The organism is Vreelandella indica, from assembly GCF_037070225.1.
Taxonomy (GTDB): Bacteria; Pseudomonadota; Gammaproteobacteria; order Pseudomonadales; family Halomonadaceae; genus Vreelandella; species Vreelandella arctica.
In genome coordinates this window covers 57672-100377 of record NZ_JBANSO010000017.1, presented here as the reverse complement: position 1 = coordinate 100377, position 42706 = coordinate 57672, and the positions used below count along the sequence as shown (strand labels likewise).

The window sequence follows — 42706 nt, the reverse complement described above, 5'->3', positions numbered from 1 at the left end:
TCTACCACCTGTTTGACGGCTTCGATTTTGAATTCTTCAGTGTAGCGGGGATGGCTCATGGTTCCTCCTAGATACCTTTAGTATAAGGCCTGGAGGTGTCTACGAAACCTGGGGCGATTCAGTAAGCTTAAGAATAAGCGGACTCAAACCGCCGTTCGTAAAAGCAAGGGAGAAATAATGATGACTATAAAAGCTATCGTCATACCTGTTCTGATAGCGGGTGCTGTTCTTACAACCAATATGGCAAGCGCAGAGGACGGACTGGAAAACTATCGTAACCGCTTCGAAGCGCTGCCTCACTTACCGCCTATTCCTGCAGATAACTCACTTACAGAAGAGAAGATTGAGCTGGGTAATATGCTATTTTTTGAACCGCGTATATCTTCTAGCGGCGTTATCAGCTGCGCCACTTGCCATAATCCGGCGCTTGGCTGGGCTGACCGCATACCACGAGCGGTTGGCCATGACGGGCAAATCGGGGAGCGCAACACCCCTACCGTGCTCAACAGTGGCTTTTTGGGATCCCAGTTCTGGGATGGCCGAGCTGCTGATTTAGAAGCCCAAGCGTTAGGGCCAATTGAAGCACCAGTAGAAATGGCCATGGATTTAGAAATGGCGCTAGATCGGTTAGTAGGGTTTGAGCTTTATCAGGAAAAATTCGGCGAAGCGTATCCTAACCAAGAAGACCCCATTACCGATGACAACCTAGCGCATGCACTGGCCGCGTTCCAACGCACACTCAACACACCCAACTCACCTTTTGATCGTTACCTACACGGCGATCAAGAAGCAATTAGCGAACAAGCTAAAGATGGCATGGTGGCCTTTGTTGATAATGGCTGTATCGCTTGTCATCGTGGTTCAAACTTTACCGACAGCCAATTCCATGCGATTCAAGTGCCGGGGTCAACCGACCTAGGTCGCTATGTTGTCACAGAAGAAGAGAGCGATAAGTACCGTTTCAGAACTCCCACGCTCCGCAATGTGGCGGTGACCTATCCTTATATGAATAACGGCGCCACCGAAACACTAGAAGAAGCTGTTGCCATAATGGGACAAGAGATGCTGGGGCGGGAGTTTGATAATGACACTATTGGTGACATAACAGCTTTTTTGAACACATTAACCGGCGAAATGCCCGAATTTGAAGTGCCCGCACTACCTTAATTAACTTACTGACTTAAACAAAGCAGCCGCCTGGTCAGTATCACCAGGCGGCAATGTGCTATACCTCAGCCAAACGGGCCAGCAGCTCTGCCCGACGCTCCTGAGTAGTAAAGGCTTCTTCGATAGCATTACGCGTTAACTGACGAAATACTGTCTCGCCCCAGCCAAATGCTTCAGCGCAAGCGATGTGATTAGTCAGCATGCCGCCACCAAAGTAAGCGGGATCATCTGAGCTAATCGTGACCTTGAGCCCTTCAGCCAACAGCTTAGGAAGCGGGTGATCACGCAGATCTTCCACCACCTTTAAACTCACGTTAGAAAGTGGGCAGACCGTTAATACAGTTTGCTCGCTGCGCAAACGCTCAACTACCTTATCACTTTCCAAACAGCGCACGCCATGATCAATACGTTGAACATCAAGTAGATCCAGGGCTTCTTGAATATATTCTGCAGGGCCTTCCTCTCCTGCATGGGCCACTCGAACAAGACCAAGCTGCTTGGCACGCTCGAACACTTCGACAAACTCAGCAGGCGGATTATTTTGCTCAGCGCTATCTAAACCGACGGCATCCAGCATTTTCCAATAGGGAGCGGCCTGCTCAAGCACATGCAATGCCTCATCTGCAGGACGATCACGTAGAAAAGCCATAATCATGCCGATAGAGAGATCGAGTGTCTCCTCGGCTTCCTGCTTGGCTTTTAATAATCCAGCCATGACTACTTCGAGAGGAACACCACGCTGCAGATGTGCTTGGGGGTCAAAATGCATGTCGATATGCACTACGCCCTCTCCCCGCGCACGCTTGAAATAGTCCATCGCCAAGTCGTAAAAATCCTCTTCATTACGAAGCACATTCATGCCTTGGAAATAGAGATTCAGGAAACCTTGCAGGTCGCTGAAATGGTAAGCATCTTTGGCTTCTTGCACCGAGGCATAGGGTAAATCAATGTGATTACGTTGCGCCAAGGCAAACATTAATTCTGGTTCCAGCGAACCTTCGATATGCAAATGGAGCTCTACTTTAGGAAGGTTACGTAAAAAATCGTGCATGGAAGGCTCCGTGCTGTCGTATTAACTAATTGATTTATTCACTCAAGCATTGGCTAAGTTTACCGGCATCTAGATCCCAGTGGTACTCGACGCCAGGTAATAGGTTCAGCGAACTAATTTGATGGACAAAGAAAATAGCCGTGCGATTAACAAGCCATTTATCAAGTGAAGCAGCGACATGTTGTGCCGTTTTGGCATCAACGCCCGCAAATGGCTCATCAAGAATCACTAGTTGCGGGTTGCACAGCATCAGGCGGGCCAATGCCAAACGCCTACCCTGACCACCCGAAAGCTGCTGGCCTTTCTCGCCCACCGCCGTAGCTAAGCCTTTCGGCAGCTGCTCAACCCAGCTATCCAAGACAACGTCACTCAATACGTCCCAAAGCATGTTATCGCTAGCGGCGGGGCTGGCAATACGCAAGTTCTCGGCTAAAGAAGCATCAAACAAATCCACTTGCTGAGTGAGTATGGCGAAGTGTTTGGCACGGCTCTCCTCCGAGAGTTGCCACGCTGGCACGCCGCCTACCATCACCTCACCCTGCGTGGCTCTTAAACGCCCCACCAACACACTGGCTAAAGACGATTTACCGGCCCCGGAGTTACCGGTAATCACCGCTCGCTTTCCAGCGGGCAGCTGAAAATCAATACGACTTAACGCGGGCTCTAATGTTTGCGCATAATGAAGAGAGAGCTGATTCGCCTGAATGGTTAAACCAACATCATTAGGTAGCGTAACCGCGGAGACAGCCGACGGTGGGTCACCGGTGAACTCATTTAACCGACGCACCGCCGCGTAGCTCGCGCCCAGCTTCACAAAACTAGCGGGCAGCGTCAGAAAGGCCTCGTTCACCCCCAATGCAATCAATACCGCCATTACTACAATAGGGCCCGTCACCAGCTGCTGGCTAAATATCACACTAGCAAGCCACAATACTGCCAACACCATCAAACCACTAACGGCACTCACCAAGCAGTTTAAGAACGCTGCCTTGCGACCTAAACGACGCTGATTGCTGAATGCTTGCTGCTCTTGAGTAGCGATAAGCATCCGGTGCCACTGGGTCGTTTGATAGCTCATTAACTCAGCCGATGCCTGCACTTGATCGACCACTAGGCGGCGCAGCGACTGCTGATCCACTACCTGCTGATAGCTTTGCGAAAATCCCCAGGTAGCAGCAAAGAGGGTCACCAGCAACCAGAGCAAGCCCAATGTCACCGCCATCAGCAAGGCAACGCTGGGCAACCAAATAGCCACAAAAAGCGACACAGCCACCACGCCAAGCAGCGTCACTAACGGTGGCACTAAAAGGCGCAGGTATAAATTATCCAGGGTGTCGATATCCGCCGTTAACCGGCTAAGCCAGTCACTGGCACGCTTACCATGCAAACGAGCATCGTCTAGCCGCGTTAAATAGCCAAACACGCGATAACGCAAGTCAGCAAGCAGCGTTAACACCGTATTATGGTTATAGAGCCGCTCAATATAACGCGCAATAGTACGTGCCAAGGCGAAGAAACGAATGCCGCCACCGGGAACATAAACATCGAGTCGCGCAGGCATACCCATCGCTAGGGCGATACCGGCCAGGGCACTGGCCGTAATAAACCAGCCCGACAAACCCAGCAGGGCAAGCCCAGCGATAAGAGTGACCCAAACCAGCAAAGCACCCACCAAAAAGCGCTGACGCCGTCGCACTAACAGCTGCAGCCAGGGAAGGAAGTCTCGAAAAATGGAACTCATAGGATTGCCTCTACCAACTCGCCCTTATTAAAAGCAAAGTGGCGCTGGGCAACGGCAATCACCTCTGGATGGTGAGTCGCTATCACCAGAGTGCGTCCCTCCTGGGCAAGCTCAAGCAAAGCCGACATAACGAACTGCTCAGTCTCCTGATCTAAGCTCGCTGTAGGCTCATCCAACAGCACTAGCGGGGCATTGCTGAGATATACGCGCGCAAGAGCAAGGCGTTGGGCCTGCCCACCTGACAGCCCTACTCCGCGCTCACCAATAAGCGTATCCAGGCCATCAGGCAGCTGGGTTAAAAGAGGCCCAAAACCTGCTCGCTGAAGCGCAGTCACCATTTCTTCACGGGTAGCGCGGGGTGACGCTAAACAAAGATTATCAATCAAGCTGCCATGCAAGAGGCAAGGCTGCTGATCTAACCAAGCGTATTGGCTATTTTCTTGATGGCGATACTCGCCTGAACTTGGAGCAATAAAGCCTGCCAGTAGCGCCAGCAGGGTCGATTTCCCACTGCCCGAGGCTCCGCTAATCGCCACCACCTCTCCCCTCTTAATCGTAAGATCAATAGGACCAATGACTTGCCCACGTACGGGATAAGCAACGCTAACGGCCGTTAACTCAATAACCGAGGATGCCAACAACGGCGGTATAAAGTCACGTTCACTCACCAAGGCGGGCTGATTGAGTATACTCACCACGCTTTCAGCAGCCCCCAGCGCCGCCGCACGGTCATGGTAATGCTGAGACAGCGTACGCAAAGGCTGGAAAAACTCAGGAGCCAGCAATAACACTGCTAAGCCAGAAAAAAGCGTGAGTGACGATGAAGGCCCGTACTCGATATAACCCAGCAGCCCGAAGCCCACATACATGGCCACAACGGCAATCGCTACCGAGGAAAAAAACTCAAGTACTGCGGAGGAAAGGAAGGCCAGGCGCAAAGTACGCATACTAAGACGCCGATAACTATCAGTGGCATGCCAGACATCCTGCTGAGCAGCTGACGTCCGCCCAAATAGTTGCAGCGTGGTCATACCGCGCACACGGTCAATAAAGTGGGCTGAAAGGCGTGAGACGGCAACAAACTGATCGCGATTAAGACGTTCAGCTCCCATACCCACCAGCGCCATAAAAAGAGGAATAAGCGGGGCAGAAAGCAGTAAAAAAAGTGCTACCAAATAGTCCAGCCACCCCACCACTGCCACTATTAATAGCGGTAAATAAAGCGTAATCCTCAGTTGCGGATAAAAGCGTGCAAAATAGCCTTCCAACGTATCAATGTGCTCAACCACCTGACTGGCTAGAGAGCCGCTATGTTGGCTGGTCAGCCAAATCGGCCCTAGCGCGGACAATTTATCCAACAGCTGAGCCCTGGCGCGCTGACGAATTCGCAAGCTTGCCTCCAGGCTCAAGGTCTCATGGCCCCACTGAAAGGCTGCACGTAACAGCACGCTACCCACCAGCAGGGCAAATACCGGCAACAGATCAATGGGTAAACGATCATGCACAATCAGTTGATCAATCAGCCAGGCCAAGCCAACCACTACCACAACCGTTTGACTGCCGACCAGCACACCGCAAAGAGCAGAGCCCAGCAGGCGTTTACGCTCTCCCCTTGCCAGCGATTTCAGCCAGCTGCGCGGCGTAAGGGAGAGCGCCTCATCAGTTGTTACCATGCGCTTAGTGGTATCCCTCGCCTACACGCACCTTGCCGCGGAACACCCAATACGTCCAAGAAGTGTACGCAAGGATGATGGGGATAACGAAGAGCATGCCAATCAATAAAAAAAGCTGTGATTCAGGGGCTGAAGCTGCATCCCACAACGTGTAGTTCGGGGGCACAATGACCGGCCATTTACTGACAATCAAACCTAAATAGGTAAATAGATAAATACCGATGGTGGCGATAAAAGGAATACCTTCGTCCCGACGCTTAACCGAACGATAAACCATAAACGCCGATAGCAATGCCAGCGCAGGGAATATCCAGATCAATTGCAGATTGCCAAACCAGCGTTCCCACACCATTGGGTTAACGAACGGCGTCCAAATACTGATAATCGCAAAAACCCCTAGCACAAGCGCTAATAGCATGGGGGTAATTTTATAGGCCCAGTCTTGAATATGGCCTTCTGATTTAAGTATCAGCCAAGTAGCCCCAAGTAGCGCGTAGCCTGCCATTAAGCCAAGGCCGGTTAATACAGAGAAAGGCGTTAGCCAATCAAAGGCTCCGCCCACATAGGCGAAATTCTCAACCGGAAAACCTTGAATATAAGCACCTACCACGGCACCTTGCGCAAAGGCAGCGATCGCCGACCCCCAGCAAAATGCGCGGTTCCACCAGTGCCGATTACGCCGTGACTTAAAACGAAGCTCGAAAGCGATGCCACGGAAGATCAATCCAGCCAACATCAAAAAAACACCAATGTACAAAGCTGGCAAAAACACCGAATAAACCAGAGGAAATGCGCCTAGCAACCCTGCCCCACTAAGCACTAGCCATGTTTCGTTGCCATCCCATATTGGCGCCACCGAATTCATCATCACATCCCGGGCATCTTCATCAGGTGCAAAGGGGTAGAGAATACCCAGCCCCAAATCAAACCCATCCATCAGTACATACATCATAATGCCGAAGCCGATGATAAAGGCCCAGATCAACGTTAAATCAAACATTTCCATGTTTAGCTCCTCACCGGGTCAACATCATCATCAAAGGGAGTATGGGCAGCCGACATAGGCCGCATCGGACGCTTGAAGTTATCACTGGCTGTTTCACGCTCTTCTTCTGGCAACATACCGTTACGCACCACTCGCGTGAGATAATAAACACCCGTATAAAACACTACGCCGTAGACTAAGACATAACCGATCAAAGTGAATAACGCCATTGGCCCCGTCAGCGAAGGCGTTAGCCCTTCTTCATGGGTCATCATGCCGTAAACTAACCACGGAGACCGACCCGATTCAGTGACAATCCAACCCGCCAATACAGCGACAAAAGGCATCGCAATCATGCCAGTAAGTGTTTTTAAAAACAGTGGTTGTTCATAGACACGCCCTTTACGGCGTAGGATCAGTCCTGCGAACGCTACCGCTATCATTAACAGGCCAATCCCCACCATTACACGGAATGCCCAGAACACAATGATGACAGGCGGTTGCTCTTCCGGTGGCGCTTCACTGATGCCAGGAATCTCCCCGTCAGGTGAGTGAGTAAGAATGAGGCTTGCTAGATTAGGAATACCAAACGCAAAGTTATTAGTCTGGGCCTCCTGGTCAGGAATGGCAAAAAGAAGCAATGGCACATTGGTGGACGTCTCCCAATGACCTTCCATCGCAGCAACCTTGGTCGGCTGGTGCTCCAGAGTATTCAGTCCATGAAAATCGCCAATAACCGCTTGAGTCGGTGCTAAAAAAAGCAGCAGCCAAAGACACATTGAGAGTGCTCGGCGGTTTGCCTCCGGATCGCGATCTCGTAACAAGAACCATGCGCTAACCCCCGCCACTACAAAGCCGCCTGTTAAGAAAGAGGCAACGGCCATATGCAAGAAGCGGTATGGGAATGACGGGTTAAAGATCGCCTCGCGCCAAGAAGTAACATGGAATCGAAAGTCGATCAGCTCAACGCCTGCTGGTGTATGCAACCAACTGTTGGCAGATAAAATCCAAAAAGCGGAAATGAACGTCCCAATCGCCACCATAATAGAGGCAAACAGATGCACCCCTTGAGGCACCTTACCTCGACCAAACAAGAGCACGCCTAAGAAAGCGGCTTCCAGGAAGAAAGCTGTCACCACCTCATAGCTCAGCATGGGACCAAGGAAGTTAGAAGAAGCTAGGGAAAAATTGCTCCAGTTAGTACCAAACTGAAACGACATCACAATACCTGACACGACCCCCATCCCAAAGACAACGGCAAACACCTTTGTCCAGAAAAGCGAGAGACGATCCCAAGCTGGATTGTTGGTCTTGAAGAATAGGCCATGAAGCAGCGCAATGTAGGACGCCAGACCAATAGTAAACACGGGGAAGATCGCGTGAAACGACACAACGAATGCAAATTGCAATCGCGATAATACGAGCGGATCAAGTTCCATTTCACTCTCCTAAGGCCTGAATCGATATTCCATCAACGAGTTAACACAAGCTTAGTTGAGCCGTAATGGCAGCGCACTTTTAGTTATAAGCACTAAGCTTATTTCTTAACTATGCTAATTTTTAAACATACTGTTCGTTTAAGTCACCATCATACATTGACAGCCTAATACCCAAGATGGGTCGCATTGACGCACCAAGCACCATAGCGATGCGCTATTTGGAACATACGCCTCTAGCGAGTCATAATGACGACGCTTACCATATAACCGGTGTACGCGATAAAGAGTGCCAGCAATATCCCACCTTCCAAGCGATTTATACGCCGTGGGCGGCCACGCCAAGAAAACGCAAATAGAATCATCAGCAGCGTCATACCCGTCATCACACTCCAGTCGCGCACCAGCACTTCCCGACCTGCTTCAATGGGCGCAATAACCCCCGCTAGGCCAACGACCGCCAAGCTATTAAACAGGTTAGAACCGACCACGTTGCCCAACACCAAGTCGTGTTCTTTCCGACGCAGAGCGCTAATAGAAGAGGCGAGTTCCGGCAGCGAGGTACCAATAGCGACGACGGTTAGACCAATAATCAAATCACTGACACCGAAGCGGACTGCAATTTCAACCGCCCCCCACACCAACAGACGTGAACTAGCGATTAAAAACAGCAGCCCTACCAGGGTCCACATAATAGATTTACCCCGGGACATCGGTTTGCTATCCAGGGTCTCAGCTACTTCAGATACGATTGCGTCGTCAGGCTGACTACGCGAGCGAATAATACTAACAACGATAAAAGCCACTAATGCCAGTAAAAGACAGATGGCTTCCCAGCGTGCTACAAAACCGTCCAGCAGCATCAAGCCAGTCACCAGCATGACTAGCATAAGTATTGGCATCTCTTTACGGATAACACTGGAATGAACGGCTAATGGCGAAATAAGCGCTATCAGCCCCAGTATTAAGCCGATATTGGCAATATTAGAACCGTAAGCATTACCTACCGCTAGCCCTGGGTTACCATCTATTGCCGCCAGCACCGATACCATCATTTCTGGTGCCGAGGTCCCAAAACCGATGACAAGCATCCCAATCAACAGCGGCGAAAGCCCAAGCCAACGCGATGTTGCTGCAGCGCCGTCAATAAACTTTTCAGCACTCCAAACCAATAAGATCAAACCAAACACAACCGCTAATGTGGGAAGCAACATTTCATTTCCTTCATGGCATAATGACCGGCACTAATTTCAATGTTTTGTATCTTAGTGCCACTTCATGGCGAGGGCGCTAAGATGATTTTACTAGCAACGCTAACTATCACGTTGCGACCTCTTGCTGAGGAGCTATCCTGGCAGAGAAACAAACGGCAGTGCTGTTCATCCGCTGCCACTCGCCATTGCGCCGCAGCATCGTTGTCTAAACTGATGCCATGGTCAAGCGGCTTGCCTATGTTTTTAAGCATTATTTCAGCCACATAGTCTTGCTATCATGCGCAATTAACAGCTTAATTCGCCATATCCTAGTAGCTTAGCTAGGGATTCGCACTGAGAGTTTTGGTTTTTGCCCCCACAAAGATTAACCAAGCAACGCACATTACCGGTCAACACACCGCTCGTTGACCGCTCGCCACCTGAGGTAAGAACTCAGCGACGGCGTTTGCGTGCCTGTCATGAATGTGACTGGGTCTCGGCGCTCCCACCACTCAGCTCTGGTGAAAAAGCCAGCTGCCCGCGCTGCTCTCATGTGTTAGTCACACGCCACCGCTACCCAGCACAGCGGAGTATGGCATTGGCCATCGCATCACTGATCGCGCTGATAGTAGCGGTGTCATTTCCCTTTATTAGCTTTACGGTTAGCGGTGTTAGTAACCGTATTGAGCTGACTCAGACGGCCACCACGTTGATTGGCTTTCATCAGCCTATCGTCGCCATCGCCATCATAATGACGATTGTGGTACTGCCAGCCGTCTACTTATTCGGTGTACTTTGGCTTCAGTTTGGTCTTCTGCGCAATCATCCCATGCCCTATAGCCGGGATATTGCCCGCACATTAGCGCACTTAACGCCCTGGATGATGGCCGATGTATTTATTATTGGCGCTCTAGTAAGCCTGATCAAAATAGCTGGCCTAGCCGATGTTGATCTAGGCATATCCTTTTGGGCATTTTGCGTGTTTGCACTATTACTACTGATGACCACTCAATCTATCGACGCAGATTGGATGTGGTTCTCGCTAGAGGGAGAACCCTTGGCCCCAGACGGCACTCAAACTGGAATTCCTGCCGCTGGCCAAGGGTTAACTGGGTGCCCCACCTGCGGGCTTATTAATCGCCTATCGCCACAAGGACGAGGATATTGCATTCGCTGCCATGAAAAGCTTCACCAGCGGTTACCGAATAGTTTGCAGCGCACATGGGCACTGCTGGGCGCCTCAGCGATTATGTACATTCCTGCTAACGTTTACCCGATTATGACCACCACAAGCCTGGGCAGCTCTTCCCCGTCAACCATCATAGGCGGCGTCGTTCAACTGATACAGATGGGCTCCTGGCCAATTGCAGCCGTCATTTTCATTGCTAGCGTTATCGTACCCGTCGGCAAATTAGTTGCCTTAACCTGGCTTTGCCTAGTCGTTAGACGCAGCAGTGTCTTGAATGCCCAAAGCCGTACTCGGCTTTATCGCTTAACGGAATTTATCGGCCGCTGGTCGATGGTCGATGTGTTTGTGGTCGCTATTTTGGTGGCGCTAATCCGTGCAGGATCATTAATGTCGATTACACCAGGTCCCGCTGCACTCGCCTTCGGCTCTGTGGTTGTGTTAACCATGTTGGCGGCAATGACATTTGACCCACGCTTAATATGGGATAACTCACCTCCCCATAGAAACGCTTTTCGCCACTTTCTTCTTCGCCGTAAAACGGCCACCAAGGAACCTGTTGATGGCTAATGAAACAACTCCGCCTACTTCCAACCAGGCTAATGCTGACTCCACCAGCGAACAGGATTTAAATAAGGCTAAGACATCGCGTCAAACGCGCCTTTCGCCTATTTGGGTAGTGCCTATCGTCGCCATCGCGATTGGCTTATGGCTGGTATATGACAACTATTCCAGTCGCGGCACCCAAGTCACGCTTACCATGGATAATGCAGAGGGCATCGAGGCGGGCAATACACTGATCCGCAGCCGCAACGTTGAGGTTGGCCGTGTTCAGAGTGTGCGTCTATCCGATGATCTCTCTCATGCGGTATTAACCGCCCGCATCCAGCCGGAAGTCGAGGATATGCTGCGCGAAGATAGTCGCTTCTGGGTGGTTAAACCGCGCATTGGACGTGAAGGGATTAGTGGCTTGGGTACCGTACTATCCGGCGCTTACATTCAGCTTGAGCCCGGCACAGAAGAAGCACCAAGACGCGAGTTTCCTGTTAGCGACATCCCTCCCGTCGCCCCGGCCGGGCAGGCAGGCCTGCGCCTAAGCCTAACCAGCCAATTGGGAAACTCTCTTCGCGTTGGCGACCCGGTTTCCTATCAGGGCTACACCGTGGGACGCATTGAAGAAAATAGCTTTGAACCTGATTCACGCACTATGCAGCATCAGGTATTTATTGAAGAGCCGTATACCGACTTAGTGACCGACAGCACACGTTTTTGGACCTCTAGTGGTATCGATTTTCGTTTAGGTGCTGATGGTGTACGCGTTAACGTCGAATCCATTGAAGCATTACTCGGCGGCGGCGTTACGTTTGGCGTACCTGAAGACCTACCCATGGGGCAGCCAGTCGAAGCCAATACCCGCTTCACCCTTTATGCCGATGAAGATGCTGCACGAGAAGGAACCTTTAATCGTTATTTAGAGTATGTACTACTCGTAGATGAAACGGTTCGCGGTCTATCCAAAGGAGCCCCTGTGGAATTTCGCGGGGTGCGAATGGGCACTGTTGCCGCGGTACCCTGGAACTTTACCGCTCCTCAGCCTGACTCGCGCGCGCGCTTTGCAATTCCTGTCTTGATCAGGATTGAGCCGCAACGTCTGGGTATTGAAAATAGCGATATTAATCTAGAAGAGTGGCAAGCTCGTTTTGACCGCATGTTTGGCCTGGGGCTACGCGCGTCACTCAAAAGTGGCAACCTGCTGACAGGCGCACTGTTTGTCGACTTAAACTTCCAGCGTGACCTCGCCGACGAGTATGTCGCCGAACGATTCTCTGAGCGCGACGTATTCCCTACCGTGGCGGGCGGGTTTGCGCAGATTCAAGCACAAGTGACCGATTTGCTTGAGAAATTGAACAGCCTTGAGGTTGAACCGCTACTCGCTGGCTTGGATCGCAACTTGCAGGCCTCCGAGAGCGTACTTAATGAAGTGCGTGAAGTAAGCACTTCCATCAATCAGCTGCTGAACGACCCTGAGACCCAGGCTATTGGTGGCAATCTAAACGGGACTCTTGAGGAACTGCGTAGCACGCTGGAAGGGCTGTCTCCGTCATCGCCCGCTTACCAAGAGCTCACTACAGCAATCGAACGACTGGATCGCTTAATGCGTGATTTGCAGCCACTTACCCGCACGCTTAACGACAACCCTAGGGCTCTGCTGTTTGACAACCTGGATGCCCAGGACCCCATCCCGCGCGCGCCACGTGATTAAGGAGGCCTCCATGCTGATAGGAACAAGTATGACGAAATGGATCAAGTGTTTACTGCTAGTAATGGTCTGCGCACTGGTATCGGCTTGTGCCAGCAGTGTCGCCCCTCCTGCGCGCTATATGCTGCCGACCGACCAAATAAGCAGCACCACAAACCAGCCCGAGGGTACGCTCGTCCTGAGCGCGCCTCGGCTGGCCCACTACCTAGATGTAGACGGCATAGTGATGCAACTGGACGACATTACGCTGAACGCTGCACGTGAACATCAGTGGGCGGAAGGATTGAATAGGCAGTTAGAGCGCCGCATGCGCGCCAATTTATCGCAAGCAATGCCCACACTCAGGGTAATGCGCGCAGAGGGCGAGCCCGCTGACGCATTGACCCTGCGCCTTACTGTTGATCAATTCCAAGGCCGTTATGATGGTGTCGCCGTTGCAAGTGGCCAATGGCAATTAGTCAACGGTGCTGGCGAACTGTTGGTAATGGAGAATTTCTACTCGGAGACACCGCTTGAAAAAGATGGCTACCCAGCGCTTGTGCGCGCGCTGAGCGAAAGCTGGGATCAAGCCGCCGAGCTTATCGCCAATGAAATACGCCAAGGCCATTATTTTAATTAATGTAAGGCTTACTAACCGTGGTTTGCTGAACTACGCTAAATATCAGCCTTATCAGGGATGTTCTTATGATAGATGAAACGAACAACACTGCTGAATTGCCCGCTGAACAACTGCGCGAGGCGGTCAATGCGTTAATGCAGACAGTGACATCCCTGCTGGAGGGAGAGGCACCACTCGCAACCCTTGAAACAGCCCTGCATAGTCACGACGCCCTACTCGATCAGTTAGCCATTCACTCGCTCGACGCGTCAACACTAGCCGCGCTTGAGCGTATTGAGCAATTTATTACTCTGCACGCGGGGAATTACTATCAAACCGCCAGTGCCGAGCTCGATAACAAACAAAAAAATCGGTTTATTTCTCTCTTTGCACGCCGACTACTCGCCCTTGATGGGCTGGGGCCGGCAACGGCACAACAGCTATTTCAGCTAGGCGTACACACACCCGAGCAATTTTTTGCGTTAACACCTGGCGAGCTTGCCCAGCTGCAATTACCGCCCGCGACATTAGCTCGTTTAATCCCTCTTCATGCCCAGCATTCACCACTGACACGAGACAGCTAAACAGGCTGGCATCGTATATTCGTGGTACACTGCTCGGCTAATTACTGATACGTAAGTTTTCTGGTGTGCCCGTGCACATCAGTCTCAGCATTTCTTAGCGCTGTAATCTTCACGTCTCCTTTCACGGTCATCCACGGCTAACTAACGACCATCGCGGCATGCTGAGATATCTGGCACACTTCGCTGCCGCGAAGGTCAATCAACCTCGCTTTTTGAACATTACATCTAGTGACAACAACCACTTACCGGTATTAACTCACTAGGTGATTGCGGAGAACGCATGAGCTTTTCTGAACTTGGCCTGCACGCCGATTTATTACGCGCTGTCACAGCGCAAGGTTACACCGTCCCTACCCCGATACAGCGACAAGCTATCCCTGTCGTGCTAGAAGGTCGCGACATGTTAGCCAGCGCCCAAACCGGCACAGGCAAAACCGCCGGTTTCACACTGCCCATGTTGCAACGCTTAAACACAGGCAAGCGACCGGGCAAACGTCAGGTTCGCGCCTTGGTATTAACCCCAACCCGTGAACTCGCCGCCCAAGTAGGCGAAAGCGTCACCACCTATGGCCAACATTTAGCATTACGCTCGCACATTATCTTTGGCGGTGTCGGTCAACAGCCTCAAATCGATGCGCTTAAAGCTGGGTTAGATGTACTTGTCGCCACACCAGGGCGCCTTCTTGATCTTCACCAGCAGGGCCATGTAGATCTTTCGTCCGTTGAGATCTTAGTCCTGGATGAAGCTGACCGTATGCTTGATATGGGCTTCATCCACGACATCAAACGACTCCTGCGCCTAGTCCCTAAAAAGCGTCAAAACCTGTTGTTCTCGGCAACGTTCTCGAATGAGATTCAAACCCTGGCTCAACAGTTGCTGGACAACCCAGCGATGATTGAAGTAGCGCCGCGCAATACCACCGCGGAGAAAATTGAACAGGCCATTTACCGCGTAGATCGCGAGAAAAAACGCGAGCTGCTGGCCCACTTAATTCAGCAAAATGGCTGGTTCCAAGTATTGGTGTTCACGCGAACCAAACATGGTGCCAACCGCTTGGCTGAGCAGCTCTCTAAGCAAGATATTCCTTCGATGGCGATCCACGGCAATAAAAGCCAAGGCGCACGTACTCGCGCGTTAACAGCGTTTAAAAGTGGCGACCTGCAAGTATTAGTGGCTACTGATATCGCCGCCCGAGGCCTCGATATCAACGAGCTGCCCCATGTGGTCAACTTTGATCTACCCAACGTGGCGGAAGATTATGTGCACCGTATTGGGCGTACCGGACGCGCAGGCAGTAATGGCGAAGCCGTCTCGCTGGTATGTGTCGATGAGGACGCGCTGCTGGGAAATATTGAACGGCTGATTAAACAGACGTTGCCCAAGCATATAGAACCCGGCTTTGAGCCTGACCCAAGTATAAAACCTGAGCCCATCGAGAATGGTCGCCGCAATCAACGCCAGCCTCGCGCCAAACGCAAACCCGAAGGCCAGAGCGCAAATACTAGTGGCGAACGCAAACGTCGCGCCCGCCGCTAGCCTGATAGGCAGGAATATGCGAAGGTGTCGCCTTTGCATATTCCCCCTCCTATATTGAGCAGCTATTTTAAGCCGTTAGGCATGAACCCCTTATTCATGGAGTGATTATGGCGTCTTCTCAACTTATGGCCGATTACCGCCAATGGCTGACATTTCAACGTCAAGAGCAGCTCAGCCGTGAGCATCAAGGAATTGTGCAGCGTTTAGAGGACGCTCGAGCCTCAGCGAATCAAGTGTCTCAGGCTTACCGCAGCATGGCTGAAAAGGCATCTGTTGAAGGCGCTTGTTACCGCACGATTTTTTTACGCCAACGCGATGATAACCATGCACTGCCCTGCGAAGGGTGGTTGTTTGTGCGCCGCGTACTGAGTGAAGGTAACAGTACCCGTGTGCGTGTCACCCTGCTGGAAACGTTTACCCTGGAAGACGGCATTATGGCCCCAGGCGATAAGCCTGCACGCAAGCTCACGTTAGAAATATTTGACCAGCTGCTAATGGATAAAGGCATGCGCACTAACGTTAGAGTAGATAGCCTGGACTCCTCACAGGATTATCATTTCATCACGCTACTCGATGCTGTTCGCGGAGACTTGCGCCCTCACCTTAAATAAACGTTGGCGTGAAATAAGCATCGATATGGCATCCCGTCGTTCAATTACCTTTATTCTGCTGATGGTCGTGGTAGGGCTAAATTTACGCCCTGCCATGTCCTCAGTTGCCCCTTTGCTGACGCGCTTACAAGAGAGTGCGGGTCTCTCAGCCACTGCCGCGGGACTACTGACCACGCTTCCCGTGCTCTTTTTAGGCCTCTCCGCACCGCTAGCCCCTGCACTTGCCAAACGCATAGGCAGTGAACGCGCACTGAGTGCGGCGCTGATTCTTCTCGCAGCAGGTCTTATTTTGCGTGGCTTACCGCTTCCCGGCGTGTTATTCGTCGGTTCTGCAATGGCGGGGGGCGCAATAGGCATTGGCGGCACCCTACTACCCGCCTTGGTAAAACGCGAACTGCCCCAGAGTGCCGACCTGCTCACCGGCTTATATACCATGGCACTCTGCTTGGGTGGCGCCTTAGGGGCCGGATTTAGCGTACCGCTAACACAGCTGCTCGGCAGTTGGCAGGCAAGCTTAATGAGCTGGGCACTACTGGCACTGTTTGCGCTTGTTTTATGGCACTTTCAAATGCCACGCTCACTGCAATCGAACACGCTCAATCCGCCTAAAAGTGGCCTTTTACGACTGCTTAAGCAGCCGCTTACCTGGCACGTTATGCTGTTTATGGGTATTCAGTCCTCCATGGCTTATATCGTTTTTGGCTGGCTGCCCACCTTATTAGTTGCTCGCGGCTATAACGAGGCCGATGCAGGCTGGACCATGGCGGTTTCGATTATGTGTCAACTAGCCTCCGCGCTAGGCGCACCTTGGCTAGCACGTCTGGGGCGGGACCAACGTCCCGCTTTATTACTGGTGCTATTCAGTACGGCCGCGGGGCTGTGGATGCTGCTTATCGCACCATTAATATGGAAATGGCCCGGCGCGGCCCTCCTTGGCATCGGTCAAGGTGGCAGCTTTAGCTTAGCGCTCAGTTTGTTAGTGTTACGTACAGCCAACTCACGTCTTGCAGGGCAGCTTTCTGGTCTAGTTCAAGGCGGTGGTTATACATTGGCAGCGCTAGGACCTTTCGGCGTCGGGGTGATGCTTCAATCGGGCGCTAACATCTCGCATATCGCCTGGCTGTTAATCGCCCTGCTTACCGTATGCTGTGGCTTTGCATTGCTGGCTGGACGTAATCAGCGTCTAGATGACCAGAGTGGTGGACTTTTGGTAGAGCGCATTACACGCTCATAATGATTTCCCAGTATCGTAACAGGCCCAGGAGATGCCTATGCCCCCCTACTCCCCGCTAGCTAGCAGCAGCGCTTCCCAAGAGCGCATCTTGGTCATTTACACGGGGGGCACGATTGGCATGCAACAGCATGCCAATGGGCTTGCTCCCGGTGGCGACTTTGCCACTCGAATGACCAAGGCCCTTGCTCAGCTTCCGCTTGCTCACCAGCAGTCCCTTCCAGCCTATGACGTCGTTAGCTATTCGACCTTAATTGACTCAAGCGCCGCTACGCCGCTTACTTGGCAGCAGCTTGCACGCGATGTTAGCAGCCAATTAACGGTCTACGCAGGCTTTGTCATCATTCACGGCACCGACACCCTCAGTTGGACTGCTGCTAGCCTTGCCTATCAGCTACAAGGTTTAGATCGCCCGGTGATCGTGACGGGGGCCATGCGCCCGCTGGAAGCTCCCGGCAGTGATGCACTAGATAATCTGCACGGCGCGCTGCAGTTCGCCGCCAAGCCCGAGCTACAAGAAGTAGCTATTTACTTTGCCGGGCAGTTGCTTCGCGGTGTCCGCGCCATAAAACAGCACAGCGAAGCGCTCAATGCCTTTGCAAGCCCCAACTACCCCTTGCTCGGCGAACGGGTGGGCGACGATTTCGTTTATTACCCCAGTCGTGGGCTGGCCCTGCAACAACGGGGAGCACCACGCTTTGAACTGCCCGACTACCGTTTGATTAATCAAGGGGAAGTGGTTCGTATCATGCTCTGGCCTGGCATCACAGCCTGGCAGCTTGAGACGTGGCTAGGTGATTCGCGCGTTAAAGGCGCGTTACTCCAGCTCTGGGGCGCAGGGAACCTGCCCGACGACCCACACTTGCTGGACGTGCTGGCCAGAGCCAGTGGAGAGGGCAAGCTACTGGCCGCCATTAGCCAGTGCCCGCAAGGGAGCATCCAACTGGGCGCTTACGCTGCTGGCCACGGCCTGAGCGATGCAGGCATTCTGGCGGGCGACGACATGACACCGGAAGCAGCATTCACCAAACTGGCTCACTTACTGGCCCAGCCGATCTCATTAGAAGATCAGCGCCAGCGCTTTTTAACACCACTGATCGGCGAACGATAACGTAGCGGAATTTGCGCAGCGCTGGCATACCTTGAGATTCCGTCTATGGTGTAGAAGGGTAACCTAACAGTTTGAAGGAACAATAAATTATGGAAAAGCCAGTACATCATTTCAGTGAACTGTTTGAGCAGCTGGGCCTTGCGTCTGATGCTGATTCCATCGAGCGCTTCATTAAGCGCAATGCCCCGCTCCCCGAGTCAATGCCATTGGCAGAGGCACCCTGCTGGAACGAGGGTCAAGCGGCGTTTCTAAAAGAAGCCGTGGATGAAGATGCCGATTGGGCCGAAGTTGTTGATCATCTGGACGCTTCAATGCATAAGCCTCACTAACCTCGGCAACCACTCGTTGGGTGCGCCGTTAAAAAGCAGCGCCCTAACCGTTTAAACGCGCTTCAACGCGGTCAAGAATTTGCCGGCTGACTTTTCCCACCAGCGGCTTGGCCGCTTTGTTAACGGCCTTTTCCATTAGGCGGTTGCGAATTTCATAGCTTAGCGTCAGCGCCACTTCAGTCCCTTCCGGCACTTCGCGAAGACGGTATCGCCCCTGGTTTTTAACCCCATCCAGCGACTCCCAGGCAAGCACATGGGGCGGTTGAACTTCGGTGACCATGACATCAAACGCCCAATCCATACCGACAGCGCGCACGTGCCATCGATAGCGGTTCTCTCCCAATGTGTCGATGGAGCGGATTAGATCCGAGTAATCAGCAAAATCCTCGACGCGACGCAGTAACTCGAACACCTTTTCGGGGGGAGCGTTAACAATTTCACTGTGTTCAATGGTAGCCATTGGTTGCCCTCTAACAACGTGGATGATTAGCGTAGCATGTTGATATTAATGCTGCCCGCCCATGCCGCAATTACCCCAATATGCGCTAGAACTGGTCAGATTAGCCGCTATTGCGTAAACTGCCGCCTTTCCGGACCGGACCCCGGAACGCCGCGCCAGCAAATTGCTGCTCGCGATCAATAAATTCTCCGACAACGAGTGTTTTCTCATGTCATCAATACCCCCTGTGGCCGCTGATAGCGCCACGACTGTCGTTATCTATTCCGGTGGAATGGACTCTTTTACCGTGCTTCACCGCGCGCTGCGCGAAGGACTTACCGTCCACGCGCTCTCGTTTGACTATGGCCAGCGGCATGCTCGTGAACTCGACACTGCTCGTCAGGTCTGCGCCACGCTTGGCGTGCCCCATCAGTTGGTCGATATTCGCGCCATCCACGGTCTGATTGATAATTCAGCGCTGACCAACCCAGACCAAGCGATGCCCCACGGCGACTACGCCGCGGACAATTTACGCGCTACGGTGGTGCCTAATCGCAATATGATTTTACTCTCTTTGGCGATTGCCAAAGCGGTCAATATTGGCGCAGAGCGAGTCGATTACGGCGCCCATAGCGGCGATCACATATTGTACCCGGACTGCCGCCCCGAGTTCGTTGAGGCCATGAACCACGTCGCAGGCATTGCCAACTTCGAGCCCGTCACGCTCCACGCGCCTTACCTTTCTTCAAGCAAGGCAGAGATCCTGCGTGAGGGCTTGGCCATGGGCTTGGACTACCGCCACACCTGGACGTGTTACGAAGGCCGAGAACTAGCCTGCGGCGTTTGCGGTAGCTGCCGCGAACGACTAGCCGCCTTTGCCGCTAACGGGGTGACAGACCCATTGGCATATACCCCAGACACCGCAGGACAACGCTGATGTACCAAGTTAAAGAAGCGTTTTATACCCTGCAGGGGGAAGGCGCCCAGGCCGGAAGAGCAAGCGTTTTTTGTCGTTTTAGCGGCTGCAACCTGTGGTCGGGCCGCGAAGTGGATCGTACAACGGCTAAGTGCACGTTTTGCGATACCGATTTTATTGGTACTAACGGTATCAACGGCGGAAAGTTTGCCACTGCCGAGGCCCTTGCCGAGCACATTGCAGCCCTTTGGCCTGCCCAAAGCGGTGGTGAAAAGCCCAAGGCAACACCCTATGTCGTGTTTACCGGTGGTGAGCCTTTGCTGCAGCTTGACGAGACATTGATTGCCACGCTGCACCGCCATGGGTTTGAGGTAGCCGTCGAAACCAACGGCACGCTGGCGCCACCCCCTGGCATTGACTGGCTGTGCGTCAGCCCCAAGGGCAACAATCCCTTGGTCGTTACCCATGGCGACGAATTAAAGCTCGTTTACCCCCAGGCTGATGCGCCCCCGGAGCAGTTTTCAAGCTTGGACTTTCAGCACTTTTTTTTACAGCCGATGGATCTTGCTCCCCTCCACCAGGACAAGACAACCGTTGCTGAGACGACCGCTTACTGTATGGCTAATCCACAATGGCGTCTTTCGCTGCAAATGCACAAATTAGCAGGTTTTGATTAATGGCTTTATTCGTTCAACAACTGACCCATATCGACATCTCGCTTTGGTGCGCCAAGCGCGGCTTGGTCGGCTGTAGCTGGCAGGTAGACGCGGTGCTGGAGGGCGAGCTGGGTGAAGACGGCATGCTGTTCGATTTTGGTGAAGTGAAGCCGTGGATTAAGCGTACCCTGGACAGCGGGCTGGACCATACCCTACTGGTCCCCACCGAGGCATCAGGTATCAGTGTCTCCGAGTGCCCTGAAGGGTTATGCGTCCGTACCACGACGCCCTACCCAATGGAAGTACGCGGGCCGGAAGAGGCATTCACCCTGCTTCCCTGGCAAGCTATTACGCTTGAAATGGTCGCTGAACATTTAAGCCACCAACTGACCGAGCAGCGTCCTGAAAATGTTGATCGGGTTTCCCTAACACTTAGCGATGAACCCAACGACGGCGCCGCATACGGCTACAGCCACGGCCTGAAGCGGCACGCAGGAAATTGCCAACGCATTGCCCATGGCCACCGTTCACGACTGTATATCTGGCAGCAGGAAGCGCGCCAAACCCTGCTTGAGCAACAGTGGGCGGCATGGCTGAATAATCGCTACCTTCTTGAAGAAGCAGATATCGCGGCTCGCAATAGTGAAACCCTTACCTGCCGCTACCGAGCTGCCCAGGGGGATTTTTCCATTACCTTGCCACCGTCGTTGTGTACCGTGCTGCCCGGGCCAACCACGGTAGAAAATATTGCGGCCTGGCTGGCACGGGAAGTCGCCACACAGAGCGGTCAAGTCACACGCATTCAGGCGTTCGAGGGTATCAACAAGGGCGCGATTGCTATGTTTTCACCAAGTGCTGCGCTATGAGCGAAGGATGTCGTGCGGGGTGTGGCGCCTGCTGCATCGCGCCTTCGATTAGCTCTGCTATCCCCGGCATGCCAGAAGGCAAGCCGGCAGGGGTACGCTGTGTTCAGCTAGATGAATACAACCTGTGTCGTCTATTTGGTGACCCGAGCCGCCCCAAGGTTTGCGAACGTTTTAACTTTGATGCCAGCGTGTGTGGCGAGCACCGAGAAGAGGCGCTCGCCACGCTGACCTGGCTAGAAGAAGATACACGTTAGAAAGCGCACTTTCTCCACCTCCGCCAAAGCCAACTCCCTTGGGCTAACTCCCTAGGGGCTGGCTCCCTTGTGACTAGCTTTCAATACTCACGGGGTGTGGCAAACGGCGGTCCAGCAGGCTGATCCAGCGTGTCAGTACCGGGGCATCACTGTGACTGACTTCGCTCAACAAGCGCCTGAAACTCTCTTTGGCCTGCTGGTCATTAGGCTCAATGCGCGTCAACCATAGTTCAAGGGCCGCCAGTTCCTGGTGGCGGTTGCCATGCTCGCGAGCTTGATTAATCGCCATCTCAGCTAATGCTTTCACTTCATTGGCGGGATGCCCAAGCAGATCACGCACCTTGGCAAGCTGGGTGGCTAATTCCGGCAGGAATAGCGTTGTCCTTTCACGGGCGATCACTAAGCACTGATCCAGGTAATCCTCTGCAGCGTTTAGCTCGCCCAGCTCAATACACGCGTCCGAATACCAGAGTACTGGCCGCTGATAGCGGTTACGCCCTTTCAGCTCGGCCATCTGGTCTAGACTGTCACGCAGTTGGATAAGCCCCGCTGTATCCCCTGCCAACGCCCGCTGCCAGCCGAGAATAATTTGTGCGGAAATTTGCCATAACTGCAAATCTGGTGTGCCGGTCATAGCGGCCGCCCGTTCGGCGTGCCGAGCAGCCAGATGAACGTGTCCCAATTGACGATAAAGCGCCGCGGCAAATAATAGCGCCATCGCCAAAGTACCAGGGTGTGCAATCTTCTCCGCTAGGCGAATCGCCGACGAGACTTGACGTTCAGCGCGCTGATAATCGCCACGCAAACAAAGCGCCCAGCCTTGAAAGCAGGCAGCAGAGACTTGCGGGTGATCAGAGAATGGCAGCCACTCAATCATCATCTGCGCATTCAGCGGATCAATTTCATCCAAGTGATCGTGCGCCTGCTGAATGCGTCCAGCCCAATACTCGCAATTAGCCCGGGCATAATCGGCTAAACGGCGATAACGCGGGTCTTCGAGACGGGACGCGATATCGGCCAGAGTTGAAGCCAAAGCAAACGCATCCGCATGGGCATAGCGCTGGCTACGACCGACCCAGAGCCCCCATTTGACCAGGAATATCTGTTCCAGGTCTTCAGGGTCTTCGAGACTATCACTGCCCGATTCACGCAGTAGCTCCCGAGCACGCACAAAACTTTCGTGGGCAGTCGGTGAGCCGTGTCCCTCTAACGAAAAAGCCGCCTGACCGCGAACGGTGAGCAGGCTCACTTCACGCTCGATCTCGTGCTCAACATGGCGAAGGCTCGCCAAACCGAAATCCGCCATACGCAGAGCGGTTCGGTTGGCACTGACCTTGAGTGCTTCTCGAGCGGCCAGCTCAAAGTAACGGGCGCCACGAGCATAGTGCCCACTACGACGGAGGTGGGTAGCGAAATCACCGGGGTGACGGCTGATCCATACCGGAAAACGCTCTTCTATTAAAGTCACCACCTGCTGGTGCAGCTTGACCCGCACATCTCTCGGGCAAGAGAGATAAGCGGCTTCCTGCAGCAACTGGTGACTAAACTGGAACTCGTGGTCGCCACTCTCTTTATCAACCGGCTCAACGATTTCCAGCACTCGCATATGCTCAAGCGCTTGGTTCAGCCGACCTTTTTCCCAGCCACTGCACTCAAGTAGAAAATCCAACCGGAAGCGCTTACCCAGTACCGCTGCTACGTGGGCAATTTCACGGTCGCCCTCAAGTTGATCAATACGGCTTGCTAAAAGCCCTAACAACCCCTTGGGCAGTTCTTCAAACTGGACACTGCGCCCTTCTCGGCGATCCATATCCAAACGACGGCAAATCTCCTGCATATACAGAGGCACACCATCGCAGCGCTCAATAATTTGATTACGCAACCGCGGACTCAGATGGATGCGGTAACGGCGGGAAAGTTGTGATAAAAGCCGCGAGGACTGCAACGCATCCAGATTACCTAAGCTGATTTGCTGATCCCAATGCAGTTTCACCGGCAACGCTTCACGCCCATGATGACTAGCTACCAACATAAAAGCGGTGTTGATAGGTAATCTTGCCTGCAGCCCTGCCAATACTTTAAAAGAGGGTTCATCCAGCCACTGTAAATCATCAATCATTAACACCAGCGTGTGCGTCGTTGCTTGCCGCTCAATTAAGCGGTGCAAAAGCATCACGACCAGCTCAACGGCTTCGCCACTTTGGGCAAGCTGGGTAATCTCCTGTACTTCATGTACGCCAAGCGCCTGCTCCAGCAGATGCTGTCGGTCAGCCGCAAGCTGATCAAACCCTAGCGTTGTCTGTAGTTCGTGAATGGCTTCAACAGTAAGCGCTTGCTTGAGATACCAGCCAACCAATGTGCGGGCCACCCCATAAGGGTCTAGCACCGAAAGACGCGTAGTGGGCTGCCAGCATATCGCCGCATCACGACTAAGCTCTAATTGGCGAAAACCGACCATTAACGCCGACTTTCCCATCCCCGAGGCACCACGCACCAATACACTTTGGCGCAAGCCAATACCTGCCCGCGCCAGCGCATCGCGCAGGGTACGCAGCGATGTTTCACGGCCCACCAAGCTGGGGGGAAGTGCATCGCGGCCGCCTTCGTTTTGGCCCAACACCAGCGCACGCAAACGTACACGGCCATCACTGGCGATCAAACGCGACACCAGGCGTGGCTGAAGGTCAAGCGCGGGTGGCATATGCTGACTGGCTTCTTGTGAAATAACCAGCTCACTACCTTCTGCTGCGCTCATGAGCTCCAAAGACATTTGCGTGACTTGCCCTAACGGGTCCGCTAACTGACGCTCGGGTAGGTACACCACACGACCGCTGTGCAAGCCAGCGGCCAACTCAAAGTGCGGTATATTACCCTCACCAGTCCAGTGGCGCCCGCTCTCTTGGGGAAGGGCCTGACGACAATGCTCATAAAGCGCCACTAGTTCCGCCAACTGATGCGCGGGGCCATGAGTGCCGAAACAGGCCAAGCCTAAGCCGCCCGTAGCACCTGGAAGCCAAAAGCCACCTAAGTGATGGCACTGCTGCTCTAACCAGCGTAGTAATTCCAACTGCAGCGTAAGGCAGTGGCGTGTCGCCGCGCGATCTTGCCACTCCCCTTTTAGATGCAAGCGTATAGCCATCACGGAGAGCTGACGCAGTTCGATTTCATCTTCACGTAGCGGCTTACTATCCGCTGCCAGCGCGCGCGAAAAGGCGCCTTGAGGGCTCATCATTCGCGGGTCGTGGTGGCCATCTGACCAATAGCTGGCTAACTGCAGAAAGCTTGGCTCAGGCTGCTGGCCCGACAGCGCTAACAGCTGTAAATAGCTGTTGTATTGCTCATGGGCAGCAGCCATTTGGTTTTGTTCGGCGAGTTGACGAACCAAACGCTCATGAAAGGGACCGTAGCCTGAAAAGCGGCTGACCAACGCTTCCAAAATTGAATCAGGTACATCGGCGTGAGCTTCGAGCACCTGCTCAGCAAAACGAATGACACGCTGACGCCACTCATTACGAACTTGGACTAACCAGCGCTGAAATTCGCTACAGTTGGCCAGTTGCAGCTCTTCAATCAAGTCGCCTTGGTAACAAGACATCAGCGCTTCAAGGGTATTTAAATCGCGGGGTCCTTCTAGGAGCTGCTGCAGCGTATGGAGGTCAACCTGCCAGTTATTAGGAAGTTGAAAAGCAATCGTTTGCCGGGAGACGCTTAATACTTGGTCGGCGCTCTCACCTAACGATTGGCGCAAACAGTGCAGCGCATGGCGCAGGTTGGTTCTGCCTGATGACAAACCTTGGTCGGGCCACAACAGCTCTGCCAGAGCAGCCCGATTGACCGGCTGGCGGTGCAGCAAAAGATAAACAAGCAGCGCTTTCACTTTGTCGTAACTAAAGTGGGTCAATACATCTTCGCCCTGGGTAAGCGAAAAGTGGCCGAATAAGGTTAACTGGTCTGTCTCACGAGCATCGCGCATGATAAACATCCTGCCGGGCTAAGCGGCTTAAGCTGGCACACCGCTATGAAAACGAAAAGCCGTATCGGGCGAAGTAATCAGCTCCGCTTCACGCGCCACAAAAAAAGCGATCCGCTCGTCAATAGAGCTTGCTGTTTGCTGGCGAGCCAGCAACAAATAGTCTTCAAAATGACGGCCTTCTGACTTCACAAGCGTGCGATAAAACTTGGCAAGCTCTTCGTCTAAATAAGGAATCAAACAAGCAAACCGTTCACAGCTACGTGCTTCAATAAGTGCACCGATGATTAACACATCAATTAGCCGTTCGGGATCATTACTACGCAAGTGTCGCCTAAGCCCTTCAGCGTAACGTGATGCCGTTAAATGTTGGTAGGCAACGCCGCGTGCTTCCATAAGCGCGACTACCTGCTCGAAATGGAGCAGCTCTTCACGGGCTAATTGCGACATTTTGCTGAGCAACAGCGGCTGATCAACATAGCGATAGAGCAGACTCATTGCCGTAGAAGCGGCTTTTTTTTCACATTGCGCGTGGTCAATTAATAGCGTTTCAGGATTTTCGAGCGCCCACTGCAGCCATGCGTCAGGGGTTGCACAGGCCAGAAACTGGCGCAGGCTTTCAGGCAACAGATCATCCGCTTTTAACGCATGGTCAGCCCTTTGCAAGGCATTCGTTTGTAATTTATCAGTTTGGAAAGTACTGGTTTGGAAAGTACTGGGTTGTATCGACATAACACCATTACCAATCTTGTGTTTCACTATTGTACAACATATAAGCGCTCAAAACGCTCAGTCCCTGTTAGGTACAAATATTTATACCTTGCATCGCCTATTACTAATGTAGTTATTCGCTCAAAAATGCTCCACACACTTTATAAGCACACTATTAGTAGGATGCCTCTAAGGTTATAAATTGAGGTCTATGGTAACCCGCTGTAACCTCAATCACACCCGCACAAGCCTATGTTAACTTAGAAAATGGTAAAAACTTTCCTGAACTTGAGCCAAACGACTAATAAAAAGGTGTTTTTTGATTCATTTAGATCGTGACATCAACATAAAGTACAACAGAGGTCACGCCATGCCAGCTTAACATTGTCGACAGTTTGCCGTAGAATCTCGGCCATCCAACCATATGCTGTTTGTCAAGCGTATGTCCTATGTGATTGGTCCACTTTCCAACACTGCGCAGCCAATACGGTGCTACGTGTAGGCCGTCACCATAAAGTAAATCAGAACGTAGATGAGAGGGCCCCAACGTGCTTGAAGCTTACCGCCAACATGTCGAGGAACGTGCTGCTGAGGGCATCCCGCCCAAACCCCTAACCGCCGAACAAGTAGCGTCAGTAGTTGAGCTGCTTAAAACGCCACCGGCCGGTGAAGAGGAGTTTATTCTCGATTTAATCACCAATCGCGTACCGCCCGGTGTTGATGAAGCCGCCTACGTAAAAGCGGGTTTTCTAACTGCAGTCGCGAAAGGTGAAGCAAGCTCGCCGCTGATCGACAAGGTGCATGCTGTTAAACTGCTTGGCACCATGCAGGGCGGCTACAACATTGTTTCAATGGTTGAACTTCTCGATAACGAGGAGCTTGCCCGTGAAGCAGGTGAACAGCTCAAGCACACATTGTTGATGTTCGATGCCTTCCATGATGTCGAAACACGCGCCAAGAACGGCAATAGCGTTGCTAAAGACGTTATTCAATCGTGGGCGGAGGCTGAATGGTTCCTCTCTAAACCGGCCCTAGCTGAAAAAATCACTCTCAGCGTGTTTAAAGTACCCGGCGAAACCAACACGGATGACTTGTCGCCGGCGCCAGATGCCTGGTCACGCCCTGATATACCGCTGCACGCTAATGCGATGCTTAAAAACGAGCGTGATGGCATTGAACCCGTTGTGCCAGGCACAACCGGCCCGCTCAAGCAGATTGAAGACGTTAAAGCAAAAGGCTTTCCGGTCGTTTACGTTGGTGACGTCGTGGGCACTGGCTCATCGCGTAAATCAGCGACTAACTCCGTACTCTGGTTCTTTGGCGACGACATTCCTTACGCCCCCAATAAGCGCGCTGGCGGTTTCTGCTTTGGTAGCAAAATCGCGCCTATCTTCTTCAACACCATGGAAGACTCAGGCGCCCTGCCGGTAGAGATGGACGTCAACAACCTGAACATGGGCGACGTCATCGACGTTTATCCTTATGAAGGCAAAGTCTGCAAGCATGGCACCGATGATGTCATCACTACGTTTGAACTTAAAACGCAGCTGATCCTAGATGAAGTACGTGCTGGCGGCCGTATCCCGCTTATCATTGGTCGCGGACTAACCGGCAAGGCGCGTGAGTCGCTGGGACTACCCGCCTCTGACGTTTTCCGCTTACCCGATCAGCCCAAAGATACTGGCAAAGGCTTTACCTTAGCCCAGAAGATGGTTGGCAAAGCGTGTGGTTTGGACGGCGTTCGTCCGGGCATGTACTGCGAGCCTAAAATGACCACCGTTGGGTCTCAAGACACCACCGGCCCGATGACACGCGATGAGCTGAAAGACCTTGCTTGCCTAGGCTTCCAGGCCGATCTGGTCATGCAGTCTTTCTGCCATACCGCCGCTTATCCTAAGCCGGTCGACGTAGATACCCACCACACTCTGCCAGACTTCATCATGAACCGCGGCGGTGTTTCACTACGCCCCGGCGATGGCATCATTCACAGCTGGCTGAACCGCATGCTATTGCCTGACACAGTTGGCACCGGCGGCGACTCGCACACCCGCTTCCCGCTGGGCATTTCGTTCCCAGCCGGTTCAGGCCTGGTAGCGTTTGCTGCTGCCACCGGCGTCATGCCGCTGGATATGCCGGAATCGGTACTGGTTCGCTTTAAAGGCCAGCGTCAGCCGGGCGTTACGCTGCGCGATTTGGTTCACGCCATTCCGCTTTACGCCATCAAGCAGGGCTTGTTGACTGTCGACAAATCCAATAAGAAAAACGCCTTTTCAGGCCGCGTGTTGGAAATTGAAGGTTTGGAAGACCTAACCGTCGAGCAAGCCTTTGAGCTTTCCGATGCCTCTGCCGAGCGTTCTGCTGCTGGCTGTACGATTACGCTGTCAGAAGAGAGCGTGACCGAATACTTGAAGTCCAACATCACCCTATTGAAGTGGATGATGGGCAACGGTTACGGCGACGAACGTACCATTAGCCGCCGTATTGAAGGTATGGAAGCATGGTTGGCTAACCCGAGCTTGATGCGTGCCGACCAGGATGCCGAATACACTGAAGTTATCGAAATTGACCTGGCTGAAATTAAAGAGCCGGTTCTGTGTGCCCCGAACGACCCGGACGATGCTCGCCTGCTATCAGAAGTAGCTGGCCAGAAAATCGACGAAGTCTTTATCGGTTCATGCATGACTAACATCGGCCACTTCCGGGCTGCGGGCAAGTTGCTTGAAAAGCAGCCTGCCGGTAGTTTAAAAACCCGGCTGTGGCTGGCACCACCGACGAAAATGGATCAACACCAGTTGACTGAAGAGGGCTACTACGGCATTTATGGCCGTGCAGGCGCTCGAATGGAGATGCCGGGTTGTTCACTGTGTATGGGTAACCAGGCCCGCGTTGCTGCCAAGAGCACCGTGGTGTCTACGTCTACACGAAACTTCCCGAACCGCCTGGGCGATGGTGCCAATGTGTACCTTGCCTCAGCGGAACTGGCGGCTGTTGCCGCAGTAGAAGGACGCCTACCCAGCGTTGAAGAGTATCAACGTTATATGGGTGAGTTTGACGCCATGGCTGGCGAGATTTATCGTTATATGAATTTTCACGAAATAGAGGAGTATCAAAAGATCGCCTCTAACGTGATTCCGATCGCTCAAGAAGCTTAATTTAACGCTTGAGTCTGATCACCCCATCGCCGATGCTCGCACCATCGCAGAGAATGTGACAGATTGCATTTTCTGAGTCGATGACCGAACGCCCCGCCACTGTTCTTCAGGGCGGGGCGTTTTTTTTGCACTGCCTTTGGACACCAATTTAATATCAACAGCCTCTACCATTAGGAGCGTGTGATGACGAATTCAACGCAAATTGTGACACCCGATCTCTGTGATGCGCACCCAGAAGTCGCCGTACTCGACCCGCTGTTTGTTAACTTTGGTGGTCTTGAAGCCTTTTACGGTCCTATTCGCACCATTAAATGCTTTGAAGATAACTCCATGGTTAAGCAAGCGGTCGCCGAGCCAGGTAATGGCGCGGTACTGGTGGTCGATGCAGGCGGCTCGCATCGCTGCGCCATGCTGGGTGATATGCTGGCAGAGCAGGCCGTCGCCAACGGCTGGGCAGGCGTTGTGATGTACGGCTGCGTGCGTGATGTGGATATACTCGCCGCCTTGCCGATTGGCGTTCAGGCATTGGGAAGCCATCCCCGCAAGAGTGAAAAGCACGGTGAAGGTCAGCGCGACATCGACGTCACCTTTGCAGGCGTCACCCTTCAGCCCGGACAGTGGTTATATGCAGATAACAACGGCATTATTGTTGCTGCGCAAAAGCTGTCACTTTCCTGACTATTTTTACTACCTATAAAGGTTGATTACAGTCCACTTGCCAGGTGTGGTGCTTACTGCCACCCTGGTGATTCATTCTTACCGTTTAGTGACGATGCAGCCTTTGACCTACCTTGGCTCTGCCTTACTGCGCACGCTGCGCGATCATCTTCGCCCTCTGATCGCCTATCACCTCTTTTTTACCCTGCTCGCCTCAGCCTTACTGCTGCCAGCGATCACCTGGGTGACGCGTGGGCTGCTGGCCCAACTCAACCGCACCGTCGTCACCAATGATGAATTGATTGCTCTGCTCTTTAGCCCGCTGGGATTGATAGGCATGCTGATAGGGCTTGGGTTCGCTTTTCTGATTATTTACTGGCAGCAGGCAGGCATGCTGCAGGTAGCCGTCAGACCGCGCGATAACCATTACCGGCTCGCCCTTGAAGCACTCTGGCTGAGCACTCGTCGGCTGCACACCCTGGCGGGCCTTGTCATACTTCAAGTAGGCACACACTTATTATTGCTCGCGCCCTTTATGGCCGGCCTCACATGGCTTTACGACTTCTGGCTGAGCGACATAGACCCTTACTACCTTCAGCGTGTGCGCCCTCCTGCACTGTGGTACTTCATTGGCTGCGCCCTCCCCCTGATCATTGCCTGGATATGGGCGGCCTCATGGCTCTATCTGCGTTGGCTGCTCGCACTGCCCTTAGTGGCCCTGGAAAGTTGCAACCCCTGGCAAGCACTGAAGCGTAGCGTGAGCCTAACGCGCGGCTGGCGCCGTTCGATTGGTGCAGCGGTGTTGCTCTTGCTACTGATTATTATCAGCCTGCCGTTACTGACCACGTTGCTATTCGACCGGCTATTTACGCCCTTGCTGTGGTGGCTGCCTGAGCATAACGCCGTACTCATACCGGCGATGTTGGCGTACCTGTTGGGCTATGTGCTGATTACACTGACCATTACCTTTTTGGGTATTGCCACTAACGCCCTCCTTTCTGCCTGCTTGTACATGCAGCTGGCGCATCAAGAACCACGCCCAGCGGCCCCACCGGACGATACGAACGCAGGGCGCCTTGCCTGGGCGGTTGAGCTCAGTGTGCTTGTTTTTGCCGGCCTTCAAGCGTGGTGGATTCTGAATAGCTTCGAAATTCGTGACAACGTCGCAGTGATAGCCCACCGCGGGAGCTCCATGGTGGCTCCTGAAAACACCCTCTCTGCATTAGAGCAGTCACTTATTGATGGTGCTGACTATATCGAAATTGACGTACGCTTGAGCAGTGACCAGCAGGTAATGCTCTACCATGACCGCAGCATGGCACGGCTAACTGGCGACAGCCGTGAGTTTGGCGAGCTAACCAGAGACCAACTTAGCCAATTCGATGTGGGCAGTTGGTTTGGAGATGCGTTTCAAGGCGAGAACATTCCTGGCCTGGACGAAGCGCTCGAAAGAGTTCGCGGAAAAGCAGGGTTAATGATTGATATCAAGCCCTTGCCGGGTCAAGAGCAAGCGTTAGCCGATGCCGTTATTGATACCTTAAATACCGAGAGCGACATTCGATACCGCTGCTGGGCAACCCAACAAAGCGCCTTTGATGGTTATACCGCCTGCGGTTTCCCCAATACGCTGTTGGATATGCGGATGGCGACCATGTCGCCGTCTCTACTCGAGCATATTAATGCCCGGGCGCCAGAACTACGAGTTACTTTGTTGGCGCAGCTCATTCTGCCCGGCACACTCAATCGACGTGGCTTTGATGCACTCGGCCTACGCCATAACCGCATCACGGAAGGAGAAGTTCGCCTGGCACGGCTTTACGGCTACGAAATACACGCATGGACGGTTAATGATCGCGCCAGAATGTCGACGTTGATTGACCTAGGCGTCGATGCCATCATCACCGACTACCCAGATCGTTTAACAGAGCTTATTCAGATTCGCCGTGAGTTAAGTGACGGGGCGCTAATGCTAGTGAAACTGCGCAACTGGCTTCGTCAGTAGCGCTCCTAATCGCCCATCACCACACCCTCACGCCGTGGGTCAGCGCCACCAAACAGCGTACCATCGTTTAGCCGCCTAATGGCTTGTAGCCCGCTGGTCAACTCCCGTTCGCTAACCGTGTGGCCGCGCTCCCTTAGTGACTCAATAGTTTCCTCAGGAAAACGCCCCTCTTCGATGTAAACATCGCCGCCCAACGTAATGGCATGGGGAAGATTGAGTGCTTCCTGGGCACTCAGCCCCCAGTCACGCAGCGCGATTAGAGTGCGGGCCGTATAATGAATGATCGCCGCACCACCCGGCGAACCCAAGCTAGCCACTAGCTCACCGCTTTCTTGATCGAATACCAGCGTAGGGCTCATGCTAGAACGCGGGCGCTTGCCTGGCTCGACTCGGTTCGCCACCGGGTCGCCATCCACTTCAGGAGCAAATGAAAAATCGGTGAGCTCATTATTGAGCAAGAAACCACCCGCTAGGCCTGTTCCGCCATCCGAGAGAATGCGCGAACCGAACGCCTGCTCAATGGTGGTCGTCATGGCCACCGCATTGCCCTCCTCATCCACAATACTGATATGGCTAGTGCCATGCTCAGGCTGATCGGGCTGGCTGGCCCAACTAACGGCAAGCTCGCCGGGATTGCCCGGTTCAGCGCTGTCGCCCATGCTCATCTCTTTAATGAGCTCACTGCGTTGCTCAAGGTAGTCAGGGGCCAGCATCAATGACCAATCGCCCCCCGGTGCTTCGACAAAATCCGGGTCGGCGATATAACGACCGCGGTCAGCAAAAGCGAGCCGCGAGGCTTCCAGAAACTGGTGCAACCACCCGCTGCTTGGAGCGCCGTTATCTAACGGGGCTTCAAGCAGCGGCTGTTGGTCGAGCATGCCCAAGATCTGCATCACGGTGAGATGGCCCGACGAGGGAGGCGGAAAGCCGCATACTTCCCACTGCTGCCAAGGCGTACATAAAGGTTCGCGGTCAAGCGCCTCGTAGCCACGCATATCTTCAACCGACAAACTACCAGGCCGCTCAGGGTGATTCTGAACCCGCTCAACGATATCTTCCGCCACGGAACCTTCGTGCAAGGCAGCGCTGCCTTGGTTTGCTACGCGACGTAGTACCTCTGCCAAGGCCGGATTCTTGAGTATTTCGCCAACCGCGATAGCCTCTCCTTCGCTATCATAATAAAACTGGCTGGCTAACGGATCTTGGCGCAGAAACTCGTCACTCGTCAGGCTGGTATGCAACCGATTGCTGACAGCAAAGCCTTCTTCGGCCAGGGTAATAGCCGGTGTAAACAATTCTTCCCAGGCTAGCTCACCATGCTCTGCATGGGCTTTTTCAAGCATACGCAGCGTACCCGGCACACCGACAGAAAGGCCACTAACCACCGCGTCGTTAAACACAAGCGGCTCGCCATTCTCTAAAAACAGCTCGCCATTGACTCCCTGCGGTGCGGTTTCACGACCATCATAGGCGCGCACTTCGCTGCCATCGTAATGCATTAGAAAAGCACCACCACCGATACCGCTAGATTGAGGCTCTACCAAATTCAGTACCATTTGCACTGCAATGGCCGCATCAATAGCGTTACCACCGGCTTTCAATACTTGATAACCAGCATCGGTTGCGAGCGGGTTGGCTGCCGCCACCGCAAACGACTCAGCCTCCCAGCCTGGCTTCTCTTCATAGCCAGACTCGCTTTCAGGAGCAATGGAGGGTGTCTCGTAGCTAAACCCCCAACTATAAAGCGGCGTTACCAGCAGCACAGGTAGCGCAAACTTAGCTGATTTTGTGAACATTTCAGCGCTCTCCGCGACAAGTTAAATACAAAAACACACATAAAAGAGTAGTCTATAAAAACAGCAACGCCCGGCTCAATGTCCGGGCGCAAACTAAATGTTTTAGCAAACAAACTTATTCAATTTTTTGGCCTGCGAGCATAAACCACGTTTCCAGGACCGCATCGGGATTGAGCGATACGGAGTCGATCCCTTGTTCCATCAACCACTTCGCCAAATCGGGATGATCTGACGGCCCCTGGCCACAAATGCCGACGTATTTCCCCTTCGCTTTACACGCCTGAATCGCCATCGCAAGCAGCTTTTTAACCGCCCCATTACGCTCGTCGAACAGATGTGCAACGATGCCCGAATCCCGATCTAACCCCAATGTTAACTGTGTTAAATCGTTAGAGCCGATAGAGAACCCATCAAAGTACTCAAGGAACTCATCGGCTAGCAGGGCGTTAGCTGGCAGTTCGCACATCATAATCACTTTCAGGCCTGTCGGGCCGCCCCGTTCCAATCCGTTGGCGGCCAGCAGCTCTACCACCTCTCGCGCTTCGTCGGTGGTACGCACGAAGGGCACCATGATCTCGACATTCTCGAAACCCATCTCTTCACGCACCCGCTTCAGGGCACTGCATTCAAGCTCAAAGCAGGGCCGGAACGCTTCAGAAATGTAGCGCGACGCACCCCTAAAACCGAGCATCGGATTCTCTTCACCCGGCTCATAGAGCTTACCGCCAATCAGGTTTTCGTATTCGTTAGACTTAAAGTCTGACAGCCGCACGATCACACGCTGCGGGTGGAACGCGGCTGCCAGCGTCGAAATCCCCTCAACCAGTTTATCGACGTAAAAACTGACGGGGTCGGCATAACCGGCCGTCCGTAAATCGATCACCTGCTGCAAATCCACCGGCAGCGTGTCGTACTCCAACAGCGCTTTAGGGTGAACGCCGATCATGCGGTTAATAATAAATTCCAGACGCGCCAAGCCTACCCCCGCATGAGGCAGGCTGGCGAAGCCAAAGGCGCGATCAGGATTGCCCACATTCATCATGATCTTGAAGGGAATTTCCGGCATAGCGTCGACACTGGAGACTTTGCAGTCAAACTCCAGCAGCCCTTCGTAGACATTGCCGGTGTCGCCTTCTGCACACGAAACCGTAACGTCGATGCCCTCTTTGAGCTGAGTCGTTGCGTCGCCACACCCCACTACCGCGGGAATGCCCAATTCACGGGCAATAATGGCGGCATGGCAAGTGCGCCCGCCACGATTGGTGACGATGGCGGAAGCGCGTTTCATTATTGGCTCCCAATCCGGGTCAGTCATATCGGTGACCAGAATGTCGCCATCATGGATCTTGTCCATATCGTCAGGGCTGAGCACCACTTTAACGGTACCGCGGCCAATGCGCTGGCCAATTGCTCTGCCGGTGATTAATGTGCGGCCTTTTTCGCGCAGCTGGAAACGTTCAAGCTTGCCGCCTTCCTGCTGGGAGACGACCGTTTCAGGACGCGCCTGAACGATATACAGCTCACCATCATCGCCATCTAGCGCCCACTCAATATCCATGGGGCGCTGGTAGTGCTGCTCGATCGTCATGGCCTGACGAGCCAGCTCCATCACCTGTTGATCATTAATACAGAAGCGACCACGGTCTTGATGAGGCACATTGACGGTTTCAACGGATTTACCGGCGCTGGCATCCTGGCCATAAACCATCTTGATCAACTTGGAACCCAAGTTACGGCGCAGCACTGCCGGGCGGCCCGCCGCCAGGGTCGGTTTATGCACGTAGAACTCATCGGGATTGACTGCGCCCTGCACAACAGTTTCGCCCAAGCCCCAGGAGCCAGTAACGAAAACCGCATCGCGGAAGCCAGACTCGGTATCCAAGGTAAACATAACGCCCGACGCACCGATCTCAGAGCGCACCATTTTCTGCACACCGGCCGACAAAGCAACATTTTCATGGGCGTAGCCACGGTGGACGCGGTAGGAGATAGCGCGGTCGTTAAACAGCGAGGCAAATACTTCGTGCACGGCGCGCTTAATATTGTCGAAGCCGTCAATATTGAGAAAAGTTTCCTGCTGACCCGCGAAGGAAGCATCGGGTAAATCTTCAGCGGTAGCAGAGCTGCGTACAGCCACTTTTAACTGAGGATGCTGTTGCTGGAGCTGTCCGTAAGCGTCGCGAAGGGCTGTCTCAAAGCTAGGCGGCAACGGCGTATCAATAATCCATTGGCGAATAGTGCGGCCCGCCTCGGCGAGCGCTTTAACATCGTCCACATCCAAGCGCGCAAGCGTGGCATTAATGCGCTCGTTAAGGCCTTCGTGGGAGAGAAACTCGCGGTAGGCATGAGCGGTAGTGGCAAACCCGCCAGGCACCGTTACGCCAGCACCGGACAGATTGGAAATCATTTCACCTAGTGAGGCGTTTTTACCACCCACGCGTTCGACGTCTGACATGCCCAGTTGATCGAACCACAGAATGTACTCTTCCACGTAACCCCCTCGCTCATAGACATCGACACGATCACTAATATTGCCGTTTAGACGTAGGATCATGGATTATTGATTGAGACACCCTAGCACCGCGCTACTATATTCGCCATTGGTCTAATAGCGAAGGGAATGGAGGATTTTTACAACACGAAGGGTTTTTAGGTCATTTGTGTAGTCAGTCACTTTGCCCCTCCCTAGCCAGCACGCATAGCGAGTTGCTCTAGCAAACGGCTCAGCACACAATAGCGCAGTTACTTACCAGTGGATGTCACTATGAAACGTACGGCTTTTTTTATCTCTGATGGCACCGGGATCACAGCAGAAAGCTTAGGGCGCAGCCTGCTGGCCCAGTTCAGCGATGTTGAGATCGATATGCAAACCAAGCCTTATATCGATACGCTGGAAAAAGCTCAGGCACTAGCAGCCATTATCGAAGCGACAGCCAGCCGCGACGGTCATCGTCCGATCATCATTGATACCATCGTTGACCAACAAATTCGCAACGTCATTCGGCAAGCATCCGGCTTCAAGGTCGATATTTTTTCAACCTTCCTAGAGCCATTGGAACAGGAACTTAATACTCACTCTTCCTATAGCGTTGGGCGCACGCACTCAATTGGTAGCGATGACGTCTATATGGACCGGATTCACTCGGTGCACTTTGCGCTGGATAATGATGACGGAGCACGCACTCATCAATACGATAAAGCCGATATTATCCTGGTCGGCGTCTCACGCTGCGGCAAGACCCCTACCTCTCTCTATCTAGCACTCCAGTTTGGTATTCGAGCGGCCAACTATCCGCTGACGGAGGATGATTTAGACGAAGATGGCATGTTAAAACTGCCTAAGGCGCTCGCGCCCCACCGTCAAAAGCTGTTTGGGCTTACCATTGATGCGCGGCGTTTATCAGCGATACGCAATGAGCGGCGGCCGAATAGCCGTTACAGCTCCATTGATCAGTGTCTTCAAGAAGTTGGGCAAGCGGAGTCGCTTTATCGCACCATGCACATTCCCTTTATTGATGCGACGCGCTTCTCGGTAGAAGAGATCTCAACGCGGATGATTGCAGAAACGGGCTTAGCGAGGCGCTTTTCGCCCCGCTAACGATCCATTCTGCTGCTAACTTACATTCCTTTAGGGGCAAAAATTCCCGGCGCGTTTCGCCAGTAGCCTTTGTAATCCATCCCAAAACCAAACACATAACGGTCGGCGACTTCCAAGCTGCAGTAGTCGGCCTTTAAACCGGGCACCGCTTTGCGGTTATGCTGTTTATCCACCAGTACTGCTGTCGTGACACTGGCTGCCTGGGCTTCTTCGCAGTAAGCCAAAATGGCGGCTAGCGTGGCGCCTTCGTCCAAGATGTCGTCAACGATCACCACATGGCGCCCCGCCATCGGCACCTCAGGAGAGACACGCCAAAACAGCTCACCGCCGCGCAGCTCATTGCGGTATCGAGTGGCATGCAAGTAATCCACTTCAAGCGGAAAGCCCAGCCGGGTTAGCAAATGCCCTGTGGTGATTAAGCCGCCATTCATAACGCAGTAAAAGACCGGCAGCTTGTCGCCTAAATCTCGCGTGATCGCTTCCGCCATACGATCAAGTGCCCGCTCTACCTCTTGCTGAGAAATAAGGCAGTCGGCGTTATCCATCAATTCACGCATTGAGTCCAATGACTCTAAGGCTTTTTTATCCAACTTTGACATCTAAACTCCAGGCGGGTTAAAAGCTTCAATTACATCAGTCGTGTGAATTTACACAGCATTGGGTTTCGGTTTATCAGCCAATGCTTCCAACTTAGCGTGGGTACGACGCCATCTGCCCAACGCACTTAGGGCATCGATATCAGGCCGTGCACGGCTGTAGCGCAGTTTGGCGGGACGTTTGGTTTCAATACCCCGGCAGGCTTCAATCACCTCAAGTGCAGCGGCGCGATCATTGCATACCAGCAACATATCGCAACCAGCCGCTAGTGCTGCCTGGGCTCGCTGTTTGGGCCCACCCGCCTCGTGGGCGCCCGCCATACTTAAATCATCAGAAAAGATGCAGCCTTTGAAGCCCAACGATTCACGCAGCATGCCCAACCAATGAGGGGAAAACCCGGCAGGACGCGTATCGAAAGCACTGTAAATCACATGCGCAGGCATTACACCGTCTAACGGCGCGGCCAAATGGGCAAAGGGCACCAGGTCACGTTGTTTAATCACTTCTAGCGGGCGGTCATCCACCGGCAGCGCAACGTGAGAGTCTGCCGCAACTCCGCCGTGACCGGGGAAGTGCTTCCCGACAGCGGCCATACCAGCCTCATGGAGCCCTTGAATAAAGGCGCTGCCGAGCTGCGCCACATGCTGGGGATCGCGGCTAAAACTTCGGTCTCCAATAACACTTGAGATGCCGCTTTCGACATCCAGTACCGGAGCAAAGCTAAAATCCAAACCGCAGGCGGCCATTTCCATGCCCAATAGCCAGCCAGCATCTTTTGCGAGCGCAAGACCATCATCGGGGTTGGCGCTATAACATTCACCAATGCGAGCCATGGCAGGAAGACGCGTCATCCCTTCTTTAATACGCTGAACGCGGCCACCCTCTTGATCAACGGCAAGCAATAAGTCCGCACGCTCACGTCGAATATCGCTGCAGAGCTGGCGTACTTGGTAGCCGTTCTCGACATTGCGGGCAAACAGAATAACGCCCCCTACCACCGGTTCTAGCAGCAAGCGCTTTTCTGCGGCCGTTAATTTCGGGCCTTCAAGGTCGAGCATGACCGGGCCTAACGGTTGAGTCATCGTGATAGGTCCATTAAAAAAGAGGCGGTGATTCTAGACGATCGTCTAGCGGTGTCAAAACAGATTAGTCAAACGACTGACGACCGCCGTGCAGCCAAACGGGGGTACCTGGTAACGCTAACGAAAAGATATAGAGCAAATCACTATTGCGTAAACGAATACATCCGTGGGATGCAGCAACGCCCATGGGCTGATCAGGTGGCGTACCATGAAGATAAATATAGCGACGCTGTGAATCGACCTGTCCACCACGGTTCACGCCTTTTTCTAATCCGCATAGCCACAGGATGCGGGTCAAAATCCAATCCCGCTTCGGATATGCTTCAGCTAGCGCAGGAGAAAATTCCTCACCCGTCCAGCGACGACCACGGAATACCGCATTATCAGGCATCCCGCTGCCAATCGCGGCTCTTATATAGTGCCAACCATGGGGTGTTTTGCCACTACCATTGTGCTCACCAATGCCCGCGAGGCCAGACGATATCTCACACTCATGCAGCACCTTAGGCCCTCGCCAACAGCGTAGCTGCTGCTGTGTGGTATCGATTTCCAACCAGATGTCCTCTACAGGGGGAAGCTCAGCGAGCTTGGGCGTTCGCATATTTTCCTTCTTCAAGTGCTGGGGGCAACGGTGCATTCATGGCAGCCACCACTACTGGGCGCAACCGCCTAACCAAATCCCGCACGGTGACCTGCTCTTGATAATCCTTTTCAGCGATATCGCGCAGTGCATCAAGGCCTGAAAGCGTAAAAATCACCGTACCAAGCATAAAGTGTAGCCGCCAAAAGCGTTCCGCGTCAGGCAAGTCGGGCGTGGCTTGACGCACTAACTCGGTGAAGCGGGTAAACACATCACCATACTCTTGCTGAATATGACGCCTAAGATGCCCCTGCGCTTGGCTATAGGCAAGGCCCAGCAAGCGCATAAACACCTTTAAACTGTTGCGCTCGGCAGGCACAGCCAGCACGGTGGTCGCCATGGTTTCGAGTAGCGTTTCCAACGGAATAACGCGCCCTGCATGCTGGGCTTCAAGTTCATCAAGCGCAGTATGAAAACGCTGGGTGAACGGGTCCAGATAGCGTGAAAACACGGCCTGAATTAAGGCTTTTTTGGAACCAAAATGGTAATTCACCGCCGCTAAATTGACGCGCGCTTTGCTAGTGATGTTGCGCAGCGATGTTTCAGCAAAACCTCGCTCAGCAAACAGCACTTCCGCGGTGTCGAGTATTCGAGTTACCGTATCAGATTGAGCCATGCCGCTCTCCGGGGAAACGAGTGTTTAAAACATAGCAAAATACTATGCCATATCGCTGGTGGGCTCAACGCTTGATTTTCTGATGAAATATGGCTGTCTATATGAGTAGAAGCTTAGTTTAAAACGATTAGGAAAAATTCGGGGGCCTTTCTAGAGAGGGGGTTGACAAGACATGTACTGGACAGAGGAACATACTGTATACTTAACCACTTACCGATTAAGTCGACATTTAATTTGTTACTGTCTATTCACTATTTTTGGAGTCTGGTATGTCGCGTCCGCTAACCGCTCGCCAACAGCACGTATTTGATTTTATTGTTAAGACCATGGGCGAATTTGGCTACCCTCCGACCCGTGCTGAAATTGCGAAAGCACTGGGGTTCCGCTCACCTAACGCCGCGGAAGAGCACCTGCGCGCGCTTGAGCGTAAAGGCGCTATTCGCATTATTCGCAATACGTCACGCGGTATTCGCCTACCCAATCAAGAGCCCCAGGAGTTAGTAGACATCACCGCAAGCGCGTTACCCGCTGCCAATATTGAAGCCTCGCCTGCTGGCCTACCGGTGATTGGCGAAGTAGCCGCCGGGAGCCCTATCCTAGCTGCTGAGCATATTGACCGTTATTGCCCTCTGCCAGCCGAGTACTTCACTCCTAAAGCCGATTATTTGCTGCGTGTGCGAGGCCTTTCGATGAAGGATATCGGTATTTTAGAAGGTGATTTATTGGCAGTTCACCGTACCGAGCGGGTGCGCGATGGCCAGATTGTCGTTGCGCGCCTGGATGATGAAGTAACCGTTAAGCGCTTCAAACGTCAGGGCCACCAAGTAACGCTATTTGCGGAAAATGCAGACTTTGCGCCGATTGAAATCGATCTGCGTTCACAGTCACTCGACATCGAAGGTGTCGGCGTTGGCGTCATTCGTGGCGGTAATGGCCAAGCACTGGGCTAACCACCGTCATTACTGCATGTCGATATAGCGGTGGTCATTAAAGGTGGCCACCCAGTTAGGATGATAGACCAGCAGAATACTCAGCAGCATCCCGGTAATAAACGCCTCTGAAGGCATTAGTAGAGGTAAGAAGCGTGCATACTCCTGGGCAAGATAGATAGCGTTAGGGTCTGTGCCTGCCACGATAATCAGCAGCACGGCAGCCAGCCCTGCCCCTAATGTTGCCAACGCCGCCCCAAAAAACCCACAGGCAAATAAAAACACCATCAGGTTATCCGGCAGGCGGCGATCTACCAGCCGCCACACTGTGCCAATAATGGCAGCCGGAACAATGCCCGTTACCAGTACATTCGCCCCCAGTAGCGTCCACTCATTGCGGCCGATAATTACCATTGCCACATTAATGAGTATATTGCTGATCAGCGCTAATGGCGCTTTAAACACGAGTGTCATCAATACCGTAAAGACGAGATGCAGCGTTAGCCAGTCGACCGCCTGAGCGCGTAGCTGCCACATCAGCGCCACTGCCAGCGTTGCGCCTAACCAACGGTGCTGAAGAGCAGCGTCTTCCAGTAGCACTTGCCAGGGCCGCCGCCAAAGAGCCCACACCACTACGCCTAACGAGAGTAGCGAGGTGAATATCAGCGCCCAGGGCGCCAGTACACTTTGTGCGAACGACATAGCGGCTTCTCACATTATCGAGCGTTAGCTAAACACCACGGTCTTGTTGCCATGCACTAAAACCCGATCCTCAAGATGCCAGCGTAAACCGCGTGCGAGAACGGCTTTTTCAACATCACGCCCAAAGCGGACTAGATCGGTTGGGGTATGGCAGTGGCTAACGCGATGAATATCCTGTTCGATAATCGGGCCCGCGTCGAGTTCCTCGGTAACATAGTGGCAGGTGGCGCCAATCAGCTTCACTCCGCGCTGATATGCCTGGTGGTAGGGCTTCGCCCCAGCGAAAGAGGGTAAAAAACTGTGATGAATATTAATCACCCGCCCTGCATAGCGTGCGCACAGGTCAGGCGGCAGAATTTGCATATAACGCGCCAGCACGACGCAATCAGCACGTGCACTATCGATTTCTGCTTGCACCTTGGCAAATGAC

At 53.2% G+C, this 42706-nt stretch carries 36 protein-coding genes (1 of these 36 running past the window's edge); 19 read left to right on the top strand and 17 right to left on the bottom strand.

The window, feature by feature from the left end; translation table 11 throughout:
• The first annotated feature begins 180 nt into the window (after window positions 1-180).
• Window positions 181-1167 (top strand): cytochrome-c peroxidase, encoded by a 987-nt coding sequence (locus V8L71_RS13135; protein ID WP_008956271.1) that lies wholly within the window; start codon window positions 181-183, stop codon window positions 1165-1167.
• Between the two features lie 58 nt (window positions 1168-1225).
• Here V8L71_RS13135 and V8L71_RS13130 read toward each other — a convergent pair whose 3' ends face one another.
• The 6 genes from V8L71_RS13130 to V8L71_RS13105 form a co-directional block, all read right to left on the bottom strand.
• Complete coding sequence (locus tag V8L71_RS13130) at window positions 1226-2218, bottom strand: adenosine deaminase (RefSeq protein ID WP_336274373.1); 993 nt, start codon at window positions 2216-2218, stop codon at window positions 1226-1228.
• Window positions 2219-2252: 34 nt separating this feature from the next.
• Window positions 2253-3959, bottom strand: coding sequence for a thiol reductant ABC exporter subunit CydC (gene cydC / locus V8L71_RS13125; RefSeq protein WP_336274372.1), 1707 nt, complete (start codon window positions 3957-3959; stop codon window positions 2253-2255).
• Entirely contained in the window at window positions 3956-5632 is a 1677-nt protein-coding gene (gene cydD / locus V8L71_RS13120; RefSeq protein WP_336274371.1) for a thiol reductant ABC exporter subunit CydD, read from the bottom strand. Before cydD ends, cydC begins: the two co-directional genes overlap by 4 nt.
• Window positions 5633-5636: 4 nt before the next feature.
• Window positions 5637-6638 (bottom strand): cytochrome d ubiquinol oxidase subunit II, encoded by a 1002-nt coding sequence (gene cydB / locus V8L71_RS13115; RefSeq protein ID WP_176304934.1) that lies wholly within the window; start codon window positions 6636-6638, stop codon window positions 5637-5639.
• 2 nt (window positions 6639-6640) lie between these two features.
• Window positions 6641-8056 carry a cytochrome ubiquinol oxidase subunit I gene (locus V8L71_RS13110; RefSeq protein ID WP_336274370.1) on the bottom strand — a complete coding sequence of 472 codons (1416 nt, stop codon included), beginning with the start codon at window positions 8054-8056 and terminating at the stop codon, window positions 6641-6643.
• A gap of 233 nt (window positions 8057-8289) precedes the next feature.
• Complete coding sequence (locus V8L71_RS13105) at window positions 8290-9267, bottom strand: calcium/sodium antiporter (protein ID WP_336274369.1); 978 nt, start codon at window positions 9265-9267, stop codon at window positions 8290-8292.
• A gap of 349 nt (window positions 9268-9616) precedes the next feature.
• Here V8L71_RS13105 and V8L71_RS13100 point away from each other — a divergent pair, with 349 nt between their 5' ends.
• From V8L71_RS13100 to V8L71_RS13060, 9 genes are all read left to right on the top strand, one after another.
• Window positions 9617-11002, top strand: a complete 1386-nt coding sequence (locus tag V8L71_RS13100) for a PqiA/YebS family transporter subunit (protein WP_336274368.1) — start codon at window positions 9617-9619, stop codon at window positions 11000-11002.
• The gene (pqiB, locus tag V8L71_RS13095) at window positions 10995-12695 is read left to right on the top strand and encodes an intermembrane transport protein PqiB (RefSeq protein WP_101145405.1); all 1701 of its coding nucleotides are present in this window, start codon (window positions 10995-10997) and stop codon (window positions 12693-12695) included. The genes V8L71_RS13100 and pqiB overlap by 8 nt, the downstream gene beginning before the upstream one ends.
• 10 nt (window positions 12696-12705) lie before the next feature.
• Window positions 12706-13311 carry a PqiC family protein gene (locus V8L71_RS13090; RefSeq protein WP_232774571.1) on the top strand — a complete coding sequence of 202 codons (606 nt, stop codon included), beginning with the start codon at window positions 12706-12708 and terminating at the stop codon, window positions 13309-13311.
• Window positions 13312-13376: 65 nt separating this feature from the next.
• On the top strand, window positions 13377-13874 hold the full coding sequence (locus V8L71_RS13085) for a hypothetical protein (protein WP_101145406.1): 498 nt from the start codon (window positions 13377-13379) through the stop codon (window positions 13872-13874).
• A gap of 280 nt (window positions 13875-14154) precedes the next feature.
• Complete coding sequence (locus tag V8L71_RS13080; RefSeq protein ID WP_101145407.1) at window positions 14155-15411, top strand: DEAD/DEAH box helicase; 1257 nt, start codon at window positions 14155-14157, stop codon at window positions 15409-15411.
• Window positions 15412-15518: 107 nt separating this feature from the next.
• Complete coding sequence (locus V8L71_RS13075) at window positions 15519-16022, top strand: hypothetical protein (protein WP_008956259.1); 504 nt, start codon at window positions 15519-15521, stop codon at window positions 16020-16022.
• Window positions 16023-16047: 25 nt separating this feature from the next.
• Complete coding sequence (locus V8L71_RS13070) at window positions 16048-17256, top strand: MFS transporter (protein WP_101145430.1); 1209 nt, start codon at window positions 16048-16050, stop codon at window positions 17254-17256.
• Between the two features lie 37 nt (window positions 17257-17293).
• Entirely contained in the window at window positions 17294-18364 is a 1071-nt protein-coding gene (locus tag V8L71_RS13065; protein WP_232774573.1) for an asparaginase, read from the top strand.
• 89 nt (window positions 18365-18453) lie between these two features.
• Entirely contained in the window at window positions 18454-18693 is a 240-nt protein-coding gene (locus tag V8L71_RS13060) for a DUF2789 domain-containing protein (protein ID WP_101145409.1), read from the top strand.
• Between the two features lie 43 nt (window positions 18694-18736).
• Here V8L71_RS13060 and V8L71_RS13055 read toward each other — a convergent pair whose 3' ends face one another.
• Complete coding sequence (locus V8L71_RS13055) at window positions 18737-19153, bottom strand: SRPBCC family protein (protein ID WP_101145410.1); 417 nt, start codon at window positions 19151-19153, stop codon at window positions 18737-18739.
• A gap of 208 nt (window positions 19154-19361) precedes the next feature.
• Between V8L71_RS13055 and queC the strand changes: the two genes are divergently transcribed.
• From queC to V8L71_RS13035, 4 genes are read left to right on the top strand one after another with little or no spacing between them, the layout of a single operon-like run.
• Window positions 19362-20069: a 7-cyano-7-deazaguanine synthase QueC gene (queC, locus tag V8L71_RS13050; RefSeq protein WP_101145411.1), complete on the top strand. Its 708-nt coding sequence runs from the start codon at window positions 19362-19364 to the stop codon at window positions 20067-20069.
• The gene (gene queE / locus V8L71_RS13045) at window positions 20069-20725 is read left to right on the top strand and encodes a 7-carboxy-7-deazaguanine synthase (protein WP_101145412.1); all 657 of its coding nucleotides are present in this window, start codon (window positions 20069-20071) and stop codon (window positions 20723-20725) included. Before queC ends, queE begins: the two co-directional genes overlap by 1 nt.
• The gene (locus tag V8L71_RS13040; protein WP_101145413.1) at window positions 20725-21570 is read left to right on the top strand and encodes a 6-pyruvoyl trahydropterin synthase family protein; all 846 of its coding nucleotides are present in this window, start codon (window positions 20725-20727) and stop codon (window positions 21568-21570) included. Before queE ends, V8L71_RS13040 begins: the two co-directional genes overlap by 1 nt.
• Complete coding sequence (locus V8L71_RS13035) at window positions 21567-21824, top strand: YkgJ family cysteine cluster protein (RefSeq protein ID WP_101145414.1); 258 nt, start codon at window positions 21567-21569, stop codon at window positions 21822-21824. Before V8L71_RS13040 ends, V8L71_RS13035 begins: the two co-directional genes overlap by 4 nt.
• A 73-nt stretch (window positions 21825-21897) precedes the next feature.
• Here the strand turns inward: V8L71_RS13035 and V8L71_RS13030 are convergent, their stop codons facing one another.
• Together V8L71_RS13030 and V8L71_RS13025 are read right to left on the bottom strand one after the other, a co-directional pair.
• Window positions 21898-25797: an ATP-binding protein gene (locus tag V8L71_RS13030; RefSeq protein ID WP_101145415.1), complete on the bottom strand. Its 3900-nt coding sequence runs from the start codon at window positions 25795-25797 to the stop codon at window positions 21898-21900.
• Window positions 25798-25824: 27 nt separating this feature from the next.
• Entirely contained in the window at window positions 25825-26526 is a 702-nt protein-coding gene (locus tag V8L71_RS13025; RefSeq protein ID WP_101145416.1) for a MiaE family protein, read from the bottom strand.
• A 527-nt stretch (window positions 26527-27053) separates the two neighbouring features.
• On the opposite strand from V8L71_RS13025, the gene acnB reads away from it, so the two are divergent.
• The 3 genes from acnB to V8L71_RS13010 all read left to right on the top strand — a co-directional run bounded on the left by acnB (window position 27054) and on the right by V8L71_RS13010 (window position 32316).
• Complete coding sequence (gene acnB / locus V8L71_RS13020) at window positions 27054-29657, top strand: bifunctional aconitate hydratase 2/2-methylisocitrate dehydratase (RefSeq protein WP_101145417.1); 2604 nt, start codon at window positions 27054-27056, stop codon at window positions 29655-29657.
• Window positions 29658-29840: 183 nt separating this feature from the next.
• A complete protein-coding gene (gene rraA / locus V8L71_RS13015) occupies window positions 29841-30335 on the top strand; it encodes a ribonuclease E activity regulator RraA (RefSeq protein ID WP_176303724.1) in 495 nt (164 codons plus the stop codon).
• 37 nt (window positions 30336-30372) lie between these two features.
• On the top strand, window positions 30373-32316 hold the full coding sequence (locus tag V8L71_RS13010; protein ID WP_101145418.1) for a glycerophosphodiester phosphodiesterase family protein: 1944 nt from the start codon (window positions 30373-30375) through the stop codon (window positions 32314-32316).
• Between the two features lie 5 nt (window positions 32317-32321).
• On the opposite strand, the gene ggt is transcribed toward V8L71_RS13010, so the two are convergent.
• Entirely contained in the window at window positions 32322-34112 is a 1791-nt protein-coding gene (ggt, locus tag V8L71_RS13005; RefSeq protein ID WP_101145419.1) for a gamma-glutamyltransferase, read from the bottom strand.
• Window positions 34113-34227: 115 nt separating this feature from the next.
• Entirely contained in the window at window positions 34228-36603 is a 2376-nt protein-coding gene (gene ppsA / locus V8L71_RS13000; protein ID WP_101145431.1) for a phosphoenolpyruvate synthase, read from the bottom strand.
• Between the two features lie 273 nt (window positions 36604-36876).
• On the opposite strand from ppsA, the gene ppsR reads away from it, so the two are divergent.
• Window positions 36877-37710, top strand: coding sequence for a posphoenolpyruvate synthetase regulatory kinase/phosphorylase PpsR (ppsR, locus tag V8L71_RS12995; protein ID WP_101145420.1), 834 nt, complete (start codon window positions 36877-36879; stop codon window positions 37708-37710).
• A gap of 20 nt (window positions 37711-37730) precedes the next feature.
• On the opposite strand, the gene V8L71_RS12990 is transcribed toward ppsR, so the two are convergent.
• From V8L71_RS12990 to V8L71_RS12975, 4 genes are all read right to left on the bottom strand, one after another.
• A complete protein-coding gene (locus V8L71_RS12990) occupies window positions 37731-38309 on the bottom strand; it encodes a hypoxanthine-guanine phosphoribosyltransferase (protein ID WP_101145421.1) in 579 nt (192 codons plus the stop codon).
• A gap of 48 nt (window positions 38310-38357) precedes the next feature.
• The gene (nagZ, locus tag V8L71_RS12985; protein ID WP_336274367.1) at window positions 38358-39389 is read right to left on the bottom strand and encodes a beta-N-acetylhexosaminidase; all 1032 of its coding nucleotides are present in this window, start codon (window positions 39387-39389) and stop codon (window positions 38358-38360) included.
• 64 nt (window positions 39390-39453) lie between these two features.
• Window positions 39454-39990, bottom strand: a complete 537-nt coding sequence (locus tag V8L71_RS12980) for a L,D-transpeptidase (RefSeq protein WP_008956241.1) — start codon at window positions 39988-39990, stop codon at window positions 39454-39456.
• A complete protein-coding gene (locus V8L71_RS12975; RefSeq protein ID WP_035557501.1) occupies window positions 39968-40645 on the bottom strand; it encodes a TetR/AcrR family transcriptional regulator in 678 nt (225 codons plus the stop codon). The genes V8L71_RS12980 and V8L71_RS12975 overlap by 23 nt, the downstream gene beginning before the upstream one ends.
• Window positions 40646-40914: 269 nt before the next feature.
• Here V8L71_RS12975 and lexA point away from each other — a divergent pair, with 269 nt between their 5' ends.
• Window positions 40915-41595 (top strand): transcriptional repressor LexA, encoded by a 681-nt coding sequence (lexA, locus tag V8L71_RS12970; protein WP_336274366.1) that lies wholly within the window; start codon window positions 40915-40917, stop codon window positions 41593-41595.
• 9 nt (window positions 41596-41604) lie between these two features.
• Here lexA and V8L71_RS12965 read toward each other — a convergent pair whose 3' ends face one another.
• Window positions 41605-42276 (bottom strand): energy-coupling factor ABC transporter permease, encoded by a 672-nt coding sequence (locus V8L71_RS12965; protein WP_336274365.1) that lies wholly within the window; start codon window positions 42274-42276, stop codon window positions 41605-41607.
• A 24-nt stretch (window positions 42277-42300) separates the two neighbouring features.
• Window positions 42301-42706 carry the 3' end of a formyltetrahydrofolate deformylase gene (gene purU / locus V8L71_RS12960; RefSeq protein ID WP_336274364.1) on the bottom strand. It continues 449 nt past the right edge of the window, so only the last 406 of its 855 coding nucleotides appear in the window; its start codon lies beyond the right edge, outside the window — the gene reads right to left on this strand; it ends in the stop codon at window positions 42301-42303.

Bases quoted from the DNA above. Each gene is read 5' to 3' on its own strand.
- V8L71_RS13135 (WP_008956271.1), top strand. From the start codon at position 181: ATGACTATAAAAGCTATCGTCATACCTGTTCTGATAGCGGGTGCTGTT.
- V8L71_RS13130 (WP_336274373.1), bottom strand. From the start codon at position 2,218: ATGCACGATTTTTTACGTAACCTTCCTAAAGTAGAGCTCCATTTGCAT.
- cydC (WP_336274372.1), bottom strand. From the start codon at position 3,959: ATGAGTTCCATTTTTCGAGACTTCCTTCCCTGGCTGCAGCTGTTAGTG.
- cydD (WP_336274371.1), bottom strand. From the start codon at position 5,632: ATGGTAACAACTGATGAGGCGCTCTCCCTTACGCCGCGCAGCTGGCTG.
- cydB (WP_176304934.1), bottom strand. From the start codon at position 6,638: ATGGAAATGTTTGATTTAACGTTGATCTGGGCCTTTATCATCGGCTTC.
- V8L71_RS13110 (WP_336274370.1), bottom strand. From the start codon at position 8,056: ATGGAACTTGATCCGCTCGTATTATCGCGATTGCAATTTGCATTCGTT.
- V8L71_RS13105 (WP_336274369.1), bottom strand. From the start codon at position 9,267: ATGTTGCTTCCCACATTAGCGGTTGTGTTTGGTTTGATCTTATTGGTT.
- pqiB (WP_101145405.1), top strand. From the start codon at position 10,995: ATGGCTAATGAAACAACTCCGCCTACTTCCAACCAGGCTAATGCTGAC.
- V8L71_RS13090 (WP_232774571.1), top strand. From the start codon at position 12,706: ATGCTGATAGGAACAAGTATGACGAAATGGATCAAGTGTTTACTGCTA.
- V8L71_RS13085 (WP_101145406.1), top strand. From the start codon at position 13,377: ATGATAGATGAAACGAACAACACTGCTGAATTGCCCGCTGAACAACTG.
- V8L71_RS13080 (WP_101145407.1), top strand. From the start codon at position 14,155: ATGAGCTTTTCTGAACTTGGCCTGCACGCCGATTTATTACGCGCTGTC.
- V8L71_RS13075 (WP_008956259.1), top strand. From the start codon at position 15,519: ATGGCGTCTTCTCAACTTATGGCCGATTACCGCCAATGGCTGACATTT.
- V8L71_RS13070 (WP_101145430.1), top strand. From the start codon at position 16,048: ATGGCATCCCGTCGTTCAATTACCTTTATTCTGCTGATGGTCGTGGTA.
- V8L71_RS13065 (WP_232774573.1), top strand. From the start codon at position 17,294: ATGCCCCCCTACTCCCCGCTAGCTAGCAGCAGCGCTTCCCAAGAGCGC.
- V8L71_RS13060 (WP_101145409.1), top strand. From the start codon at position 18,454: ATGGAAAAGCCAGTACATCATTTCAGTGAACTGTTTGAGCAGCTGGGC.
- V8L71_RS13055 (WP_101145410.1), bottom strand. From the start codon at position 19,153: ATGGCTACCATTGAACACAGTGAAATTGTTAACGCTCCCCCCGAAAAG.
- queC (WP_101145411.1), top strand. From the start codon at position 19,362: ATGTCATCAATACCCCCTGTGGCCGCTGATAGCGCCACGACTGTCGTT.
- queE (WP_101145412.1), top strand. From the start codon at position 20,069: ATGTACCAAGTTAAAGAAGCGTTTTATACCCTGCAGGGGGAAGGCGCC.
- V8L71_RS13040 (WP_101145413.1), top strand. From the start codon at position 20,725: ATGGCTTTATTCGTTCAACAACTGACCCATATCGACATCTCGCTTTGG.
- V8L71_RS13035 (WP_101145414.1), top strand. From the start codon at position 21,567: ATGAGCGAAGGATGTCGTGCGGGGTGTGGCGCCTGCTGCATCGCGCCT.
- V8L71_RS13030 (WP_101145415.1), bottom strand. From the start codon at position 25,797: ATGCGCGATGCTCGTGAGACAGACCAGTTAACCTTATTCGGCCACTTT.
- V8L71_RS13025 (WP_101145416.1), bottom strand. From the start codon at position 26,526: ATGTCGATACAACCCAGTACTTTCCAAACCAGTACTTTCCAAACTGAT.
- rraA (WP_176303724.1), top strand. From the start codon at position 29,841: ATGACGAATTCAACGCAAATTGTGACACCCGATCTCTGTGATGCGCAC.
- ggt (WP_101145419.1), bottom strand. From the start codon at position 34,112: ATGTTCACAAAATCAGCTAAGTTTGCGCTACCTGTGCTGCTGGTAACG.
- ppsR (WP_101145420.1), top strand. From the start codon at position 36,877: ATGAAACGTACGGCTTTTTTTATCTCTGATGGCACCGGGATCACAGCA.
- V8L71_RS12990 (WP_101145421.1), bottom strand. From the start codon at position 38,309: ATGTCAAAGTTGGATAAAAAAGCCTTAGAGTCATTGGACTCAATGCGT.
- nagZ (WP_336274367.1), bottom strand. From the start codon at position 39,389: ATGACTCAACCGTTAGGCCCGGTCATGCTCGACCTTGAAGGCCCGAAA.
- V8L71_RS12980 (WP_008956241.1), bottom strand. From the start codon at position 39,990: ATGCGAACGCCCAAGCTCGCTGAGCTTCCCCCTGTAGAGGACATCTGG.
- V8L71_RS12975 (WP_035557501.1), bottom strand. From the start codon at position 40,645: ATGGCTCAATCTGATACGGTAACTCGAATACTCGACACCGCGGAAGTG.
- lexA (WP_336274366.1), top strand. From the start codon at position 40,915: ATGTCGCGTCCGCTAACCGCTCGCCAACAGCACGTATTTGATTTTATT.
- V8L71_RS12965 (WP_336274365.1), bottom strand. From the start codon at position 42,276: ATGTCGTTCGCACAAAGTGTACTGGCGCCCTGGGCGCTGATATTCACC.